Raw genomic sequence first — 53,814 nt, 5'->3', positions numbered from 1 at the left:
CCGAACCCGCACCGACATTCACCACCGCCGAAATGGGGATCCTGAACCCACCCGGCTGGACCTTCGAAGACGAATTCGAACGACCCCCGAACGGCAACTGCCGGATGCGCGAATCAACCCCGGAACAAAAAACAATCTATGCCGCATTCCGGGAACGCGAACACGCCTACAACGAGCGGATCCGCCAGGCCCGCCACGACTTCGTTGACATCATCCCCGAGCTGTGGAGCTGAGATGACCTGCCCCGAATGTGATGTTCTGCTGGGTGAACCGACCCCGGAACGGCTCGAATTCCACCGGTTGTGGATGCACCCAACGAGTGTCGAGGTTGCGGAGGTGTGGCCGGCGATCGCTGGCACCGCAGCACGGGCCGAGTTCGCTGTGCTGGATTCCGACATGTTGCGTACCCGTGTGCTGCTCGACGAACTGCACCAGCTCTTGCTGCGTGCGATGACGTACGTGGACGCCCAACTGACCGAGGAGGTCACGCTGTGAACGATCTATGGGACGACGTGCGCGCCTTTAACGCCGCTTGTGGCGTGCCTATGCGCCATACACCGGGTTGGGTATCCGACGCGGAAACCGAGCTCGCCCTGCGCCTGGTGGTGGAGGAACGTGACGAGTTGCTGTTCGCGTTGGCTTCCCGGAACCTGGTCGAGGCCGCTGATGCGATCGCGGACAGCCTGTACGTGCGGGCAGGGTTGCTGCTGCGACTCGGGTTGGCGCACACCCACATTCATGACCTGATCACCACCTCAACCGAACCACCGTCGTGGGCGGATTACGACGCCACGCACACGATGGCCTACATCGGTGACGAGTTGGAGAAGGTTGACCAAAGGATCCGGGACGCGGTTGGTGCCCGCGATTTGGTGGAGGTGGATGCCGCTGTCCACCAGTCGATGTACCAGGTGTCCGCGTTGGCGATCATGTTGCATTTGCCGATGGACCGGGTGTGGAAAGCGGTGCAGGACAGCAACATGGCGAAGTTGGTGGACGGCAAGGTGATTCGCCGCGACGACGGGAAGATCCTCAAACCCGCTACGTGGTCGCCTCCGAACATCGCGGGCGCGCTCGGTCTGGACGTGATCGAGGACGCGGCGTGACCGGGCAGCCGAGGCAGGGGCAGCACACTGGCACGTGCGGGTACTGCGGGAAGCGGTTGTTCAGGTCGCGGCGGGACGCGAAGAGTGCGGCGCGGACGGCGTTTCCAGGTGAGCGTTTCAGCGCATATGAGTGCCCGGTGACTGTTGGGTATTGGCATTATGGCCACCTTGCACCGGAGGTTCTGTCCGGGGAGGTCCCTCGCAGCACGTTCTATGGGCCGCGCGGTGTCGGTGTGGTGAGGACCATGCAGGGGACACGGAAACCGGTCATCAAGAAGTACAAGGGGGATGCAGCATGACGGGGGAGGAAAGTGCCCATGACCACTTCGGCAGTAGCAGGCTTCCGCCGCGCTTCTGGCGGAAGGTTCAGAGGGACGCCGCGACAGGTTGCTGGAGATGGGTGGCTGCGAAGAGTACTACCGGATATGGAAAGTTCGCATTGGTCGCCGTAAGTCCCGGATATGCGCATCGAATTTCGTACATTGAGCTAGTGGGACCCGTGCCAGAGGGGTTGGTGCTGGACCATCTGTGCCGAAATCGGCTATGCGTCAACCCGGCACATCTGGAACCGGTTCGGCAAAGAATAAATGTACTGCGTGGTGAGTCGCCCGTTGCGGCGAATGTACACAAGACATTCTGCGCAAATGGGCACCCCTACGACGAGAAAAACACGTATCGGCGTCCTGGTGCGGACAAACGAGGATGCCGATTGTGTAGGCGCGCGGCGTACCAACGTTGGGTGCAAAACAAGGCGAGCGGCCATCATCCGATGCGCGAGGAAGGTAGGGCGGCGTGATCGGGGTGATTGTTGCGGCGCGGCAGACGTGTTTTGCGTGTCCGTCTGCGTGGGATGTGGTGACGGCGGACGGGGTTCGGTTGTATTTGCGGTATCGGGGTGGGTTGATGTCGTGGGCGTGGGATTTGGGTGACCGGTTGGTGCGGGGCGGTTCGGTCGAGCATGGAGATTCGTTGGCGGGGGTGTGCACGCTCGAAGAGATTTGTGAGGTTTTGGGGTTTGGGCTGGATTCGCGGGCATCGTATTTGCCGTTGCCGGATCCGAATGAGGGGTTTGATTTCGATGACAACCCACCATGGACTGTTACTGAATTGTGATCTTCAACCTCAAAACTGTGTCCGCTGGATGCTATTGTTCGTTCGTGCATTTCGTGTGCCCAAAAACAGGCCGGTAACCCGACCCGCCCAAACCGCTGATGCACCGGTTTGGCGCTGAATAACTGAATAACCGTCCTTCTAGCCCAACTGGTTTTAGAGGCGCCGCACCAGAATGCGGTACAAGTGCTGGTTCGAATCCAGCGGAGGACGCAAAGCATCGGTTTAGCGGCCGATGCTGGTGGTGACAGAGTGAGCGGTTCCCGCGTGATCGGGCCGCGAATGTGTGCGATGTCGGCATCCTGACGGGCAAGTGCCTGAGGGAAGGCGTAGCTGCCGGAAACCGATGCCTTCGCGGGCAAGTCGCAGCACCGGGTACTAATCCTTACGGTCCGTGCCCCGGTCGGAGTCTAGGCAACTCCCCACCCACTAACTTCCTCGGGTAACGCTGGGCTTCGGCCTACCCCCGAGGGTCTTTGAATTGCTGCGCACAGGATGCGTGGAGCAGTGAGGTCAAAGCTCACCAGTCCATTTCGGTGGGCGACTACATAGGCAATCGGTCTGCAGGACATTCGCGCCTGCAGGCCGTTGTCTTTTATGGGCGTAGCTCAGCGGCAGAGCGTCGGTCTCCAAAACCGTGCGTCGGAAGTTCGAATCTTCCCGCCCGTGCGTGAATCAGACACCATCAGTAGGCCGAATCGTTCATTACCAGTCCTATGGCACCCCTGGCGGCGAATACCTACCCGAACCGCGCGCTGCGGTCATCACCGAGCTCTCTGGTCCTGACGGCACGGTCGGGCTTTGTGTACTGAACCCCACCGGCATGTTCTTCAACGAGAACGTGAAGTTCGCCGAGACCCCGACGCCGGGTCATTGGAATTGGCCGCCGCGCGTCTAAATGCTTTGCGGTGTGGAGCAGCTCGGTTACCTCGCTGGTCTCATAAGCCAGAGTCGCGGGTTCGAATCCCGCCACCGCATCAACGATGCCCGTCAAGGCTAGAGCTTAGGCTTCCTTACTTCGACGGGCTCATCCGCCCGTAGGGAAGTTTGGCCATCCCGCCTGCCTTGGGTGCAGGAAATCGCGCGTTCAAATCGCGCCGGGCAGACGAGACCCCATGCGCTCGGGTTGTACATCGGGGTCGGGATGACCACCCGCCCGATAACGCCGGAAGTCACCGGAAGCCGAAAGGCGAAGCGCCGACCTGGGGCACGTCGTGCGAAACTGCCCCTAGACAATCCTACGCCTCCGTGTAGCTATCCCTTTTTGCAATGCAAATGGCAGAGTGGCCTTCGTGTGCCTGTGACCTGCTGTTTTCTTTTTCACATGTATTCGGCGGTGCACGTTGGCGATGATGGTTCCCCGGAACTGCAAATACGGGTGCTGCCCACCACCAACACACAGCGCCGCCCGGCACCGCGAGAAGCGTGCCACCGCAGCCTGGATGGACGAACACGGTCACCCCGACGACACAGAACAGTTCGGCTGTCTGATCGACGGGTTGAGGTGCCTATGCCACGACCCAGCCTGCGAATCCCCGGAAGGGCCCTGGTGGAGAACACCTCTGAGACCGTGAGACAAACCGTTCGTACGACCAGCGATGTGATCGCTGACGCACTCGAAATCGAGTCGTTCGCGGACGAGGTCGATGCCGTGCTGGCCCTGTACGACGACATCCCGCGCACCTACGCGCACTTCACCGCCGAGATCCCCTGACAATGCGAATGCTCGGCGCCGCGGCCAGACGCCCCGTGTGCGTATTCTGCGGCCCCACCGCCGGCGACTTCATCGACAAACGTGGGCAACGCTCCCGCGAGAAGCAGAACCTGCAGCGTTGGGTCAACGAGTACGAAGACCCCGCCGACGTGCTCGACCGTGCCTGCCCGAAGGGCGGCCCGGACTGCGACTGTGCGCGATACCGAGAGGGCGAGTTCTAGGACAACCCAGCGGCTTCGAGGTCATCTAGGACATCTCGAACCTTGTCTTGGAGATCAGCCAACGCGTCAGTCAGATTGCGCACCTGCGTTGTTCGTGGAATTTCGATGACTTCGGTGTAGCCGATCTCGGTCCGTACTTGCAGCTTCGGCGGCAAAGGCCCTAGGTTCGGGATCCTGAACCTGCCCGAGGCGACAACAGCACCCACGGCCATTTCAACCCCGGGATGAGCGCCAACGTTCAAGACTTCGACTACGGGCTCCGTGGTGATCTTCATATCGACCGACGAGTAGTTCGTAACGACCACCGAACGGTGCTTGTCCGCATTGACAAGATCACGCAGGATCGCCAACGGGTGAAGCTCTGGCTTCGGCTGTACCCGGTACGGCTGAACTTCGTTTACGGCCCGGTAGATCGGGCGGTCGAACCATCTAGCTTTGGTCTCCATCTCGGCGCGCTTGTCCACGATCGGGAACTTGATCTTCTCTTGAGGAAGCTTCGGGTTCTTCGCACGGATGTGCTCAAAGACCGCATGATCGAGCGCTGCTCGTAGGTTCGTAAGAATGTCACCTACGATCGTGGACCACTCGTCCGGCTGGTCGTGCGCCGACTTCACGACGATCTGGAAGTGGATTTCGTCGCAGGTTGGATGCGGTTGCCGGATCTGGGGTGTGAACTCGTAGGGGTAATCCTTGCGGAACACCCGGACTCGTTCGTTGAGGTCCACGAGATGAACGTGCGCTCGGTCCAGCTTGAGCCGCGCAGACGTAAGACCGGTGATCGGCATCCGACCATCGTACGCACAGGCAGAACGATGCCCAACTCAATTCTCAACTGCGCGTATTGGCGTAGTGCGACCTCCTGCGCGAGGTAACGCAAAAGGTAGTCGGTGTCTGCCAGGAGAACTCCCACCGCTCGATTTCGCCACCACCCTCGTACCCCAATCCGCTAGGGGTCGCCGCGCCTTCTTACAGGCATTGGCCGCAGGGGATCTCAGGTGGCGGGGCCGCTGGCAGCGTCACCGCGCCGCGGCCCGCCCGCCGGTCCGGTTTTCGCTACCTGGGAGCCGGCGGGCCCAGCTTCACTAGCTCTATTGGCCGGGAGGCCACCATGTTCCAACACGCACGCCTGCTCACCGCCACGCTACTGGCCGCTGCCGGGTTGATCGTTGCACCCGCCACGGCCAACGCTGGCGGACCCACCTGCCAGGACACGTACACGTTCGGTGCCGGCGGCTTCGAAATCAACGCCCACGGCACCGGGCAATCCTCGACCTACATCCCGGCAGACCAACCCGTCGGATACAACTCGGTCGACCTCGTCGCCGGTGTTGCCGAGCTCGACCGCCTGTTCCACGACTACCGAAACCGTTGCCCCGGCACGCATCTGAAGATGTTGGGCCACTCGGGTGGTGCCGCGGTCGTCCACATGTGGGTGTCCCAGCACACCGATGAACCCAACGCCACCGCCATTCTGGTCTCCGACCCGAAGCGGGTCGCGGGCCCCGGCAGTGCTGGGATCGCAGCCAACCCGCTCGCCATCCCCGCCGACTGGATCGGGATCTTCCGCGGCGCCGCCGGCGCCGACGCCAACTTCGGCGCGTTCCCTGTCCTGACGATCTGCAACGCCGGCGACTGGGTATGCAACGAATCCGCCGGGCTCCGCGGCTACCTCACCACTGGTGTCCACGGCCGATACAACCTGAACCCGCACGCATACCCGAACTACGCCCGCGGCGTGTGGTTCCCGCCCGTCTACTGAGCCACCCGCAACTGAACAGGCACAACGACTTTGACGACGATCACCGTGTACTCGCGCCCGAACTGCCAGCCCTGCAAAGCAACCGTAAAAAAGCTGGACCAACTCGGCGCCGTGTACACCAAAATCGACGTCACCCAGGATCCCGACGCCCTCGAACTTATTCGCGGGCTCGGGTACCTGCAGGCCCCCGTGATCGTCGTCCGCGACGGCGGCGAGGTGATCCACTGGGCAGGTTACGCCCCCGACAAACTGAGGTGGGTTGCCGATGCCACGCACTCCTGAACAACGCGAAGCTGACGACGCTCTCACTGACGCGATCGAAACCGTGTGGCGGGCCTACGATCCCGACGACGACGATCCCGGTCTGCTCACCGACTACCTGGTGATCGCAGTGCGCCGCGGCTACTCCGACGACGGCGACCCCTGGTCGTGTGTCGGGTCGCTCACCCGCGACGACAGCGTGCCCGTCCACATCCAACTCGGATTGATGGAACAGAAACGCGCGTCACTGATCGCACCAGACTTCTGCCACGACGAAGAGGAATGACCGTGCGTGGCACACACGCGTGGTTGCTCCTCGTCGCCGCGACCACCCTCTACGAACTGCACGCACACCCTGACGAGTTGTTGACCGCCGTGTGTGAACGTGCACGCCAACACCACCCGATCTTGGTCCCCGCCGCGATCATCACGACCGCCGCGCACCTACTCGGGCTGATCCCCACTGCTATCGACCCATTTCACCACGCCCACCGTTTGGTGTGGCGTCACCGGTCCGCCCAGGAGGCGACCGCCCCCACCACCTAGAACGCGAGCCAGGGCCAGGAGCCCGCCGCGCCCTGGAGGTCCCGCCGTTATGGCACGAAAAAACACTGTCCCTGTCGAGACGCTCGTCGAGACGCAGGAAAAACGCAACAAAGCCCTGCAGCTCCGAATGTCCGGCAAATCCCAAGCCGAGATCGCCGAAGAACTCGGAGTGTCCAAATCATCGGTCTCCCGGTACGTGTCCACCGCGATCGCCGCGATCACCCGCGAAAACGCCGAAGAGTACGTCGAACTTGAGCTGTCCCGCCTCGACGCCATGTGGGCAGCGATCTGGCCCCGGATCGTCAAACCCCGCAACGACGAAGAACGCAAAGCCCAACCGTGGCTGATGGACCGCGCCTTCGAGATCATCGAGAAGCGAGCGAAACTGACCGGCACATACAAAGCTGCCGAGCTCAAAGCGATCGCCGACGCCAAGGGCGGCGTGTCCAGCGAAGCCACCAGCATGGTCGGCGAGTTCTTCGGCAAGCTCCAAGAACTTGTGGCCGCTGACGAACTTGCCTCCCGCGCAGACGAAGGTGCACCGGAGTGAGCCTCGATGGTCTTCCGTTGTCGCGGAAGCAGATCGTCAGCATTGTGGAATCCCGGAGCTACCGGACGTCGATCTGGTCCGGCGCCGTCCGCTCCGGCAAGACCATCGCAAGCATTCTGGCGTTCTACGATGCGGTCGCGCACGCCCCTGACTCCGGGCTCATCCTGATCGCCGGCCGCACCCTGCAAACCATCGAACGCAACATCCTCGAACCGATGCAAGACGAAACCGTGTTCGGGCCCTGGGCGACCGAGGTACACCACACAAGAGGCTCGAACACCGCGGTGATCTTCGGCCGCATGGTCTGGTTGATCGGCGCCTCCGATGTGCGCTCCGAAGGCAAACTCCGCGGCCTCACAGCGTGTTTAGCGCTCGTCGACGAAGCCACCCTGCTCCCAGAGTCATTCTGGACGCAGTTGCTGGCCCGCCTGTCGGTGCCCGGTGCCCGCTGCCTGGCGACAACGAACCCGGACAACCCGAACCACTACTTGAAGGTCAACTTCATCGACCGGCAACACGAGCCGGAAATGGATTTGCGGTCGTGGAACTTCACTCTCGACGACAACCCCTCGTTGAAACCGAAGTTCGTTGCCTCGATCAAAGCCGAGTTCACTGGTCTTTTCTACCTGCGGAACATTCTGGGCCGCTGGGTGGCTGCCGATGGCGCGATCTTCGATATGTACGACCCAGACCAACATGTGGTCCCGTGGGACGATCTGCCGGAAATGCGGTGGATTGTCGGTGTCGGTGTCGACCACGGCACAACCAACCCCACCCACGCGGTCATGGTCGGCCACGGCGTCGACGACTGCTTGTACGTGATGGACGAATGGCGGTACAAGGCATCCGACAAAGCTGCCCGCTGGACGAACGTGCAACTCTCACAAGGGTTACGCGCCTGGCTGAACGAGCCGCATCACCCCAGCGACCCCGAAGAAGGGGCGGCGTGGCGCGGCTACGTGGTCGTTGACGGTGCCGCCGCGGACTACCGGGTGCAGTTGAAGCAGGACGGGTTGCCTACTATCGTCGCCCAAAAGGACGTCTTGTACGGAATCCGTACTCTCACCGCGCTCGTCGCGTCAGGTCGTCTGAAATTCGCTGACCGGTGCACCGAACTGCTGAAAGAGCTCCCCGGCTACGTGTGGGACACGAAGGCCACGGAAAAGGGAAAAGACGAGCCGGTCAAACTCAATGACCACGGCATCGACGCTCTCCGCTATTGCGTGGTCACCACCGAACGTAAATGGCGGCGACAGATCAAACTCAACGAACTTCCAGTCGCGGTCGAAACGAACGAGAACAAACCAGTCGAAGTGCGGTTCGCCGCATGAAAACTGGCGGTTTGCCAACACTCATACGATTGGTGCAACCGATCTTGGAGGTTGGAATTGAGTTTCGCCGACGACGCATTCGAACTGCGGCAACGCACACGCAAACCCAGGCCATGCGCCACCGGGACATGGTTGTCGTCACTCGATGAACGCGACCGCCAAGCATTCAAAACACTCCTCGTCGACGGCCGCCCAATAACCCACGTGTGGCGGCTCGCCGTCAAAAACGGACTCGACGCCGCCGAAACACGGTTCCGAGTCCACTGCCGCAACGACTGCGGCTGCTACGCCACGGAGGTCGCCGCGTGAGCCTGGCCGACGACGCCGCCAACCTCCCCGGCCGCGAACCAGCGAACAAAGGCTCCATCGACGTCACCGGCGACGGCGCGACCGTCAACAACGTGGTCGTCGAAGCGCCGATCAATGATGACTGGACAACCGTCTTCGCCCTGTTCAACCTGAACGCCAGCGAGTTCGAAGTCGTCGACGACACCGTCCGCATGTCGACCTGGCAGCAGTCCAAAGCCCAAGATGACGGCACCCGCGACGTCGTGCAGCTCTACAGCTACAGCGCACGTTTTCGGCGCCGAAAGGCTTCCGACATCTCACCCGAGACGATCGCAGCATGGCGAACCTCGCTGCAGGCGAACCCGCTTCCTCAGGCACGGCTGGCCGATGGCGACAACACGTACGTGATCCTTGTGGCCGACCCGCAGCTTGGGAAGAAGGGGACCGAGGAAGCGGTCGCGAACTGGCGCCGCGGCGTCGAAGAGCACATCGCCCTCGCGCGCACCCTAGCCTCGCAGATCAGCGCCATCCATATTGCGTTCATGGGTGATGAGACCGAAGGCGTCTGCAACAACTACGGCAACCAGTCGCACACCGTCGAACTCAACATGTCCCGGCAACTAGAGCTGGACTTCGACCTGCGGGTGTGGACGATCAAGGAAGCCGCCTCGCTCGGCCTGCCACTGTCGGTGTCGTCAGTGATATCCAATCACGGTGAGTGGACCCGCAACGGGACCAAAGACCCTGTAACCACACAGGGCGACAACGCCTCCACCCACATCGCCCGCCAAACGAAGAAGCTGTTTGACGAACTCGCCGAACACGGCGCCGCCCCCCGCATCACCTGGCACATCGGCGCCGGCGACCCCGCAGTCACCCTGACGTTGTCGGGTGTGCCCTGCTACTTCTCCCACGGCTACATCGAGAAGGGCCGCGGCTCCTCATCAGAGACCCGCACCCGCAACGCGATCGAACGCCAAATCCTCGGACGGACAGAAGAACTCGGCGCCACGTCGCTGTTCTTCACCGCCCACTATCACCACTTCTACTCCCAGGAATTCGAAGGCCGAACCCTTTTCGGCTGCCCGGCCCTGGAAGCGGAACGCTCCTCGGAATACATGCTCAACCAGTACGGCGTGTGGTCGCCCGCCGGACTGTTGGGCCTGGTCGTCGGCGAACACCACCAGCGTGGTTGGTCGAACCTCAATGTCTTCTAACCCAACTTCATAGCGCCGCGGCATTCTGCGCGCGCACACCACCTGGAGGTGGCGCATGCCGATGCCCGAATTCAGTGGCGCTTGGCCACCTGAGCCGTGGGATGTCGCGCAGTCCGCCTACGACCTCCACTCCGCGTGGGTTGCCGGCGACACCGACGTGCTGGCCGCGTTCTACGCCCAAAACCCTGACGGCAAACCCGCCAAAACCCGGTCCGCCCAGTACTCCACCGGCGTCATCGGCAAAGTCGCCCGCTGGTTCTGGGGACGCCCCCCACAACAAGCAACCAAACGCCTCCACATTCCTGCCGCTGCAGACGTTGCACGCACCTCGGCGGACCTGCTGTTCGGACAACCGCCGCAATGGGTCCTCAACCAGGGCGACGCCACCAACCTCGAAGCGGCACAAGACCGGCTCAACCAACTGCTCGAATGCGACGACGCGACCGCGACCTTCCTCGAAGCCGCTGAACTGCAGGCCGCCCTCGGCGGAGTTTTCCTACGGCTCTTTTGGGACAGCGAAGTCACCGACAAGGTGATGTTGTCCGCTGTCGGCCCTGACGCTGCGATCCCGGAGTGGCGTTACGGCAAACTCGCCGCGGTCACGTTCTGGTCGATCGTCGCGACGGACAAGCGCGGCACGTGGCGGCATCTCGAACGCCACGAACCCGGCGCCATCGAACACGCCCTGTACTGCGGGGACAGCGACCACATCGGCCGCCGCCTGCCCCTCCAAGAGCAGGACGCGACCGCGTGGGCTGCCGAACTCGTTGACCAGAACTCCTCGATCCCGACCGGCGTGAAAGGCCTTACCGCCGCCTACATTCCGAACGTGCGCCCCGCCCGCAGGTGGCGCAACGTCCCCGGTTTGTCCCCGTTGGGTCGATCCGACTTCGAAGGCATCGAGCACCTGTTCGACGCCTTGGATGAGGCGTGGTCGTCGTGGATGCGTGACCTCGATCTCGCGAAAGCCCGCTTGTTCGTGGCCTCGTCATTGCTGGAACAAGACGGTCCAGGCCAGGGCGCGTCATGGGATCCCGAACAGGCGATCTACACCCCCGCCCCGGCCGACGACATGATCGAAGGCGGACCCAACAGCCTCGTCCAGGCACAACAATTCGCGATCCGTCACGCCGAACACCAAGCCACCTGCACCGCACTGATGAACCGCATCCTGGTCTCCGCCGGATACTCCACAGGCGACTTCGGCGACGACCAACTCGCCGGCCAGATGACCGCAACCGAAGTCACCGCCCGCAAAGACCTGTCCAACCGGACACGATCGAAAAAGGCGTTGTACTGGGGCAGCGCGATGGCCCCACTGGCACGCACCATGCTCGACCTCGACGAACTCGTCTACGGCGGCTCGTACGGGTTGCAGGCCGACCCCGAGATGCAGTTCCCGGTCCGCGTGGACCAGGACCCGGTCCAACGGTCGGTCGAGATCGCGAACCTGCGCACAGCACAAGCGATTTCGATCGCCGCGTCGGTTCGGAAGATCAACCCGAACATGTCCTCCGATGAGGTCGACGAAGAAGTCGCCGCGATCAAAGCCGAACTGGCTGAGCTCGCACCCGACCCGGAACCGTTCGGCGACAGCGACTTCGACACAACCCCAGAACCTCACAGCGACCTCCAACCAGACAGCCCGCTCCCCGAGGACGGTGACGAGCTCGACAAGGCGGCCTGATGCCTCTCACCCCCTCCAACGGTGACAAGCACGCCGCACCCCTGATCCGGTTGTACCGGGTTCTCGAACTCGCATTGTGGCGGATCCTCGCGAAACTCCTCGGCCTCGAAAAGGGGTGGGGGAGACGCTGGCTGACACGAATGCTGATGCGGCTACCGAACTTCCGCAAAGCGACCCGCCGCGTCATCGACAACACCGCCGAACACGCGCCCGGCATGGTCGCGACCGCGATCAACCGAGCCTGGCGCGACGGGACTACCGCCGCGCGCGGCGACACCGGATCCCGCACCGAGCACCACGATCCTGACGCGGTGCGCGACATCATCGACCGCGTCCTGTCTGGCCTTGACACCGCACACCGCGGCGTCCTCGCCGACACCGAGAACATCTACCGGCGGGTCATCGACGAAGTATCTCGCGACCCGAACATCACCAACGACGCCGAGCTGCACAACCTCCTACGTGAAGCGCTACGACGGAACGCCCGCTTCGGGTTCGTCGCCACCACCGACCAGCACGGCCGCCGACGCGAACTCGTCGCCTACGCCGAACAACAGATCCGACACGGTGTCACGACCGCCGAAGTCGAAGGGTTCTGCGCCCAAGCACGCGCCGACGGGCACGACCTGATCACCATCTCCGACGTCCCCGGAGCCTGCCGACTCTGCGCCCCCTTCGAAGGCAAGACCTTGTCGATCAGCGGCGAATCCCGAAGCTGGGTCACCCACAACAACAGCGCTGGGCAACCAGTGGCCGTGTGGGTGCTGTGCTCGCTCACCGAAGCGATGACCCGCGGCCTCTACCACCCCAACTGCAGGCACACCGCCAAGGTATGGACCGCCGACGACCCCGCACCACCACCCGCCATCCGCGCCCCCGAACCTCAACGGGTCGCGCGCCGAACCGCTACAGCCGCGAACCGGAAGACCCGATCCGCGAACAGGATGGCCGCGGCGTCGATGCCCGCTCCCGCGAACGCGCTGGGCTGGCCAGGTAGGAAAAAGCCGAACACCGTCAAGGTCGGCAAGGTCATGGTAGCAAGGTCTCTCTACGACGACGCCCGCACCGCGGCAGAGGTAGGCGACCTCCTCGCCCAACGCTTCGGATTCGACGTCACCGGCTTCGACAGCCCCGGCGTCGACCTCGAAACAGCCCGCGAGATCGCCCGAGCGGTCACCGACATGCTCCGCAAGTACGAGTACGTCGACCTGCGCGGTGTCCACATCTCCCAAGACGCCACCGCCGGCAACGCCTACGCCTGGACCGTCCCGAACAAGGACCCCAGCGGCGACTGGTACAGCGAGATCCACTTCAACCTCGACTACGCGACCAACCCGAAAAAGCTCGCAGCCAGCTCAAAGAACGACGTCGCTACCGGGTTCCACGTACCGAACTCCCACCTACGCCCCGCGTACTCGACGGTTGTGCACGAGTTCGGCCACGCCCTCGACTTCAACACCAAAGCGAAGGCCCGCAAGGAGATCGGTCCCGCACTCCTCAAGTACTGGGAGCCGCGGTACGGTGATCCGAACGAGCCGCTCCACGTCACGTTCCAACGGTTGCGAAAGTGGGAGAACCAGCTTTCTGGGTACTCGTTCAAGAAGCTGGACAAGGCCGTGATCGAACCCGCCGAAGCCCTCGCCGAGGCGTTCGCCGACGTCGAAATCAATGGTGACAAGGCCAGCGAACCCGGTAAAGTGCTACATGCCCTGCTCCTCAAAATGTCACGAAGGACGCCATGATCCCGCACAGCACGACTCCGCTGACCGACGCTGAGCTGCGTCGCCAGTTCGAGTGGGCGCTCGCGGAGGCGCAGCAGGGCCGCGGCCGTACCGGTCTTTCGCTGGATGGTCAGGTGCAGGAAGCCCTGCTGAACATCATGGACGCGACACCTTCTGTGCCGGCCGATTTGATCGACAAGGCGCGGTCGGCGTTCGCTGACCAACTCGCTGGCGTGGTCGGGCCGTCACGGCAGGACGAACTGCTGGCGTTGTTGCAACAGTCGCGCCGCTCGGCCTGATTCGTAGGCTCGTAGTGTAACGGCAGCACAACTGACCTTGGTTCAGTTAGTTCAGGTTCGAATCCTGGCGGGCCTGCCAATGGAGAATTAACCGTCGCGGCGGCGGAACCGTCTTGAAAACGGATTGACCCTTCACTGGGTTGGGGTTCAACTCCTCAGTTCTCCGCTCAAATAATTGAAGACTTCCCGCCCATTTTGCGCGGGTGCAATAACCCCCAGTTTGGCTGTCTGCCACTGGGGGTTTCGTCATTTCAACACCTGTTCGGCCTGGTGCCGCACGGGTGTTTTCGCGTGTCCAGGAGGCACATTCAATGGCCGACGAAGCCAACACCCCCGCAGAACCCACAACTGAAAATGCCGCCGTCGACACTCCGGCGCCCGCCGCTGAACCTGTCGACACCCCCGATGTCGGTGCCGATGTACAGGGCACCGAAACCGGCGAGATCGAACCGGTCACCGAACCCGCTGAGACGGGCAAGGAACCGAAGTCGTTCGACGAAGCCTACGTCAAGAAGCTGCGCCAAGAAGCTGCCGCAGCCCGTGTAAACGGCGTCGCCGCAGCGGAAAAGGCTGCCCAGGAGGCCGCCAAAGCCGCACAGGACGAACTGACCGAAAAGCTCGGTCGCGCACTCGGCCTCATCTCCGACGACACCCCACCCGACCCCGCCGACCTTTTGAAGGCCGCCCAGGAACGGGAAACCCAACTCGCAGCCGACCGCGACGCCGTCGCCGAAAAGCTGCGGAACTTCGAGCGCCGCGACGCACTCACCCGCGCCGCCAACACCGCCGAAGCCGACCTCGAAGCGATCCTCGACTCCCGCAAAGTGAACGAGGCAATCGCCAAACTCGACACAAACGCCGACGACTTCGCAGCCCAGGTGGCGGAAATCGTTTCTGCGGCAGTCGAAACCAATCCGAAGCTGAAAAAGGCGCCCGCCCAGGCGGCGGCTCCCCGAAGCGGCGGAGACATGTCCGGCGGAAACGCCACCCCCAATTCCAACGGGGAAAAGGACATCGATTTCTACCGGCGTGAATACCGCACCACTCGCGGATTCGCCGACTGACCTGCATTCAAGGAGAGCCTAAATGGCTAACACCCTTCTCACCCCTTCCGTCATCGCCAAAAAGGCTTTGGCCAATCTCTACGAACAGCTGTGCATGGTGCCGCTGGTCTACACCGACGTCTCGTCGGAGTGGGGCAGCCAGAAGATCGGCTCGACGGTCACCATCCGCAAGCCCGCGACCTTCACCGCGCAGACCTTCAACCCGGCCGCGCCGTCGATCACGGTGCAGAACGCGACTGAGACCGGCGTGGCTGTCACCCTCGATCAGCACAAGGACGTCTCGTTCGCGATCACCACGCAGGACCTCACCCTGCGCCTGGAAGATTTCGACGCACAGTTCCTGAACCCAGCGTGCGAAGCGCTCGCCCAGGCTGTCGACCGCGCGATCATCGCCCAGGCCAAGGCCGACTTCACCCAGGTCGCTGGCGACGAGTACTTCCCCGGCACGACCACCGGCCCCCACGACAACTGGGCTCACCCGGAAGCGCTGATCGAAGCGGACCGCCTGCTCAACATCATGAACGTCCCGCCGAGCGAGCGTTCTGCGGTTGTCGGTCCGACCACTCGGTCGAAGTGGCTGAACAGCGACATCATCAAGCACGCCGACAAGTCCGGTGACAACGCCGCACTGCGTCAGGGTTCGATCGGCAACGGCCTCTTCGGGTTCAACGCGTTCATGACCCAGAACATCGTGCAACCTGCGGGCTCGCCGGCGACCGGGCAGCCGACCACCGAGGTTGGTCTCGCTTTCCACAAGACCGCGCTCGCGCTGGCGACCGCACCGCTGGCTCTGCCGCGCTCGAACACCTGGGGCGCGATGGAGTCCTACAAGGGTCTGTCGCTGCGCATCGTGCAGGACTACGACCTGGACCTGAAGTCCGACGTGATCAGCGTGGACATCCTGTTCGGTACCAAGACGTTGGATGCGAACCGCGGCGTTCTGCTGCGCGGCGATCTCGCCTGATGAGCTGGAATCGCAACGCGGGCACGGAGTACCTGAACTCTGCTCGCATTGACAACATCCAGATCAATGAGTCGTCGCCTGGCGTTTTCCGCGTCGCGGTGACAACCGCCGTCGGGGTGACTCGCACACTGAGCCCGTATTTCGCGTCTCTCGCCGACGCCCAACTGGCGGCTGAACAAGTCACCCAGGGCCGGTACTGGACGTAACTCGAATGACGGTCCGGCGCGGCGGTTTCGCTGCGCTGGACCGATCTATTAGGAGGAATGGTAGTGCACTACTACCAGTATCTACACGGCGGCCGGATCATCGAGTCCGACGAGCCGCGCCCGGATTTGCTGGCGTGGGCCTACTGGTCCGAGGTCCCAGCTCCGGCGAAGTCGAAGCCCGAGCCAGTCACTGCCGCACCGGAACCCGAACCGGAGACACCTGCGGTACAGACAGAGCCCGAACCCGAACCCGAACCGACCAAGCCCGCACCGCGCAAGGCGCCGGCGAAGACGGCCCCGAAGAAGGCCGCCAGCTGATGCTGACCTACGCCGACCCCGATGACCTCGCTGACGGCTGGCTCACCGAACTCCCCGACGAACCGGTCGCGGTCCGGTTGATCCGGTGCGCTTCCCAACTCGTCAGGGCCGCAACACGACTCGACTTGTACGACGCGTACCCGTCCGGGCTGCCGGTCGATCTCGACATCGCCGAAGCCATGCGCGACGCCACCTGCGCCCACGCGGCCATGTGGCACCTGGCGGGCATCGACCCCATCGCGGGCACCGTCGGTCGTGAAATCGGGATCGCTTCGCAGACCGCCGACGGCGGCAGCGTCACCTATGCCGACACCATCAGCGCCGAAGAGATCGAACGATCCCTGACCACGCTGTCGCCCGCGGCGATGCGGATCCTCCGCAACGCCGGACTGGCTTCGACGAGGCCGCAAACATGGTGAATTACAAGCACCCCACCTACCCCGGCGGGACCATGCTGACCGTGATTCGCGGCGCTGACCAGAACTGGGAGGGCGACCCGGACAACGCGGCCACCACCGAGCATCAGATCGGGCCGTGCGACATCAAATGGCACACCGACACCGAGGACAACACGACGGGCGAGTTCGTCACTGTGACAGCAAGAGTCACCGCGGCGCACGGTGACGACGTCCTCGAAACCGACCGGATCCGGCACCCCGACGGCCGCGAGTTCGCCATCGACGGCCAAGTCCGAGAAGCGCCAAACGGATTCACCGGATGGTCTACCGGGCCGCGGTTCACCATCGCGAAGGACGGTCCCAATGGAATACGACGGGTCTGAACTTAACCTCGAAACCTACCTCCGAGAAGACCTCGAACTAGGTGCGTTCCTGTTGGAGCTGGGGGAGCAGGGCGCCGACCGATGGGCACTGCGCAGCCGCTGGAGGACAGGATTCAACGCTACCCACGTCGAAGCCTTCACTGAACTCGGCGAGTCCGGCGTCCAAGAAGGCGTGGTCTACGCCTCCGGCCACTACGCCCGTTTCCGTGAACACGGAACCCGCTGGAACAAGCCCGAGCACGTGATGCGCGACTTCATTCGAGACGTGGAGGGCTGAATTGATCCCCTTCCCGGAATTCGACGACGTGATGAAGGCACTCCTCGACGACATCGCACCCGTTGTCACTTTCGAGTCCGACAAGATCGACCCGCCCTACATCTACGTCACCCGTGTCGGCGGTCGAGCCGACGATGTCGCCGACAACCCTGTCATCGACATCGAGTATGTGGCGGGTACCCGCGCCGAGTCGAAGGTGCTGAAAACGGCAGGCCAGGAACGCATCCTCGCCGCAGGGAACACCGCACCAGGCGGGTACCTCATCGACGTCGCCGAGGAAGCCACCGGCGGCCAATACATCCCGCCGGAACGCCGCGACGCTCGCGCTGTGTCCGCGACGGTCCGCCTCTCCTACCGCAGGCCCCGCGCCTAGCCCTCCTCACTTCTTCCCACACCAACCCCGTGCCGCAGTTCGGTGACGGGTTTTCGGTGTGCCCACATCAAGGAATCATCAATGCCTGCTGTCACTTTCGATCAGCTCGCGGCTTGGAAGCCGGAGCTGATTCGTCGTCCGAACAAGGGCTTCGTCCTGATCGGCGACGACGACGCGACCATCCCCGCCTCCTTCACCTCCGGCGTGTCCGCCGAGTTCCAGTCTCTGACGGACTTCGAGTCGTTGGGATTCACTGCGAAGGACGCCCCGCCGACCTTCCGCCCCGAAGTCGAGTCCAACGACATCGAGGCCTGGGGTGCGTTGGAGCCGCCGCGCACCGACATCATCTCCCGCAAGGTCACCGTCTCCACGACCCTGCTGCAGACCCAGCGCCGCAGCCTGGAGTTGTACTCCGGCATGGACCTGTCGAGCGTGACCGCTGACGCGACGACCAAGGAAATCCAGTACGCCGACCCGACTTCGCCAAGCACCCGCTACCACCGGCTGATCTTCGGCATGGTCGACGGCGACGGCGCCGACGCCATCTACATCCTGCGGATCCTGCCCCGCGCGATCGTCACCGAGGTCGGTGAGCAGTCCTGGTCCCAGGAAGGCGCACTGTCCTACGCCGTGACCTGGGCAGGCAAGATCGACAGCACGCTCGGCTACTCGCTGAAGAACGTCATCTGCGGGCCCGGCGTCTCGAATCTCGTCTCCCAGATGGGCTTCTCGGCCACGGCTTCGGTGCCAACGATCACCTCGCACCTGCCGGCGGGCACTCTCGCCGCGGCCGGCGGCGAATCGGTAGTCCTGCTCGGCTCGCACTTCGTCGGCACGACCGGTGTCACTGTCGGCGGCACTGCCGCAACCGATTTCACGATCGTCAACGACACCACCCTGGCGATCACGACCCCGGCCAAGACCGCGGGCGCGCACAACGTGATCGCCACCAACTCGACCGGCCCGTCGACGGCTTACTCCGTCACCTACGCCTGATCGCCCCTTGACCGCCTCCCCGCGCGTGATTCCTGGCCGCGCGCGGGGAAGGCACCTACCCCATCCTTTGCCAGGCCCCAGCCAGGAGAACCCCTATGGCTTTCACCCCGATTCGCATGGCCTCCCCCGACGGCCGCGAAGTCCAGGTCGGCTCACCCACCGAACGCGAACACCTGCACACCCAGGGCTACCGCGTCATCACTGAACCGACCCCTGTGCGCGCACCTGACACCAAGCCAGTCCAGCAGCGCCCAGCCCTGAAGAAGTAACCCACCCACTCCCGCCAGGAGACGAAATGCCTGCTCCAAAGAAGACCGCCGCCGCACCCGCCCCCGTGTCACGGTGGGCGAAGATGGTCGCCGACGCCGCCCTCGCCCGCGAAAAGACCGAACCGTACATGTTCGACGGCACCAACCCGCCCACCCCCGTGCACGAACCGGTGTCCTCGGAGCAGGTGTTGGCGTTCGCGGAACTGATCGACAAGCGCGGCAGCATCGACCCCGCCAACCTTCGACGGCTCGTGGCCGCGGTCCTCGGCGACAGCTTCGACGCGATCTGGGCGGTCGTCGGCCGCGCCGACGCCCACGTCCTGCTGCCCTTGCTGGAAGACATCAACGAGCACTTCCACAGTCTTCCGACCGAAGCCGGTGATCTGCCGGGGGGCGCCTCGGCCTCGTAATCCTCATCGAGGATTTCGGGGAAGACATCGAATACGACCTGGCAGACCGGTTCGGCTGGGATCTGCTCGACTACTTCCGTGGTGTGCGCCCGTGGGCGCAGGTGTACCGGCTGCTCCGTCGTTTACCGATGGACAGTTGGTACCAGGCCGCGGTCGCAGCAGACGAACATATCGGGTTCCAACGAGCACAACAACCCGAACCCGCTGAGAAACAACCGTTGTCGTTCGTCGGGTATTCGCTGCCAGTGTTGTTGCAGCTGCGCCAAATCGACCTTCTAAAAGAGGTTTTGCGTGTTCTGCCCGCGGTGTTCTCCGGGAAGCTCCCACCTCCCATGCCCGCAGAACCGCGCCCGCAAACCGCCGAGCAACGCGCGCGGGAAAAGCTCGACCAAATCAGCGTTCGTGACGCCCTCAAAAACATGGGCATCAACATGTAAATAGAGGCGGTGCCGCATGGCCACCTGGGGCTCCTACAATGCCGGATCCGCACGGATCACCCTGCGGCCCGCACTCGCAAACAACTTCCGGGCATCGACGAAAGCCCTTCTCAAACCGATCGACGAGTCACTGAACGTGACCTTGAAACCGGTCCTGGCGAAGGGCTTCACTGCCGACGTCAAATCCAAGGCCAAGGCAGCCGCCGAAAAAGCCGGGGCGAACATCGAATTCGGGTTCAAGCTGGCCCCGAAATTCCGCACCCAGTTGAAGGCTGCAGCGAAAGCCGAAGCGGCCAATGCCGCCGCTAAGATCTATTTCTCGCCGGAACTGGCAAACGGGTTCCGCACCACCCTGCGCGGCAAAGTCAACGCTGCCGCCGCAGGCCTGGACGCCACCGTCACACTGAAACTGTCCGAAGCCGGACTGCGTCAGAAGATCCGTGGCCTGAAATCTACACTCCCCGAAGCGGAACTGCGGGTGAAGCTCGACCTCACCCAAGCCGTCCAGCAACTCGAAGACTTCCGGGTCACGGTCGCCGCCAGCCCCCTGTCGATGAACGTCAACGTCGACACCACCGCCGCGGTCGCACAACTCATGGCGTTGCGGTCCCTCGCCGCATCCGTAGGCAACGACGTCGGCGCTATCGGCACCGCAGGTGCAACTGGTGCCGGTCGTCGGTTGCGCGGCAACATCTTCACCCGCCCCGTGCGCGCAGTCAGGCTGCAGGTCCAACTCGACCAGGCATCGGTGGCCCGCGCACAAGCCCAGCTGGCCAACATCGAATCCCAACTGGAAAGCGCACGACGTAACCAAGGCGACACCCTCGGCCGCCTCACACAGGCTGAACAACGCCACAACGAAGTCATGGCCAGCAGCACCGCCACGGCCTCCCAACGAACCAACGCAGAAAACCGCCTCACCCGCGCACGCCGCGACCACGCCGACGCAACCGGCCGACTCACCTCCCTCATGGGGCAAGAAGCCGAAGCCCACGACCGGGTAGGCCGGGCGACCCGCGACCAAGGCAACATGTTCCGACTCGCCGGCGCCGCAGTCCGTGGGTTCGAAAGCGCGCTCGTGTCAGGGCTTTCGTCGCTGTTCTCGTTCTCGAACCTCGCCGGGATCGCGAAAGTCGCCCTCATCGGGCTCGCCGCGGTCTCGCTGGTCCCGTTGTTGGGCCAGCTCGCCCAAGCCGCAGGTGTCATCGCGCTTCTGCCTGCCGCCCTGGCCGGGTTCACCTCCATCATCGCCACGATCGTGGTCGGCACTCGCGGTATCGGTGACGCGTTCTCGGCCGCTGAAAAGGCCCGTGACGGTGCCGCGAAACAGGCTGAAACACGCGCGAAAGCGGTGGAGTCTGCCCAAAAGCAGGCTGCCTCGGCCGCCCGCAGTGTGGCGTCCGCTGAACGTGGTGTGCAGTCGGCACAGAAGGCGTCTGCCTCGGCACAGAAGGCCTTGAACAAGGCCCGCGAGGACGCTACCGACGAACTCGAAGACCTCAATCGGGCTTTGGGGCGCACGTCGTTGAACGAGGAAGGTGCCGCGATCGCGGTCGCCGAAGCCTACGAGTCGATGCAGGAGACCTTCCGCGACTCCGACGCATCCGCAACCGACCGCCGGCGCGCAGTTCACAGCTACAACGAAGCCCTCGCTGACCAGCAAGACGTGCTGAGGAACTCGCGTGACCTGCAGGAACAGGCCAACGAAGCCAACGCGAAGGGTGTCGAGGGTTCTGACCAGGTCGTCTCCGCGAAAGAACGTGTCGCTGACGCCGCCCAGGCTGAGATCGACGCACAACAAACCCTGGTAGATGCGCAAGAGCAGCTCGCTGAGGCACAGCAGGCTGTGACCAGGGCGATGAACGATTCCGGCGACGCAGCCGAAGAGTTCGCACGGAAGATGGCGAAACTGTCACCGGCTGCGCGCGCGTTCGTGCAAACCATGCTGGACCTCAAGCCTGCCCTTGGTGACCTGCGCATGTTCGTGCAGGACAAGTTGCTCGACAAAATGGGCGACTCGATCAAATCGTTGGCTGAGAAGTACATTCCCACCCTGAAAACCGGCCTCGGTGGCATCGCGACCGAGATCAACAGCGGGCTTCGGCGCGCATTCGCCGACCTCGAAACCGAAAGCTCGCGATCGAAGTTCGCACGGATTTTCGAGAACACCCGCAAAACTGTCGGCCCTCTCCTCGACGGCATCAACGACCTGATCCAGGCAATGCTGTCCCTCGCTGGCGTCGGCTCCGACTTCATGCCATCCGGCGCCGAAGGCTTCGCGAACCTCATGAAGGACTTCCGTACCTGGGCGGAATCCGACGAGGGGCAGGAAACCTTCAAGAACTTCCTGCGCGAATCCTTGGACACGTTCAAGCAGATTTGGGACATCGCCGTGAAACTCGGCGGGGTCATCAAGAACTTGTTCTCAGGATCTGACGAAACCGGCGAATCCTGGCTCGACAGTATCGAAGCGACACTGTCGCGGTGGAACAACTTCCTCGGCAGCAAAGAAGGCCAACAAGAGGTCAAAGACTTCTTCAAAGACGTCCAAGCCAGCGTCCAGGCAATTGTCGACGCGATTCAACTGGCGTACTGGCTCGCGGATAAGCTCGGCCTGCTCCCAGAGCCGGAACCCACCGGCACCGGGGCCCCGAAGCAAGCCCCCGAAGACCGGACCGGACCCGACGGTGGCGGACTTCAAGGGTTCGACGAAAGGCCCGCAGGCCCTACGATCCTCGACCCGCAAAGCAGCGACGGCGCGGGATTGAACGGGTTCAAACCTGATACTCCGCCGCGTCTCGACACTGAGATCGACCCATCGCGAACCAAAAAGGATCACGCCCTCGGCGATCAGTACTACAACTACAAGGGCGAGCGTGTCGACAAGAACGGCAACCGGCTCGACCACACCGCTCCGGGTGTGCCAGGTGTCAAAGACGGCAGCCTCGGCGACAAGGCGCTCGACAGCCCGATCATCCGCAGTGGCGGCGGTCTGGGCGCGTTTTTCCTGTGGCTCAACGAGGACGACGACAAAACAAACGGCAAGCTCATCGGGCTGGCCCAAAATTTCGACAACGTCTCCGAATCAGCGAAAACGAACTCGGAATCGTCAGGCAATTCGTGGCAGAACTTCGCGAACAAACTCCGCGGCTACGTCAACGGTCTCACCAACGCCACCGGGGCCATGCCCACCCTGTCCACCGGGCAGAAACAAGTCAGCCTCGACGCTGACGAACACGTCGACAAAGCCTCCGGCACCTCCTGGGGCAACCTCGGAACCAAAATCGGTGCCGTTGTCGAAAAGCTCACCGGCAGCGAAGTACTGGGCAACCTCAAGGCCAAATTCACGGACCTGCCCTCGTTCTTCGACGGCATCACCAACGGCATCGGCGTCTCCTGGGGCAACCTGCCAGGCAAACTGACCGGCCCGATCAACTCCGTCATCGACACGCTGAACACCTTCGGTGATCTGTGGAACAAAGTCGCCGACAAGCTCGGGTTGCCGAAATGGGACCCGATCGACAAGGTCGGCACCGGCACCGACTTCTTCGCTGGCCGACCAACCCGACCCGAAACCGGCGGACATGTCGGCGGGCGCTGGATGGGCGGCCCCGGTGGCCCCGTGAAGGGCCCCGGCGGGCCAAAGGACGACAAAGCCGGACTGTACCGGCTGTCCAACGGCGAACACGTCTGGACTGCAGCCGAAGTCGCCGCGGCAGGTGGCCACGAAGCCATGTACAACATGCGCTCAGCAGCCCTCCAAGGCGGCGGCCTGCAGTCCAAGCCCCAGGGCGACGGCGCACCCGGATACGCCGACGGCGGTGTCGTCTCTACCAGTGACCCGCTCGACCCCGTCCAGTCCCAACTGTGGGACCTGGTCCGCTCTGCTATCCCCGGCGCGATCCTCACCTCCGGCAAGCGGTTCGCTGATGTCGGTAGCGGTTTCGACATGCACATGCAGGGCAAGGCCATCGACCTCGCGGGGCCAATGGACCAGATCGCCCGGTGGATCTACGAAACCTACCCGCAGTCGAGCGAGCTCATCCACTGGCCACTCAACGGCTGGCAGAACCTCAAGAACGGTTCGCCACTTGACTACGGCGCCAGCACCAACGCCGACCACATGGACCATGTCCACTGGGGAAACGCTGACTTCCTCGGCAACCTGTCCGACGAGGAGAAGGCCAACATCTTCTCCCGTATCGGGTCTGCGATCACGGGGGCAGTCAGCTCCGGCAAGAACGCTCTCGCGACCAACCTGCTGCTGAACCCGCTGCGTACCGCGGCGAACAACGTCCCGGAAATTCCTGGATTGGGTGACGCGGGCAAGATCCCGAAGGCGTTCGCGCAGAAGCTCGTCGAGTCCTTGGCGGGCAAAGTGCTCGGCTCCGGATCATCCGGCGGCAGTGGCGGCACGGCGGCTTGGGAGCCGTCGGCTGGTGCTGAGCAGTGGCGGCAGATGATCATCGACGCCTACAAGAAGCAAGGCTACGAGCCGACCCCGGAGAAGGTCGACGCGTGGGTTCGGCAGATCGACACCGAGTCCGGTGGCGATCCGAACATCGCGCAGCAGATCGTCGACGTCAACGGCACCGGCGAAGCAGCGGGTGTCGGCCTCGGGCAGATGATCCCGAACACGTGGCAGGCCTACAGGGACCCGTCCCTGCCGGACAACCGTCGCGACCCGTGGGCCATGACCAACGCAATGGTCCGGTACGGCGAACAAAAGTACGGCGACCGGCTGCTCAGCGTGATCGGCCAGGGCCACGGTTACGACTCCGGCGGGATCTTCGAGGACAAAACCTTCGGGTGGAACACCTCCGGTCTCCCTGAGGCTGTGCTCACCAACCCTCAGTGGTTGATGTTCCGGCAGTTCATCGACAACATGCAGGCCCAACGGGCAGGTGTCGGTGAAAACCCGCAGGCGCAAGCGATGCCGGAAGTCCTGAACACCGACACCCTCACAGGCGCCACGCCCACCACCACGACGCCGGCCACGACGTCCGGTGTGGACACGTTCGAACAAGTCGGGACGAAAGCGCGAGACCGGTTCTCGTCCGCGTTCTCCACCGGGTTCGAGGACCTGGTTTCCTCCACCCTCGACCCGCTCGGCCTGCCGGATCCACGCAGCCTGATCCCCTCCGAGGTCACCACCTACGGGGACACGTTCACGTCGTACGCCAGGGCACGGCTCGCGGCCACGCAAGCCTCACAAAACCCTGCCCAGTCCGGGTACCAAGCCGCATCAATACCGGCGACCGGCGCCGCGAACACCGTCATGCGGGGCAGTGCGGAAGGCGGGTCGATGACCTCCATCGACAACTCGACCACGATCAATTTGACCACGCCGAACGTCGATGAGGCGTACCGCAAAGCCGAACAGATCCGCGATATGCGGGCACTTCAGCACACGGCAACAGCAAGGGGCTAAACCCATTGATGCGTGACTCCGCCCGCATCGACATCTACGGACACGACGGCTCGCACTTCCAGATCAACGGCGCAGGCGCGTCGGAGAAACTCTTTTTGGCACCAAACATCAAGGGTATCTTCGACGCGCCTGTCACCACGCTACGGAAGTCGAGCGTCTTCCAAAAAGGTGCGACTTATGAGGGCAAACGATACAAGCAACGCGACATCACTTTCGCGGTCAACATCCACGGCGAAAACCCCGAAGAATGGCAAGACCTCCAAAGCCGTTGGAACGCAGCCTGGGACTATGAGGCCGACCCTTGGGACCCGACTTCGACCCTGACGAAAATGTCGGTCACCACACCGACCTCGGGGACCCGAAGTTTGTGGTTGGCGAAAAGTGACACGGTCGAATTCGAATCGAAGCATGACCCCCGGCTGACTCGGTCGTCGGTCCAGCCGATGGCTGTTGTTGCCGACCAACCGTTCTGGTTCGAAGACAAATACGAGAACACCCCGTACGACTACTTTCAAACCGGCTCCACCGGTACATCGGAAGGGTTCGTGACCGTTTCGAATCCGACCGATCAACCGATGTGGCTGCAATGGGTCGTCACCCGAGGAATCTGGACTCTGCCGGACTACACGTGGGCGGGGAAGAAACACCACAGGATCCCCGGCGGGCAATGGCCCAACCGGAAGATCACCCTCCCTGAATTGACTGCGTTGGAGGGTGGTGCGCGAATCACCCTGTACCGGGACAAACTGCAGGTGCGGGACTTCGCTGGCACGAACCTCGCGGGCCGCATGAACGGAATTTCTTTCCTTCACCAGATCCCACCGAAAACACCGGAAACCAATCTTCCAGTGAAGGTTGAGGGTGCCCCTGTCGGTGGTGCTCGTGTCGATGTTTATTGCCAGCGTCGCTGGTCGCATGTTTGGGAGGTCCGATGACTGACCTTCTTGATCTGTCTTTAAAAGAGCAGTGTGAAGCGATCTGGGAGGCCACCAACGCGGCAGAGGAGGCGGATCGTCGGGCACGCCTGCAACCGCCTTTGATGCGGATCTGGACCGGTGATTTCAATCTGCAGGGCACCCTCGACAGTGAGTATTCGGCCAGTTTCACGTGGTTGGATAACGAAGTCGGTCCGGGACTCACTGAGATCCCGTTGGATGACCCGTTGGCGAAATGGATCTGGCAGGTCTCGGCACGTATCAATCGGGGCGAGAAACGGAACGTCCACATCACTGTCGACAAAGACGGTGCTCGCTGGTCTGGGCGTATCCATGATCACACGGTTGAAAAAAGAGAAGACGGTTCCCGTGTATTGGTAGTCCGCTGGTTGCATGACGTTTCCATTCTGGAGTATTACCTCGCCTGGTGTAACCCGTTCCTGCCCGACTTCGTGCAGTTCCCAAGGGTGTTTTTCCTGGCAGGACCCAGTATTTGGGCTCTGAAAACAGCGCTGTTCTTGAACGTAATGCGCGAACAGGACAATTGGTGGGGGCTGCCCGACGACCCTATGGATCAGAATGCCAGCGCACCCGGAATGGGTAACTGGTCGGTCGTTGTCAAACCCACCACATTCGCCGAAGATATGCTCGCCGGAACGCTCTGGTCGGTGCCTAACTCGCGTTTTAAACGCTGGGTCGACATGGCCAAAGACATTCTCGAAGACGCCGAACTTTCCATTCAAGTTCGACGGTTCATCGCAGCCGACGACGAACAACCAATCGACGGTCAAACACTGCGCAACGGGGCCCTCGTCGTCGACATCGTCGACAAATCCGGGTACTACACCGACACCTCAAACGGCGGTGACCCGTTCCTCGGTTTGAAACGCACCGTCGCGAAATTCACCGAAGACTTCATCGACCCGATCATCGAAGATATCGTCGACCCCGCGATCCCCGGCTCGTACAAGATTCCTGGGCTGCGTTTGACGGATAAGTCCTGCCCGTATGTCATTTACCTCGAAGGTGAAGAGACGGGCATCGAGTCATCGAAGTTCATGTTCACCCCGTCGACCGCGGTTCAGGTAGTAGCCGGTGGGCACTCATTCCCGTTTGTAAACGAGCTCATCAGCGCGGCGATCCAATGTGTATCAGGCGATACGGAAATCGACGGACCGGACGGTGAAGAACGGATCGACGTTCTCGCGCAACGCGGTGGACCGTTTCAAGTGTGGTCACTCACACCATCAGGTGAACGCACCGCGGCGACCGCAGCATTTGCGTTCAAAAAGGGTTGCGCGGAGCTATTCGAATACACCTTCGGGAACGGCCGGAAGCTCACAGCCACGAAACGACACCGCTGGCTGACCCGTTCTGGTTGGACCGAAGCGGGGCGAACTCTCGTCGGCGTCGACGTCGCCACAATGCGCGACTCGGGAAACGTCGCCGCGCAAGTTGAAACGCCCCCCGAAGATCTTCCCGACGACGCCTGGTCGGAAATCGAAGACGGCCCCGCTGTCGAATACTCACCGCTCGTATCAATCGAGCCAATCGGCGTGCAAGATTTCTACGACATGCACGTTCCCGGATGGGTAAATTACTCCGGCGGCGGTGTCTGGTCGCACAACACGGCAGGCGATCTCCTGGCCGCAGCAATCGTCGTGCCCCCTATCGGAGGTGCCGTCGATGCCATCGCCCAGGTTTTCTACTGGGACACCATCGCCGCCTGGATGCGAATAGCAAGTCCGGGCCGAATCGCAAATTCCGGGTGGGCTCGACCTTTCGAAGTCCTAGCCTCCGGATCAGACCGCGCATACACCCTCGAAGCATTGCTGTCGCTCCGAAAAGCGCTCCACGAAACCCGGTCATGGTTCAGTCACGAAATCAACATCCGCGACGGCGCACCATGGTTCATCGGAGACCAAGGCAAAGGCCACTTCTTCATCGGTGACCGCATCGGCGCACAAGTCCTCGGAGATTTCGCCTCCACCCTCTACGCCGACGACCACATCATCTACGTCGACCGCGTCCGCGAACTCACCCTCGCATGGGACAGGGAATCACCACCCGAATGGGTCCCCGTCATCGGCGAAAAGGAAAAGAACAAAGACCGCGGCCAACGCGCCCTGTCGCTGATCGCTGACCTCGGTTCGCTCGTACAGCAGCTCGCCGTCCACGGCAAATAGGCCAGGCTAGGCGGTGCGGTGGCTTTCGCCGAGGATCGCCAAGCGCGCAGTTGGGGCACTGACTCCGTAGCGCTCGGCGATCTCCCGGTAAATCAGTCCTTGGGCACGTAGGTCTCGCATGGCAGCGATGGTCTCGGCGGTGAGCTTCTTACCCTTGTGGGTGCCGAAGGAATCACCGCACTGGTCGCGGTACCTCTGGTTGGAATCTGCTCGTTTGCAGGTGATGCAACGCCGACCACCGCTTTTCATCATGCGGGTGTTCTCGGGCGTGTACTCGTGACCCTGTGCGCAGTGAGTCTTGTTGAGCTGCCAGTTGGTGCCATGGACCAGTTTGTCTGCCGCATTCCCTGATGGCGTGTCCCATCGAATGTTGCTGACCTGGTTGTTCGACTTGTCGCCGTCGTTATGGCACGCGTGATAACTCGGATCGGCGGGCTCGCCGTAGAAGGCTAGCGCAACCAACCTGTTGACGGTGCGAGTAAAAGCTTTCCCGCCGCACCGAAGGCTCACGGTCACGTACCCGGCATCGGTGGTGCGTGTCCCGAGAACACGTTGCTTATTGCTCCAGTTCGATCGAATCCGGCCATCCGAACTCGCTTCGTAGCGGTCATCGAATCCTGGGATGCGCATCCAAATTTCCTCTTGCACAACACAATTATACGGGGCAACCGCAAATGGGTAAATCCAAGAAACCTTCCGAAACCGGTGTCGAAGTTGACCAGACTCCGCACCTGAAAGCGGGCGAGTTCCCCGAGTACCACTTGGTAAATCACGACTGCCCCGAAGAAGCATTCCTGTGGATGTTCAGCGGGTTGCCAGGTATGAAGGGCGCTCCGCTTCCCTTCCCGGTGGAGTATCTGCGGGAAGTTTCACGCCGTCTCTGGGACTGTGGTGCCCGTCCAATGGGTTCGACGGTCCCCGCTGAGCGGAAGATCAAGTACCAGAAGCCGCGGCAGACCGACCCGCATTGGTTGGTGTCGCCGGGTGTGTGGGAACCGATCGACGCACCGGACCGGTCGCAGTTCGACTTGAAAGAGTTCGTCGCGTCGCTGCCGCAGGACGCGAAACGTCAGCTGGCAGAGGCCATGGGCTTCGACCCCGAGGGTGCCGTGCCCACGGACGACCGCATCGTCGCGGGCGTCGAAGGCAGCGGCACTGGCAAAGCCAAAGGCTCACCGCAGACCGGGCGCCCGTCGTCTGACGGCGCGTACGTGACCAACGTTCCCGTGCGCGACCCCGGCTGGAACCCGTGCCTGCACAACGTCGACGAAGTCCTCGAATACCTGGAAGCCGTCGACGCAGAAGAACGCGACCGGGTCCTAGCCATCGAGCGCTACCTGTCCAAGAAGCCCCGCAAGACCATCATCGACCGCTATCCGGGGGTGGGCGTGTGAACACCGCAACCGAACTCAACAAGGAGGTCGCTCTGTGACCCGCCCTGATTTCACCGAGCTCGACAGGTTCGGCAGCTCCCGCTCCAACCGGTGGGGGTCACGCATCACCAACTTTCTGCTGCACACGCAGGAGGGCAACGGTACCGCCGAGTCCCTGGCCGGGTACCTGAACAACTCAGCCAACGGGGTCTCCTACCACTACACGGTCCGCGACGGTGTTGTCTGCAACGTCGTCGACACCGACTACGCGTCCTGGTCCGTCCTCGACGCCAACTCTCGCACCATCAACCTGTGCTTCGCCGGATCCCGCTCGGCATGGTCGCGGCAGCAATGGCTTGCCATTGACCGCGACCTGCGTACCGCCGCCTGGCTGGCCGTGCAAGACGCCCGCAAGTACAAGTTCTCGACCACCGTCATCACCCCGCCCTACCGGGTCGCTGACGGCATCTCCGACCACCGATGGGTCACCGATGCCCTCGGCATCGGCGACCACACCGACGTCGGCCGCAATTTCCCCTGGGACGTATTCGCAAGCTACGTCACCGAATACGCAGGCGGTCCCGCCGCGGCACCGGTTCGCAACGCGATCGACGACAAGGCCGCGCTCTCACCATGGCTGGGCAAACGTCTCACGGTGGGGGAGAACACCTGCCCGGACATGGTCGGCAAGTGGGCGCAGTTCGAACGCGGGTACATCTACTGGTCGCCGGCCTCCGGCGCTCACCCGATCCCGGACACCCTGTGGGACAAGTTCGCTGGGCTCGGCTGGGAGTCGGGTCCACTCGGGTACCCGAGCACCGACCACACCGTTCTCAAGGGCCCTGACGGGCAGAACTGGGGCGATGTGCAGGGCTTCCAGGGCGGCGCGGTCTACCGCCGCTACGACCAGCCCGCGTTCTGGGTGCACGGCGCGATCCGCGACCACTGGAACCGCTCCGGTTTCGAAACCGGCAAGTTCGGGTGGCCCGTGTCCGACGAGCAGCCGTTCGACGGCGCCGCGTTCCAGGACTTCGAGCACGGCCGCATCTTCTGGACACCCAAGCCCACGCTCGGCCTGCTGGCCGCTGGTGACCTTGACACCCCCCTCGCTGACGCCGCCTAAACCGTGGCGCGTCTCATCTCGACTACCTAACGAGGTATCTCCATGTCTTTCGACTCTCTCCGCGACCTCACTGCTGAGGCCCGCGCCAGCCTGTACACGCTTTTGGCGCCTGTGCAGGTCCTGCTCGTCACCCTCGGGCTGCTCAACGATTCCAATGTCGCCTTGTGGGGTTCGGTCGCTGCGGCGGTCCTGGGCTTCACTGTCGCGGGCGCGAACTCGACGGCGACTTGGCGGACGTGGCTGTACGGCGTCCTCGGTGTCGCCCAGCCGGTCCTGATCACCTACGGGATCCTCGACGACTCCCAGGCATCAGCGGTAATCGCTGTCGTGGCAACCGCACTGGGCCTCGGTGTCGCCGCGGCCAAGACCCCATCCCTGGGCTGATCTATGTGGCCCGTCATCATCCCTGCGGTGACGGCGGTCGTGGGCATCCTGATCGGTTTCGTGGCTCCGAAGTCGCGCACGCTGGAATCCCAGCGTGCCGACTTCACCGCGGTGTTGGCACCGATCACGGCCGAGCAAGCCTCGTTGCGGGACCGGATCGCGAAGTTGGAAACCCAGCACGCCGAAGACGTCGCCCAACATTACCGCGACGTGCGCCGCATCGACATCCTCACCGACTACGTGAAGGACCTGCTGGCTTTCATTCAGCTGCACGTCACCTCACCACCACCGCCGCCTATCCCGTCAGAGATCTCCAACGACATCTGAATATCCGTGAAGGGGGTGATCCTCGGTGACCGCCCCCAATGAACCGTCCCCGAATGGGTCGCTGAATCCCGGCGACTTCAACGACTTTCAGGCGATGACATCGGAGGATGTCGAAACCTCGCTGAAAGCGGGCGCGAAGGTCTCCTACGGCAACGCCCATGGCACCCACGGCACCGAGGTCAGGTCCCGCATCGACGGCGCCTACGACGCGATCGATGTCGTAGAAGGCCACGCAGACCTCGCCGTCACGACATCGGAGGCCGCGGCAAACGCTGCAGCCGTCGCTGAAGTCACAGCAGCAGCAGCATTTCAAGCCGCCGCATACTGGGAGACCGAATGCGTCGTCTCTACGGCTGCGGTCACCCTCGGCGTCAACGAGCTCTTGATCGGGCTCGTTCAAAACGTCCCCCCGGGCCTGAACCGCCTCATCACCGACCTACACGTCGCCCTTCTGAGCCAACCCAACGGGCTCACATTCGAACTGCGGAAATGGAACGCCACCAACACCGTTTCGACGGTCCTGGACACGCTGACCATGGCCGCCGGTGTCAACCGCGCCTCTTGGTCCTGGCCGCTCGGTCTGCCGGTCGAGCACCGTGAACGCCTCTATTGGAACGTCACGTCCATCACGGGATCCGTTGCGCCACAAGTCTTTCAGCCGCTCGTGTTCGGCGTATTCGAAATCCCGGAGATCCCGTAATGAAAGAATTCGAACTCGTCGCCGCCGGCGGCTCCGTCTACGAGCACGTCGGCGTCGCGGACATCCAATTGCCGGTATGGTGCATGGTTTTCGACGTCGAGTCACTCGACTTGGTGTTCGACATGACCCCTGCCGCCGACGCGGTGCCGGTCATCGACCGCGCTATCGCGCGCATCAACTCCGGCGACCCAGCCATTCGCGCTGCTGTCCATCCGCAGGACCGCCTCGGGCTCCGCGGTAAACGCCAGTCGCTTGAGGCGATGCGCCGCACACTCGTCGACTTCCCCGACGCCACTATCAGCGGTGTTGTGGAGGACGAGCCCTCGTGAGCTTCCTGATCCGACGGAACCTGCCGCGGGCGTGGGCAGGGTGGTCCGACTCGTTCCAGCGACCGCCACAAAACCCGTTGCAGCACCCGTGGAAACACCTCGGCGGTGGTGAGTCGTTTATCAATGCCCTCGAAGAGTTGGTGTGTACCCAGCAGATCGTTAACGACGACGGCCGTGGCCCCAGCTATGAATGGATGCCGTTCACACCAAATTGGGGTTTTGAGGCGAATATCTATTACCCCGTCGAGGGTATTGACAACCAGATTTTCATGATGGGATTCACCAACACCTGGGTGAACGTAGCAGCCACATTTCAAAATGTTTTCGGAGTCTGGCTCTACCACGAGCTCGGCGGTGGTGACTACATCCAGACGGGTGAAGTCCCATCGATGTGGTCGCCGATTCAGAATCGGCGATCTTGGCCAGCTCCTGGCGGCAACTTCATCGGCCGTGACCTGAACATCCGCATCTGGATCGAGAACGACGAGTACGCGCGTATCTGGCTGAACAACACTTACGTCGGTTCGTCCATGATCTCGCCGGGATGGAAACTCGGACCCGGCCGTCGATGCATGCGGTTCATGAACCGGTCGTACTGCAACACCTATGTACGCCACGTGAACCACTACGACCGACCCGGCACAGTTCCCCCGAAATCGGTCTGGTCGACAGTCTTTTACGACGACTTCAACAGGGCTGACGGCGCCGCAGACAACGGGTGGACCCAACTGGGCACCGACGCCGGGATCGTCTCCAACCGGTACACCCACACCGGCACAAACAACAACAGTGTCGGATTGATCCGCAACGTCGGCAACCTCGACGGCCGCGCCCGCATCGAATGCGTTGTCCGAAACCCCTCCGGCGTCGACGGCTCGCTCATGCTGTTCTGCAACGCCGCCGGCGACCAAGCACTAGTCGCGAACGTATTCAACAACCACGTCTACCTCGCACGAATGACGTCCTCCGTCAACGGCACACCGGGATTCTTCGATTTCCAAGACGGCGGTGTAGCGATCGCTGACGGCGACACTCTCACCTTCACCGTCTACGACGAAATGTCCTGGCTCGAAGTCAACGGCATCCCCAAATTGTATGCGGGCAATGTCCACAACGTAGTTCCACACACCAATGCCTATGCGGGCTTGCGTGTCCGCCGTAACGGCTCCGACTCCGTCAAATTCGACGACGTCCGAATCTACTCCGGCATCGGAATCTAACCCCCAACACGGGAGGGCCGAATGCTCGGCAACGAACCACAAATCGAAACTCTGCTGCTGGTCACCGGGCAAGACTTCCACCACCAAATCGACGTCCCCGACGGCAGTTTCATCCCCGCAGGAACAACCTGCGAAATCGTCATCTACGACGAAGCCAACACGGTCATCGGCACCTGGACCGCCACCGTCACCACCTACTGGGTGACCTGGCTAATCCACTCCGAAGTGTCCGACACCATCACCATCCCAGCGCATTTCCGCATCTACGTCCACTACTCGGACGGCAAGGATTTCGTCTGGTATCGGGGCCAAGTGGCCCGACAGGACTGATAAATCATGGCAATTGCTGTAGCTGCCACACGCCAAGTGTTGGCCGACGCCTACAAAGGACTCAACGGCGGCTCCACCGTCTGGGTTTCCCTGCACACCTCCGACCCCGGCAGCACCGGCACCGGCGAAGCCACCGGCGGTTCCTACGCCCGCGTCCAAGGCACCTGGTCCTCAGGCTCCGGCGGCGCACTGACCATGGCCGAGCTGACCTTCAACGCACCCGCAGGATCGTTCGCCTACGCCGGCCTGTGGTCGGCGAACACTGCGGGCACCTTCCACGACAAGTGCGCCTTGGCACCGAGCATCACCCTCGGCAGCGCGGGCACCATCAAGGTCACCCCCTCCTTCTCGGTGAGCTGATGTCGGCCCCGCTGCCCACCGGAACCCGATGGGTCGCGGCCACCCCCGGCACCAGCACCAGCACCAGCGCGCTTCCGACCGGAACACGGGCGCGACTGCCGTCCCGGATGTACGTGCCGCCGCCCATCGCAGCGTCCACCGCCGAAGGCACCCTCACCGCAACAGTGGTTTTGGCGACCACCGCACCGTTCACCACAACCGGGACTGTCACCGCAACGTCGGCACCGGCACTGGCCGCGGTCTTCACGACCGAGGGTGTGTTCGTGGTCCCGACCGACCGGGTCGACGCCAACTCGTCCGCGACCGGCTTGCTGGGTGCGACCGCTACCCCTTCGACCACAGCACCATTCACCGCTGTCGGCACACCGTCCGGTGCCCAGGCCGCAGCACTATCGGCACCGTTCTCCGCCGAGGGTGCACTGCTGATCCCGACCAGCCAGGCGGTCGCACCACAGGCCACGGAAGGCACGCTCACCGCCTCCTCGGCCCCGGCTGCACTCGCCGAGTTCACTGCCACGGCAGGACTTTCGACCTCCACCCGCGGCACGACGACGGCACCGTTCACCGCCAGCGCGAACCTGTCCGGCACGACGACCTCGTCCACGACAGCACCGTTCACTGCAGCAGGCGCCCTGGGTGCGGTCGCGGTGAACTTCCTGCCCTCGGGTATGAACAAGTCCGGGTCAGCCCAAGCGTTGGCGACCTCGTACGCCCTCATTCAGAACTGGACCGCCGACACAGGCGCTTACCCAGGGTCCACGGTCACCACTCACGGTGTTGTGGTCCAGGGCGGCAAGACTGGTGCGACCGTGGCCTCGACGGTTTCGGTCCAAAACCAGAACGTTGTCTCCCAGTCGGTCACGCTGCGACTGAAAGTCAACGGCGGCACGGTCCTGGTCACTGGCACACCGACGGCCATTTCGGCTGGAGCCACCGGCAACGTGTCGGTTTCCACGACCGCGGACGTGGTTGCTGGCGACATCATCACCCTCGAAGCGATCAAGACCGGTTCCGGCGGGATGCAACTCCTCACCGGCTCCGGGTCCTGGGTTCGCGTCACCTAACCCCAAGCACGAAGCTGCCCCCAACCTTTCACAGGTTGGGGGCAGCTTTTGTCATGTCCGGGGTTAGTTCGGTCGACGACGGTGCTCAGACCAGGCGAACCCATCCCACCATTGCTCACCGTCACCGTCAGGGCTGGAGTACCAACCCGACGGCGGCGCCTTCGGCCCTGTTGGCGCCACCTGCTCGACAACAGGGAGTTCCTGCGGGGCAACGAACACAACCTGCTCCTGGACCGGTTTCCCGACCCGCCACAACGCCCGGACGATCAGCCACAGCAGCACCGCCGGCACACCGAACACCAGAAGGAACGTCACCCATCCGCCGGCGCTGATATCGCCGAAACTGCCGTCTCCGTCGCGCCCGATCATGAAGACCACAAACCCGACGACCAGGACACCAGCCCACCAGGGGTTGCGGTTTGCCTGGGCGGGTTTCGGTGAGTGGGGGTTGGTCATGGCGTTCCTCAGGATGTGTTGGGGTGACGCTGCTTTCGGGGGGATTGTCGCATGTCAGGGGAGGTGGCGTTACTGGGTCACGGGGGGTGTGGGTCCCGGAAGGTCCCGTAGGTGCCCGTGATGTCCCGCGCCTGTGGTGCAAAGCATGGCACTTCGAGTATCATGCAACGAACCCTGAAAGGTGCGCGTGACGGCTACGGTGCGCGTCGCCTGCAGGTTAACCGGCACTTTCAACCCAGGAGGACGTATCATGCGTGAAACCGAAGCTGAGTGGATGACCCGCGACGAGGTCGCGGCGGCAACCAGGTTTTCCCCGAAGACGCTGTCGAACTGGGCCTCGATGCACCCACAGAAAGGTCCTCGGTGTGTCCGTGTGGGCCGCATGGTGCGGTACCGACGCGACGAGGTCACCGCGTGGCAGAACTCCCAGCTCTCCGCCGACCTCGCAGCATAGAGCGGGTGACCTGTCATGGTTCGTTCTGGCCGCCCAGAGCTCACACTAGGGGAGCTGGGGGATATCAGCTACACCGAGATCAAGAACGGGGAAGGGAAGACGACGGGGTATCGGGCCCGTGGTCGGTGGCGTCGCCCCTCTGACGGCGTGATTATGCCGAAGGAAAAGACAGCGCGCTCCAAGTCCGCAGCGAAGTCAGCGCTGAAAAGCTACATCGACAAACTGAACAAGTCAGCGGGGCCGGGTTCGTCGTTGATCACCCCGGACACGAAAATCCCGGTGCTGGCGGATCTTTGGTTGGCTGAATGTGAGCGCGATGAAGGGATCGACGCGGAGTCGATTGAACAGTACAGAGGTCAAATCAACCCGACTGAGCGACGGTTGAAGAAGGACGGCACTCCGGATCGGCGGGTGGATCCCGATTCGGTGCGGATTAAGACTGCGTTTGCGGGTTTGTCTGTGAGGGAGTTGACGGCTCCGCGTGTTGCTGCGCATGAGGCATTGATTTTGGCGCGGGGGACGAAGTCGAAGTTGAAGCTTCACAGGATCATTTTGAAAGGGATGATGAATTTGGCGGTGCAGCATGGTGCGATTTTGCCTGGTGCGCATCCGGTGATGGCGTTGAAACCGTTGAGGGGTTCGTCGCCGTCGGTGCGTGCGTTGACGATGGTCGAGTTGGTGGAGTTGCGTGCCCAGTTGCGCGCGTATTCGTTGGGTGAGGCGATTGAGGGTGGGGCGAAGGCTGGTCGGCGTCGGGCTCCTCATTTGGTGCGGGTGTTGGACATGCTGTTGGCTACGGGTGCGCGGCCGGGGGAGATTTTGGGGTTGCGTCGCTGTGATGTGCACAGGCCGGAGGTGGTGGGGGATCCGTGGGTGTTGGACATTTTTGGGACGGTGAAGCGTCGGCCGAAGGGGGAGGGTGGCACGTTCCGGCAGGCGCATACGAAGACGGGGCCGGAGGGGAACAGGTCGGTGGTGTTGCCGAAGTTCGCGGTGTCGATTGTGTTGGAGATGGGTGCGGCGTTCTGGGAGCCCGATGATGAGTCGCCGATGTTTCCGACGCGCACGGGTGGGTGGCGGTTGCCGTCCGATATTCGGACGCCGTGGAATGAGGCGCGTGGTTCTCGGTTTGGGTGGGTGCAGCAGAGGACGTTGCGGAAGACGGTGGCGACGATCATTGATGCGGAGTATGGGGCGGATCAGGCTGGTCGGCAGTTGGGGCATCGGAAGGGTTCGAAGATCACCGAGATGCATTACATTGATCGGCCGGTTTTGGCTCCGGATTCGACGCCTGCGTTGGAGCGGTTCAACGGGGGTGGTGATGAGTGATGTGTGGGATAAGTGTGGGATTGGGGTTGGTGTTGGCGGGTTGTGTTGGTCTGGTTTTGGTGGTTGAGCTGGTTTTGTGCCAATCACGAAACCATTTCTGCACCCTAACGTTTTGGTTACGGCGGTTGCCAACATGACACGGCATGTAGTGATTACTACCACGTTTTGTTCCCTGCAGTTCATGACTCCAGGTAAAGGTGCCCTGCGGCCCCCGACTTTTCGTGTTACGACGCGCGGGCGGGCCGCACGGATTCAGCGACATACCCGGCCACCGGGCTCAGTTTCAACACCGCGGGCATCCGACGAGTGAGCGCGGGCGGCCCGGTGAAGGTGACCCGGCCGGTGCGCTGCGCGTGGGTCAGCGGCATCCGTCCCAGCCACACTTCGTACAGGCCGGCGACATCGGCGTCGATGATCACGTCGACCGGATAACCGGGGTCGGTCTCGCACACCGACGGCACCGCGGCCTCGACCACGATCCAGAACCTGCGCACGTCATCGGTGAATCGCACCTGCAGCACCTGCCGTCGACCGGGCAGCATGGAGGTGTCGACCCGGCCGTGCATCCACCACACCAGCAGTGCCGCATCCAGTTCCTCGTCCTGCGGTGCGCCGAACGTCCACCGCGCGCCCCACTCGCCCAGCCCGAACAGGATCGGTTCGAGCTGCCTGCCCGCCTCGGTGAGCAGGTGCTCGGTGCCGAGTTTCTCGATGAGCCCGGCCCGTTCGAACTGGCGCAGACGCTTGGCGAGCAAGCTGCGCGACAGACCCGGCAGGCCGCGCGCGAGGTCGTTGAAACGGGTCGTGCCCACGAACAGGTCGCGCAGGATCAGCAGCGACCACCGTTCACCGAGCACGTCCAGGGCACGCGAAATCGGGCAGTACTGGCCGTAGCCTGGGGTTGGGCTTGTCATCGTCACCTCGCCGACGGGGTCCAACTTCTGGACCGGGGGAGTCCACTTTCTGGACTATCTGGTTATCGCGGCGCTTCCTACCTTCGAAACATGACTTCCACAATTTCTGACACCACGTCCAGCACCGACCGGGTCGCCCTCGCCCGCGAGATCGGTGAAACCTTGCGCGCCGAGGTCCCCGCACGGGACCGGACCGGCGAGATCTCCGTGGCCGCGTTCGATCGGTTGCGGTCCAGTGGGCTGTCGGCGGCGCTGGTGCCGGTCGAGTTCGGCGGTGGGGGTGCGTCCCATGCGGAGATGGGCGCGATCCTGCGTGAACTGGGCAGGCACGATCCGTCCACGGCGGTGGCGTTCGCGATGCATTCGCATCTGGTGGCCGCGCAGGTGTGGCGACACAACCACGGCATCGACGCCTCGGCGGTATTCGCGAAGGTGGTGGGCGGGGCGATTCTGGTGAGCACCGGGGCCTCGGATTGGGTCGAATCCAACGGGCACGCCGAACGTGTCGAGGGCGGGTACCGGGTGAGCGCGCGCAAGGCGCCTGCCAGCGGGTGCGAGGTCGGCGATGTATTGGTCACCAGCGTGCGTTTCGACGCCGAGGTACTGCATTTCGCGATCCCGCTGACCGCCGGCGGCGTGAGCATCGACAAGACCTGGGACTCGTTCGGCCTGCGCGCCAGCGGATCGCACACCGTCGTGCTCGACAACGTGTTCGTCCCCGAAGCCGCGATCTCCCTGACCCGCCCCGCCGGTCCATGGCCGCCGGTGCTCAATGTGGTTCTCGGAGCGGCACTCCCACTGATCCTGGCCGCCTATCTCGGCGTGGCCGACGCCGCCGTAGACCTCACCGCCCACCTGATGCGAGGCCGCACCGAACCCCACACCATCCAATCCGCAGGCGAAATGCTCAACGCCCACACCACCGCCGAAGACCTCGTCACCGCCATGTTCACCGACGCCGCCAACCTCACCTTCCCCAACACCGACACCTACGCCGCCCACACCCTGAGCCGCAAAACCGTAGCCGCCGACGCCCTCATCACCACCCTGCGCCTGGCCATCGAAACCACCGGCGGCGCAGGCTACTCCCGCTCCTGCGACCTCGAACGCCTCTACCGAGACATCCACGGGGTCCAATTCCACCCACTGCCCCGCGCGAAGCAGACCCGCTTCAGTGGGCGAGTTCTATTGGGGCACAGTCCACTCGGGTGAGCAGGAGGGGGTCATGCTGCCTGATGACCCCCTCTCGCCTACCTGTAAAGGTGACCGGTGACGGTTGGGTCGTTGGCCAGTTCGTAGCGCGCGATCTGGCGTTCGTCCGGGTCGGCTGTCAGTTCGTCGGTAGGCATGTCAGGCGGCCGCCGGGACCGGGCGGTTGTCCAGGTAGGAGATGGCTTGTTCGCGGCGGGTTTCGTCGGGGGTGGTCAGGCTCCAGAAGGCGCCGAACAGGCCACGACGTTGGTAGCGGGCGCGGCGTTCGAGGTCGAAGAGCGGGTTGAGGAATTCGCGTCCCAGCACTGTTGCCAGGTGTGCGTCCGCGCGGTGGATTATGCGCCTGGACCAGACTGCCATGCTCCCGAGATAGGCAACCGTGAACAGCGTCAAGACGATGGTGAGGTTCGGAACGATCGACACCGACATTTCGAACAGCGCGAGCTCGACCGCGAAAACAGGCACGCTCAGCAGGAGGAACGCGACGGCGTACTTCCACATCGACACCCTGACCATATCCGCGCGCACGACGGCGGCCGCGAGCGCGGCTTCCTGCTCCGCCTCGGTCAAGTCGTCGTATCCGGCACCGATCGCCACGACCGGCTGCCATACGAGCGCTCGAGTCCACACCCCATCCGGAAACCAGCACCGCGGCAAGCGGGCCACCTTCACCTGCGGTGTCCGTACCTCGAGTTTGCCGGCGAATTCCGCCGCTCGAGCCCTCAATAGATCTTGATTCACCGCCATATGATCCGCTATGCAGGCGAAATTCGCGTGCTGAGGGGTGCGTTCAGGTGGTCTAATCGCCGGGTGATGATGATCGCGCGACTGTGGTGGCCGTTGACCTAGCGGCTGACCGAGTTGTGCGCGGCCGCCCTGTGGGGGGCCAGATGTGTTGTGACGACGTCTGTTCCGGTCCCGGGGTGGTCCCCTGAATGGAAGGAATAGACATGACCGCTATCGGAACCGGTGGGATCGGCGAGATTCTCGTCAGCTCTCGGTCGCTCGCGGAGTATCGGGCGATGTTCGCGCTCACCGAGGAGGATCTAGGGCGCAGGATTTTGGACTGTCCGGGTGGGGCGGCGGGGTTCACTGCCGAGGTTTCGGGCCGGGGTGGTGATGTAACTGCTTGCGACATCGCCTATTTCGACCGTGGTATCGAGCGGGTGGCTGCTGCGGCGATGGCTGAGGCGGACCGGGGCAACCGGTATATCCGTGAGCGGGCGGACAAGTATCGCTGGACGTTCTTCGCGGACCCGGATGATCACCGGCGTGCCCGGCATCAATCCGTAGAGCAATTCGTGGCTCACAGTCGCAGTTGTCCGCAGCGCTATATCGCGGGCAGACTCCCGGCTCTGCCGTTCTCCGACAACAGCTTCGAGCTCGTACTGAGCTCGCATCTGCTGTTCAGCTACGCCGACGACCTGGACTACGACTTCCATCGCCAGGCGATCACCGAGCTCGTGCGCGTCGCAACCGCCGAGGTCCGGCTGTTCCCGTTGATGCCGGTCGGTTCGTCGGCGCGGTACCCGCAGCTCGAGGAGTTGCGCGCCGACCTGTCTCGATCGGGCACTCAGAGCCGAATTGTGCAGGTGGAATATGAGTTTCAGGTAGGTGGCAACGAGATGTTGGTTTGCGAGGTGGGCTCCGCATAGGGCCGGTCTTCGGTCGCACCGATGAGTTTCGGGTCGACCCGTCGTCCGTATCTGTGGGGGCTACCAACAGGCAGGAGTTCAGGCATGACCTCGGTGCGGGCGAACGGTGTAGATCTCGGGATCGAAAGCTTCGGGCACGAAGACGACCCCCTGGTCCTGCTGGTCGGCGGCCCGACGATGCTGTCCTGGCCCGATGCGCTGTGCGAGCGGCTCGCATCGGGCGGGCGGCGCGTGATTCGGTACGACCTGCGTGACTGCGGCGAATCGACGACCCGTGATCCGCAGAATCCGGCCTACGACCTGCGCGATCTCGTCGCCGATGCGGCCGCGCTGGTCGAGGTGCTCGGTGCCGAAGCCGCCCACCTCGGCGGAATCGGCGTCGGCGGAATGGTCGCGCAGGTCACCGCGCTGGACCACCCGGACCTGTTCGCCGCACTGACCCTGGTCGGCACCAGAGCGGTGGCACCGGGCATGGTCGACCCGGACCTGCCTGACCACGACTCGACAGTCATGGGCGCGGTGTTCTCCCGTCCGCGCCCGGACTGGACGGATCGGAATGCAGTCGCGGAGTTCGCCGCCCAGGGAGCCGAACTGATGGGCAACGACCCGGACCAGGCGCGCGCGACCGCCGCCCGAATCTGGGACCGCACACCGTCGGACGATCCCGCAGTCCACCAGGCGAATCAACTCGCCATGGTGTTTTCACGCATCGACTGCACCCCGCGTTGGCGCGAGCGTCTGCATGAACTCGACACACCCACGCTCGTAGTCCACGGCCGCGCCGACCCGTTCTTCCCCGTCGGCAACGGCGAGGCCCTTGCCAACGAAATCCCCAAGGCCCGTCTGCTGGTCCTAGACAACATGGGCACCGCTCTGCGTCACGCGGCGGCTGACCAAGTCGCCACCGCCATGCTCGCCCTCTGACAACGGCTCGCCTGGGCGAAAGATGACAGGAGACGTCAGGTTTCTGGTCGAGGATGGATTCGTCGGTTCGCCAACCCACGGATAGATAGGGCCCTCCTTGCGGGAAACTTCGGAAGACCTCGCTGAGCTTCAGGAACTGCTCGACTCCTCGCGCGGGGGTGCGTCGGCGCATCTGCGGTCGATCATCGATGACGCGAACACGCTCACCGCGGCGGAACTTGTGGGGGTGCTCACCGGGATGTGCACGCTGGCGCTGTCGACTGTGACGGCGAGGTGTGAGCCGCGGATCAGTGGGGTGGACGGGCATTTCCTGTGGGGGCGTTGGTATTTCGGGACGGCCCGTACGGCCGCGAAGGTGCGTCACATTGCTGCGCGGCCAGCGGTGAGTGTTGCGCACATGCGTGGTGAGAGTTTGGGGGTGTTCGCGCACGGCACGGCGGAGATTCTCAATCCGCTGGGCGGCGAGCCTGCTGCGGACTGGCCGGAAGTGCTTGCGTACTTCAAGGAGTTCTACGGGGATGACGCGTTCGATTGGGACAACGAGGTTGTGTACTACCGGCTGCGGCCGCACTGGATGACCGTGTACGCCCCCGATATCGCCAGGTTGGCGGCACCTTAGCCCTGCTTCGGGGCGGGTCCGAAAATCAGGGGTTGCGCTATACGTATACATGTACTTATAGTGAGAGCACGCGATGTACGTATACATCTACGTATAGACACGCAACCGAGGAGTTCAAATGCCCACTTTCCAGACGCCCCAGCCGATCGCCGTCACCGTCGACGTGCCCTGCGGTGAGGTCACCGTGATCGCTTCCGACCGGCTCGACACCGTCGTCGACGTTCGTCCGGCCGACGCAGCCAACAAGGCGGATGTGCGTGCGGCGCACGAGGTTCAGGTCGATTTCGTCGACGGCGCGCTGAAGGTCGAGACGCCGAAGTCGTGGAAGCCGTTCAGCGGGAAGTCGACGCTCTCGGTGACCGTGGAGGTGCCGACCGGTTCCGCGCTCGACGCGACCCTGGCCATGGGTCGACTGGTGAGCGTCGGCGAATTCGGCCAGTGTGACCTCGAGGTCTCCGCCGGCGACGTCGTGGTCGAGAATCCGGGTGCCTCGGTGTCCGCGAAAACCGCCAAGGGCAACATTCGAGTCGACGATGCCGCGCGCGGGGTTCTGCGCTTGGAGACGTCCATGGGTGACCTGGAGGTAGGTGTGCGCCGTGGTAGTGCGGCGCGGCTGGAAGCCAATGCAATGGGCGGCAACGTGCAGAATCTGACGGAACCTGTTGACCCGCAGGGCAAGTCGGAGACCGTGCGGATTGTCGCGCGCACTTTGTACGGCAGTGTGATCGTCGGGCAGGGCGCCTCGGTGTAGTTCACATGCTGCTCGATACAGCACCGCCCCGACCGCATCTCAGCGGTCGGGGCGGAAGCCGTGTCCCACAGAACGCTCAGGCGCGCGCAGGCAGCAGTTCGGCGATCAGGTCTTCGATGCGCTTCTTGATCTCGTCGCGAATCGGCCGCACCGACTCCACACCCTTGCCCGCCGGATCCTCGAGTTTCCAGTCGCGGTAATCCACGCCGGGGAAGTACGGGCAGGCGTCGCCGCAGCCCATGGTGATCACGACCGAGGAGGTTTCGACCGCGTCGGGGGTGAGGATTTTGGGGGACTGGGCGGTGATGTCGATGCCGAGTTCGGCCATCGCCTCGACCGCGGCGGGGTTGAGGGCGTTGCCGGGCGCGCTGCCTGCGGAACGGACCTCGATGTCGTCACCGGCGAGGTGGGTCAGGAACCCTTGGGCCATCTGGGAACGGCCTGCGTTGTGCACGCACACGAACAGCACGCTGGGCTTGGTTGTCATGGGAGGCAATGCCTTTCAGCTGGTGAGGTCGGCGAGCAGGTGCCGAACCCTGGTTTCGATGTCGTCGCGCACCAGGCGCATCCGTTCGATGCCGTCGATACCGCGTTCGGAAGGTTCGTCGGTGTCCCAGTTGATGATTCGCACACCAGGAACGGGTTCGACCTGCGCTTCGCTGCCGAGGGTGACCACCAGGTCGACGCTGCGCAGCAAGTCTGGGTCGATGGGTTTGGGTGACTCACCGGTGATGTCGACGCCGATTTCGCGCAGTGACTCCGCGGAGAGTTCGTTCACCGCGGTGCCGGGGCGGGTGCCCGCGGAGTGCACCTGGACTCGGTCACCGGCCAGGTGGCGCATCAAACCGGCTGCCATCTGCGATTTTCCGCCGTTTTTCACACAGACGAACAGCACCGAGCTCATGCGGGATCTCCGACCGGGCGAGCGGGGTCGGCGAAGCGTTTGCGCAGAGCGAGCGACACGTAAACCAAGCCGACCAGCACCGGGACCTCGATCAGCGGCCCGACCACACCGGCCAGCGCTTCACCCGAAGTGGCGCCGTAGGTGGCGATCGCGACGGCGATGGCGAGTTCGAAGTTGTTGCCCGCGGCGGTGAAGGCCAGTGTGGTGGTGCGCGCGTAGCCAAGGCCCATGACCGCGCCCAGCGCGTAACCGCCACCCCACATCACCGCGAAGTACACCAGCAGCGGCAGGGCGATGCGGGCGACGTCGAGCGGGTGGGAGGTGATCTGCTTACCCTGCAGCGCGAACAGCACCACGATCGTGAACAGCAGTCCGTACAGCGCCCACGGCCCGATCTTGGGCAGGAACTTCGACTCGTACCAGTCGCGGCCCTTGGCCCGTTCGCCCAGGCGACGCGACAGGTAACCGGCGACCAGCGGGATGCCCAGGAAGATCAGCACCGACTTGGCGATCTGCCACGGCGAGGTGTCGATGGTGGTCTGTTCCAAGCCCAGCCAACCCGGCAGCACCGACAGGTAGAACCAGCCCATCACGGCGAACATGAACACCTGGAACACCGAGTTCAACGCCACCAGCACCGCGGCGGCTTCGCGATCACCGCAGGCCAGGTCGTTCCAGATGATGACCATGGCGATGCAGCGCGCCAAACCCACGATGATCAAACCGGTGCGGTATTCGGGCAGGTCGGGCAGGAAGATCCAGGCCAGCGCGAACATCAGCGCCGGGCCAAGGATCCAGTTCAAGGCCAGCGAGCCGATCAGCAGCTTGCGGTCGCCGGTGACCGAGTCGAGGCGGTCGTAACGGACCTTGGCCAGCACCGGGTACATCATGATCAGCAGGCCGATCGCGATCGGCAGCGAAACACCGTCGATCTCGATCGCGCCGAGTACGTCGTCGAGGCCGGGGACCATGCGCCCCAACAGGATTCCGGCCAGCATGGCCGCGCCGATCCACAGCGGCAGGAATCGGTCGAGCGTGGAAAGTTTGCCGACAACGGGTGGTTGGTCGGCGGTGGTGGTGCTCATGCGTGGGAACTCTCGGTGATCAGCGCGCTGGAAACGCGGGCGAATGATTCGGGCACGACGCGGTAGTACACCCACGACGCGCGGCGCTCACTGGTGAGCAGTCCGGCTTCGCGCAGCACTTTGAGGTGATGCGAGATGGTCGGTTGGCTGACGTCGACACCGTCGGAGATGTCGCACACGCACGCCTCCCCGCCCGCGCGGCTGGCGACCAACGACAGCAGTCGAAGGCGCACCGGGTCCGACAGTGCTTTGAACACCGCGGCCAGTTCGACCGCCTCCGCGGGGGTCAGCGGATCGCGGACGACCGGCTCCGCGGCACAGGCCGCGACCGGTGTCAGATTCAGCTCCGACTTAGACATTCCTCGATATTGACGTATATCGAATCAATGCGCAAGCAAACGTCTGGTGAACGGTGTCAGGAGTTCGCGCTGCGGCGTTCGAGCAGAACGGTGTCGCGCCACACGCCGTCCAACTGCGCGATGCGCTCGCGCAGTCCCACGGTTCGGAATCCGGCCGAGTGATGCAGGGCGATACTGGCGCGGTTCTCCGGGAAGATCGCGCTTTGCAGCGTCCACAGGCCCGCGTCGTCGGCGGCCATCACCTGGGTGCGCAGCAGTGACTTGCCGACGCCACGTCCACGCATTCCGTCGCCGACGTAGACCGAGTTCTCCACGACACCGGCGTAGCAGTCGCGAGCGGAAGTCGGGCTCAGGTTGGCCCAGCCGACGACCGCGCCGTCGATTTCGGCGACCCAGCGATGGTCGGGCAACCATTGCGCTTCGAGGGTCTCGCGGCGGGGAACTTCGGTGGTGAAGGTGGCAAGTCCCGTGGCGATGCCTTCGCCGTAGATCCGCAGGACCGCGTCCCAGTCGTCGTCGCGCATCGCCCGAACTGCCACGTCAGCGGGCAGATCGGTCGGGCAGCAGGGTCGTGGCGCGAGCACGCCCATCACCGCGTCCGCGGCGTGGGGCAGTCCCGTGCAGCAGGTCGGGTTGACCGCGACCACGGTGGAGGTTCCGCTCTTGTGAGTGGTGACGAAACCGACTTCGGCCAGTTTGCGCACGTGGTGCGAGACCGTGGGCTGGGTGATGGACAGGGCGGCGGTCAGTTCGCGCACGGTGATTCCGGTCGGGCGGGTGGCTACCAGGTGCAGCAGCTGGATGCGTGTCGGGTCGGCGAGGCAGGCGAACCATTCGGAGTAGGTGGTGGCGTCGTCGACGGCCAGTGCGTCGACGCGGGGAGTTGCTGGGTCGCGCACGACGGGCATGTCCAGGGACGTCATGTGGCCGATTATATCGACGTTGATCAATGGTTGCATTCATCGACGACTGTCGATACAGTCACACTTGTTGGATCGATGGGTGTCGATGAATGGAGATCGAGATGACCGAACTGCCTGTTGTCGTTGTCGGAGCCGGCCCGGTGGGGTTGGCCGCTGCTGCTGAACTGCGCGAACGCGGCGTGGAGGTGCTGGTGTTCGAACGTGGGGCGCGCGCCGGTGCGGCGGTCGCGGAGTGGAATCATGTGCGGTTGTTCTCTCGATGGGCTGAGTTGGTTGCGCCCGCGGCGCGGCGAGTGCTCGACGGGACCGGGTGGGTCGCGCCTGTCGACGAGGAGTACCCGACCGGTCAACAGTGGGCTCGCGACTACTTGGCCCCATTGGCTGCTGCGCTGGGCTGCGTGCGCTACGACACTGAGGTGGTCGGACTCGCTCGCCGAGGTCGTGACCGGGTTGTCGATGCCGGGCGGGACAGTGAACCGTTGTCTGTGCATCTGCGTCAGTCAGATGGGACCGAGGAACGTATTCTCGCCCGCGCTGTCATCGATGCTTCCGGAACCTGGGGTGGCCCGAATCCGCTTGGTGGCGAAGGACTTCCGGCCCTGGGTGAGCGTGGATCCGATGCCGTGACCTACCGCGTTCCCGACATCGACTCCGCCGAACAGTCCGACCGCTTCGGCGGCGCGCACACGGTGATCGCAGGCGGCGGCCACTCCGCACTCGGCGCGATCGTGGCGCTGGCACAGTTGTCGGAGGAGCGGCCCGGCACCCGGCTGACCTGGATTCTTCGGCGCGGCTCCGCCGAATCGACCTTCGGTGGTGGCGACGCCGACGAACTGCCCGCCCGTGGCGCACTCGGCCTGCGCGCGAAGAAGGCTGTCGACGCCGGTCTGCTGGACGTGGTGACCGGATTCCGCACTGCGGCAATCGAACCCGACGCGCAGGGCCGCGTGACACTGGTAGCCGACGACGGTCGCCGCATCGACGACGTCGACAATGTCGTCGCGCTCACCGGCTTCCGCCCCGAGCTGGACTGGCTGTCGGAAGTGCGCCTGGAACTGGACCCCGTCCTGCAGGCCCCCGTCCGCCTGGCACCGCTGATCGACCCGAACGTGCACTCCTGCGGCACCGTCTACCCCCACGGCGTCGCCGAACTGACACACCCCGAACCCGGCGTCTACCTGGTCGGCATGAAGAGCTACGGCCGCGCCCCGACCTTCCTGGCGATGACCGGCTACGAACAGGTCCGCTCGATCGCCGCCTCGATCGTGGGCGACCACGAGTCTGCCGCCCGCGTCGAGCTCACCCTGCCCGAGACCGGAGTCTGCGGCGGCGCAGGCGTTTTCGACGAACCGTCCGGTGAGAGCTCGGGTGGTTGCTGCAGTCCCGCACCCGAAGTTCTGACGTTGTCGGCGCCTTCGCTGAGCTGAAACGTGTCGACAGCCACCATTGTCGCGCAGGCCGGGTCCATCGGGCCCGGCCTGCGTCGACGGGTACTGATCACCCTGTGTCTGACCGAGATCACCAGCTGGGGAATCCTCTACTACGCGTTTCCCGTTCTGGCGGTGTCGATTTCGGCTGACACCGGGTGGTCGCTGCCGATGATCACCGCGGCGTTCTCGCTGAGCCAGCTGGCTGCCGCGCTCACGGGAATCCCGGTCGGCGCGATCATCGATCGCGTCGGGCCACGCACCGTGATGACCGCGGGGTCGGTCCTGGCAGTGCCCGCGCTGATCGCCGTCGCGCTGGCGCCGAACCCGGTCGTGTTCTTCGCCGGCTGGCTGGCCGCGGGCGTCGCGATGGGAGCGGTGCTGTACCCGCCCGCGTTCGCGGCGCTGACCCGCTGGTTCGGCACCGACCACGTCAAAGCGTTGATGATCCTCACCCTGTCCGGCGGGTTCGCCAGCACCGTGTTCGCCCCACTCACCGCCGCGCTGGTCCAGCAGACCGACTGGCGCGCAACATATCTCACGCTCACCGCCGTGCTGGCGATCGTGACGATCCCGGCCCACCTGTTCGGCTTGACCGGCACATGGCCCGACCCGCCGACCGCCGCCACCCCCGCTGACGACGATCATGCGGCAGTGTCGCGAAGCCCCGCCTTCGCCATGCTCGTGCTCGCCTCGAGTCTGGGCGCGTTCGCGGCCTTCGCCGGGGTCTTCAACCTGGTCCCCCTGCTGATCGAACGCGGCTTCTCCCCGTCCCTGGCCGCCCTCACCCTCGGATTGGGCGGTGCCGGACAGGTCCTCGGCCGCATCGGCTACCTACCCCTGATCACCCGCACCACCGCCCGCGGCCGCATGGTCGGAACCCTCGCGATAACCGCCGTCGCCACAGCCCTGTTCGGCTGTGCCACAACAGCATTCGCTCTCATCGCCCTCTCGATCGGCGCCGGCGTGGTCCGCGGCATCATGACCCTGGTCAAAGCCACCGCCGTCACCGAACGCTGGGGCGCCACCCACTACGGCCGCCTCAACGGCCTGCTGTCCGCACCCATGGTGATCGTGATGGCACTCGCCCCGTGGGGCGGCACCATGCTGATGACCTGGACCGGCAGCTACGCCCGCACCTACTTCGTCCTCGCCGCGATCGCGGGCATGGCAGCACTCGCCGCTACCGCGACCATTCCTCGTTCTCGGAGCGAAGTTCGCGGGCCATGAGCACATCGTCGACGTAGTGGTCGTGGATCAGGAACTGGCCGACGAGCCGACCTTCGACGCGGTACCCGTGCGCGAGATAGATCGCCTGAGCACGGGTGTTGCTGCCCAGAACTCTGAGGGTGATGCGTCGAGCGTCGCGTTCGATGGCCAGTTGTAGGGCTGCGTCGAGCAGTAGGTGACCGATCCCGCGCCCTTGATGCTGTGGTGCGACGGCGAATCCGTTGATCTCCTGAACATGTCCATCAGACGCCGGCATCGGCGACGGCCGCAGTTTCACGTATCCGAGGATGCGCTCGGCTTCCTGCGCGACCAGTACATTTCCCGGCGATGTCTGGTCGTTGAAGAAAGGTGTCTCCAGCGGCCACAGCGGGACCGGCGCCACTTGCGGCGACCAGGTGGCGTGGTCGATGACCGCCAGTTCTCGTTCGTCGCCCGCGGTTGCGATGCGGATTGCAGGCCTGCCCATCCTCAGGTCCACACGTATCGCTGCGGGTCCATGCGTTGCCAAGCGCGGCGCATTTTGGCGTAGGCGGCGCGACGGTAGTGGGGCCAGGTGAAGCCGCCGGCGCGGAGGGCGCGGTGGTGACCTGCCCACACCAGGAGCATGACGACGAGGAACAGGGCGCGGTGGGCGAGCATCGTGAGGTGGAAGCGGGTGCGGGAGCGGTTGCGCAGCAGAACGGCGAGGCGCTCGCATTGCAGCTGCACATGGGGCACCTCGTCGGCGAGGATCTGTGCGCAGACGGCGCGTAATACCGGGGAGCCGGTCGCGCGGCGGATCGCGTTGTAGTAGATCATCGCCAGCGTTTCGACCATGACGACGGGCGTGGTCCAGACCTCGATGTCGGTGATGCTGTGTCGCAGCCGACGAAACAGCGTGTCACCCCAATCGGCTTGTCTGCGTGGGATTCCCGCGTCATCGAGAATTCGACCCAACAGCGCGCCGTGCCGTTGCTCCTCCCAGATGAACAGGTCGATGACGTCGCGGTAGGCGGGGTCGCCGATGGTGGCGGCGTAGCGGGCGGCAGACGCGGCAAGGTGGCGTCCGTCCGACGTTTCCCCGAGCTGCCAGGCCTGCAGCGAACGGCGAATCGGCGCCATCTCCGCCGGACTCGCCCCCATGTCGGTCGATTGCCACGGAATGGGCCGGTGGCGAACGGCATTCTGCTGGAAGTAGGCCAGCCATTCCTGCGTGGTGCGGACGCGACGCTCATTCGTCGGCGCACTCGTCGACGACGGACTGTTTCGTTCCCCCATGGTTCCCCCTGTGTTGACCTCCACTCGTACCCGAAATCTGCCGGTGCCGCCATCCGCGAGGGCTGCCACGCGGTCAGATCTGGCGTTGTTGAGATGGCGAGAATGTCGCTAACAGCCGGTGCGCTCCTTCCGATTCAATAGGTAGGTTCCTGTTGAACAGGAGGACGCCATGAGTTCCACCTCGTGGCACGCCCAGCGATGATCACGCGGCATCTGACGAAATTCGCCTGGGTGGGCCTCGGTCTCGGTGCGATGCTCGCTGCTGCCGCGCTCGTGGACACGGTGATTGCGGCAGCGGTGGTATTCGGTGCCGTTGCGGCGTGGTGCGGCTGGTTGCTCATCAAATCCGGTCGACGCGCCCCCTCGGCCCCGACTGTGCCGGTCGCGGCGTACGCCAACTCTCGGCATCAGGCATGGATCCGGGGTACTCCGAGCGGTGTGCACGATCGAGCGTCGAGCAGGGGAAAAGTCGTCGGTGCGGTGGCGGGTGTGGCTGCACTCGCTGGTGTCGGCCTCGGCCTGACGCCGGATCCGCAGCCGACCCCGACGGCAAATCAGGTCCCGAATTCGGTTCAAGTTCCCAGTCCGGTTCAGGTTCCCAGTTTTGCGGAGGTTCCCACTTCAACGGCGTCGATCACCAGTCCGTCGAGTGTCGAGGCGAGTTCGCCCACCAATGTGCCCGCACCGCCGGTCACGGCCGACGAGAGCCGCTCTAGCATCCCGCCATCGGTACCGGAAGATGCTCAGGAAGCAATCGTGCGCCGCATCGTAGATGGCGACACTCTGACAGTCGCCGCGGTCGCCCCCGGCACCGTGCTCGATTCCACGAGCACGGTGACCGTGCGACTGTTGGAGGTGGATACTCCGGAAACGAAAGACCCGAACGAGCCGGTCCAATGCTTCGGCCCGGAGTCGACCGCCGAACTCGCTCGTCTCGCCCCGGTCGGTTCGACCGTGTGGGTGCAGCGCGACCAGGATCCGCTCGACGGATCCGGCCGCCACCTGCTGTACCTGTGGACCGCGAGCGGCGAGTTCGTGAACCTGGCGCTGGTGCGGTCCGGGTATGCCGAGGCAGTGTTATATCCACCGAACGACAAGCACTGGGCCGTGATCAGCGCCGCCGAGGCGGGTGCGAAGTCGTCGAGCGCTGGAGTGTGGGGCGCGTGTCCGGGGTTCGGCGAACCTCCACCAACGCCCACTCCTGTTCCTGTTCCGCCGAATATGCCAGAACCGGATCAGTCGCGTGTGCCAGAACCGGCTCCGGTGCCGCCGCCGACCAGATTGCCGACACCGACGAAGGCGCTCCCTGACCAATCGGGATTGCCGCCTCAGCGAATGGGCCCCGACACCGATTGCGCCGACTACCCCGGCCCGGTCAGTGTCGCGCCCGGTGACCCACACAGGCTCGACGCGGACGACGATGGTGTCGGATGTGACGCCAACTAGCAGTATCGCGCCGAATGCCACTGGCGGTAGGTGTACGGCGAGTCAGCGCCCGGCAGTCGAGTTACTGGTCTGGAACGCGGCTCTGTAGGCGTTGGGTGTGGTGCCGGTGATGCGCTTGAAGCGGTCGCGAAAAGCAGTGGGGGAGTGAAACCCCACCTGCCCGGCGATCCGCTCGACCGGGTGGTCGGAGGTCTCCAGCAGGTGCTGCGCCTGACGGACGCGGGCTCGCAGGAGCCATTGCAGCGGCGTGGTACCGGTTTGTTCGCGGAATCGTCGGTTGAGTGTTCGCGTGCTCATCCGGGAGTGTTCGGCGATGTCTGCGAGCGTGAGGTCGGCAGCGGCGTTTTCCTGCATCCAGTGCAGCACCGGTTCGAGTGTGGAGCCACACGGCGTGGGCGGCCGGTCATGGACGATGAACTGGGCTTGGCCGCCTTCGCGTTCCAGCGGCACCACCGCCAAGCGGGCGGCATCGGCGGCGACAGCCGACCCGTAGTCGCGGCGAATCATGTGCAAGCACAGGTCTAAACCAGCGGATGCGCCTGCTGAGGTGAGGAATTGGCCGTTGTCGACGTACAGCACATCCGGGTCGACGTCGATCGACGGATAGCACTGCGCCAGCGCATCGGTGGCACGCCAGTGGGTGGTGGCGCGCTGCCCGTCGAGGACTCCGGTGGCAGCGAGGGTGAACGCGCCGGTGCAGATCGAGGCGATGCGGGTGCCGTCGTCGGCGGCCCGACGCAGGGCAGCGATCACCTCGTCCGGGATCGGCGCGGTGGGTTCGGCACAGCCGGGCAGCACGATGGTGTCCGCTTCGGCCAGCGCGTTCAGACCCCACTGCGATTGCAGGAGGAACGTTCCGGCGTCGACGGTGGCCGTAGCAGCGCACACGCGGACACGGTATGCCGCTCGGCCGTCGGGGAGTCGGGTTTGTCCGAAGGCCTCGATCGGAGTGGACAGGTCGAAGGGAATGACCTTCTCCAAGGCCAGGACGGCCACTGTGTGCATGGCCATAGCGTAGGTCTACTAGTGCCGCGTCCGGAAAGGTTGATGCGGTAACCGCTCGGGGTGGCGGGTTGATCCGTGGCCGGTGACCGGTGATGCTGCCCAACGGAGGTGGTGCCGGTGGCTCGCAAGCCGGATGTGTTCGTCAGAGCGGTAACCCCAGAGGAAGGCCGCAAACTCGCCCAGATCGCTAGGCGCAG

The 53,814-nt window shown here is 63.8% G+C and carries 65 protein-coding genes and 5 tRNA genes (1 of these 70 only partly in view); 56 read left to right on the top strand and 14 right to left on the bottom strand.

Annotated elements, in window-relative coordinates; genetic code table 11:
• The 10 genes from ACFWU5_RS16355 to ACFWU5_RS16310 form a co-directional block, all read left to right on the top strand.
• On the top strand, positions 1-233 hold the 3' end of the coding sequence (locus tag ACFWU5_RS16355) for a hypothetical protein (RefSeq protein WP_379267749.1). The gene continues 310 nt to the left of window position 1, outside the view; the window shows 233 of its 543 coding nt (coding positions 311-543); its start codon lies beyond the left edge, outside the window; the stop codon is at positions 231-233.
• A gap of 1 nt (position 234) precedes the next feature.
• Entirely contained in the window at positions 235-495 is a 261-nt protein-coding gene (locus ACFWU5_RS16350) for a hypothetical protein (RefSeq protein ID WP_379267748.1), read from the top strand.
• Positions 492-1,106: a hypothetical protein gene (locus ACFWU5_RS16345; protein WP_379267747.1), complete on the top strand. Its 615-nt coding sequence runs from the start codon at positions 492-494 to the stop codon at positions 1,104-1,106. The genes ACFWU5_RS16350 and ACFWU5_RS16345 overlap by 4 nt, the downstream gene beginning before the upstream one ends.
• A gap of 295 nt (positions 1,107-1,401) precedes the next feature.
• The gene (locus ACFWU5_RS16340) at positions 1,402-1,902 is read left to right on the top strand and encodes an HNH endonuclease signature motif containing protein (protein WP_379267746.1); all 501 of its coding nucleotides are present in this window, start codon (positions 1,402-1,404) and stop codon (positions 1,900-1,902) included.
• A 449-nt stretch (positions 1,903-2,351) separates the two neighbouring features.
• Positions 2,352-2,429: transfer RNA gene (locus ACFWU5_RS16335), tRNA-OTHER, on the top strand.
• 384 nt (positions 2,430-2,813) lie between these two features.
• Positions 2,814-2,885 (top strand) — tRNA-Trp (locus ACFWU5_RS16330).
• Between the two features lies 1 nt (position 2,886).
• Complete coding sequence (locus tag ACFWU5_RS16325; protein WP_379267745.1) at positions 2,887-3,114, top strand: hypothetical protein; 228 nt, start codon at positions 2,887-2,889, stop codon at positions 3,112-3,114.
• Positions 3,115-3,120: 6 nt separating this feature from the next.
• A tRNA-Met gene (locus ACFWU5_RS16320) sits at positions 3,121-3,194 on the top strand.
• Positions 3,195-3,247: 53 nt separating this feature from the next.
• Positions 3,248-3,322: transfer RNA gene (locus tag ACFWU5_RS16315), tRNA-Pro, on the top strand.
• Positions 3,323-3,932: 610 nt separating this feature from the next.
• A complete protein-coding gene (locus tag ACFWU5_RS16310; RefSeq protein ID WP_379267744.1) occupies positions 3,933-4,151 on the top strand; it encodes a hypothetical protein in 219 nt (72 codons plus the stop codon).
• Here the strand turns inward: ACFWU5_RS16310 and ACFWU5_RS16305 are convergent.
• Positions 4,148-4,936: a hypothetical protein gene (locus tag ACFWU5_RS16305; protein ID WP_379267743.1), complete on the bottom strand. Its 789-nt coding sequence runs from the start codon at positions 4,934-4,936 to the stop codon at positions 4,148-4,150. The two genes, ACFWU5_RS16310 and ACFWU5_RS16305, sit on opposite strands and share 4 nt — an antisense overlap.
• Before the next feature lie 323 nt (positions 4,937-5,259).
• Here ACFWU5_RS16305 and ACFWU5_RS16300 point away from each other — a divergent pair, with 323 nt between their 5' ends.
• The 26 genes from ACFWU5_RS16300 to ACFWU5_RS16175 all read left to right on the top strand — a co-directional run bounded on the left by ACFWU5_RS16300 (position 5,260) and on the right by ACFWU5_RS16175 (position 28,457).
• The gene (locus ACFWU5_RS16300; RefSeq protein ID WP_379267742.1) at positions 5,260-5,910 is read left to right on the top strand and encodes a cutinase family protein; all 651 of its coding nucleotides are present in this window, start codon (positions 5,260-5,262) and stop codon (positions 5,908-5,910) included.
• 45 nt (positions 5,911-5,955) lie between these two features.
• Positions 5,956-6,192: a glutaredoxin domain-containing protein gene (locus ACFWU5_RS16295; RefSeq protein ID WP_379267869.1), complete on the top strand. Its 237-nt coding sequence runs from the start codon at positions 5,956-5,958 to the stop codon at positions 6,190-6,192.
• Positions 6,176-6,457 (top strand): hypothetical protein, encoded by a 282-nt coding sequence (locus ACFWU5_RS16290; protein ID WP_379267741.1) that lies wholly within the window; start codon positions 6,176-6,178, stop codon positions 6,455-6,457. The genes ACFWU5_RS16295 and ACFWU5_RS16290 overlap by 17 nt, the downstream gene beginning before the upstream one ends.
• Positions 6,458-6,459: 2 nt before the next feature.
• Positions 6,460-6,717 (top strand): hypothetical protein, encoded by a 258-nt coding sequence (locus ACFWU5_RS16285; protein WP_379267740.1) that lies wholly within the window; start codon positions 6,460-6,462, stop codon positions 6,715-6,717.
• Positions 6,718-6,766: 49 nt separating this feature from the next.
• Positions 6,767-7,267, top strand: coding sequence for a sigma factor-like helix-turn-helix DNA-binding protein (locus ACFWU5_RS16280; RefSeq protein ID WP_379267739.1), 501 nt, complete (start codon positions 6,767-6,769; stop codon positions 7,265-7,267).
• On the top strand, positions 7,264-8,598 hold the full coding sequence (locus tag ACFWU5_RS16275) for a PBSX family phage terminase large subunit (protein WP_379267738.1): 1,335 nt from the start codon (positions 7,264-7,266) through the stop codon (positions 8,596-8,598). The genes ACFWU5_RS16280 and ACFWU5_RS16275 overlap by 4 nt, the downstream gene beginning before the upstream one ends.
• Positions 8,599-8,903: 305 nt before the next feature.
• Positions 8,904-10,103, top strand: coding sequence for a hypothetical protein (locus tag ACFWU5_RS16270; RefSeq protein WP_379267737.1), 1,200 nt, complete (start codon positions 8,904-8,906; stop codon positions 10,101-10,103).
• 61 nt (positions 10,104-10,164) lie between these two features.
• On the top strand, positions 10,165-11,790 hold the full coding sequence (locus tag ACFWU5_RS16265) for a phage portal protein (RefSeq protein ID WP_379267736.1): 1,626 nt from the start codon (positions 10,165-10,167) through the stop codon (positions 11,788-11,790).
• Positions 11,790-13,532: a phage minor capsid protein gene (locus ACFWU5_RS16260; RefSeq protein ID WP_379267735.1), complete on the top strand. Its 1,743-nt coding sequence runs from the start codon at positions 11,790-11,792 to the stop codon at positions 13,530-13,532. Before ACFWU5_RS16265 ends, ACFWU5_RS16260 begins: the two co-directional genes overlap by 1 nt.
• Complete coding sequence (locus ACFWU5_RS16255) at positions 13,529-13,810, top strand: hypothetical protein (RefSeq protein WP_379267734.1); 282 nt, start codon at positions 13,529-13,531, stop codon at positions 13,808-13,810. Before ACFWU5_RS16260 ends, ACFWU5_RS16255 begins: the two co-directional genes overlap by 4 nt.
• A gap of 5 nt (positions 13,811-13,815) precedes the next feature.
• Positions 13,816-13,889 (top strand) — tRNA-Gln (locus tag ACFWU5_RS16250).
• A 232-nt stretch (positions 13,890-14,121) separates the two neighbouring features.
• Positions 14,122-14,874: a hypothetical protein gene (locus ACFWU5_RS16245; protein ID WP_379267733.1), complete on the top strand. Its 753-nt coding sequence runs from the start codon at positions 14,122-14,124 to the stop codon at positions 14,872-14,874.
• A 22-nt stretch (positions 14,875-14,896) separates the two neighbouring features.
• Positions 14,897-15,838, top strand: coding sequence for a P22 phage major capsid protein family protein (locus ACFWU5_RS16240; RefSeq protein ID WP_379267732.1), 942 nt, complete (start codon positions 14,897-14,899; stop codon positions 15,836-15,838).
• Positions 15,838-16,044, top strand: a complete 207-nt coding sequence (locus ACFWU5_RS16235; RefSeq protein WP_379267731.1) for a hypothetical protein — start codon at positions 15,838-15,840, stop codon at positions 16,042-16,044. Before ACFWU5_RS16240 ends, ACFWU5_RS16235 begins: the two co-directional genes overlap by 1 nt.
• A 57-nt stretch (positions 16,045-16,101) precedes the next feature.
• Positions 16,102-16,362, top strand: a complete 261-nt coding sequence (locus tag ACFWU5_RS16230; RefSeq protein WP_379267730.1) for a hypothetical protein — start codon at positions 16,102-16,104, stop codon at positions 16,360-16,362.
• Positions 16,362-16,781 (top strand): hypothetical protein, encoded by a 420-nt coding sequence (locus tag ACFWU5_RS16225; protein ID WP_379267729.1) that lies wholly within the window; start codon positions 16,362-16,364, stop codon positions 16,779-16,781. Before ACFWU5_RS16230 ends, ACFWU5_RS16225 begins: the two co-directional genes overlap by 1 nt.
• The gene (locus tag ACFWU5_RS16220; RefSeq protein ID WP_379267728.1) at positions 16,775-17,143 is read left to right on the top strand and encodes a hypothetical protein; all 369 of its coding nucleotides are present in this window, start codon (positions 16,775-16,777) and stop codon (positions 17,141-17,143) included. The genes ACFWU5_RS16225 and ACFWU5_RS16220 overlap by 7 nt, the downstream gene beginning before the upstream one ends.
• The gene (locus tag ACFWU5_RS16215; RefSeq protein WP_379267727.1) at positions 17,124-17,420 is read left to right on the top strand and encodes a hypothetical protein; all 297 of its coding nucleotides are present in this window, start codon (positions 17,124-17,126) and stop codon (positions 17,418-17,420) included. Before ACFWU5_RS16220 ends, ACFWU5_RS16215 begins: the two co-directional genes overlap by 20 nt.
• A gap of 1 nt (position 17,421) precedes the next feature.
• Positions 17,422-17,793: a hypothetical protein gene (locus tag ACFWU5_RS16210; RefSeq protein WP_379267726.1), complete on the top strand. Its 372-nt coding sequence runs from the start codon at positions 17,422-17,424 to the stop codon at positions 17,791-17,793.
• A gap of 81 nt (positions 17,794-17,874) precedes the next feature.
• Positions 17,875-18,789, top strand: coding sequence for an IPT/TIG domain-containing protein (locus ACFWU5_RS16205; RefSeq protein WP_379267725.1), 915 nt, complete (start codon positions 17,875-17,877; stop codon positions 18,787-18,789).
• 95 nt (positions 18,790-18,884) lie between these two features.
• On the top strand, positions 18,885-19,058 hold the full coding sequence (locus ACFWU5_RS16200) for a hypothetical protein (RefSeq protein ID WP_379267724.1): 174 nt from the start codon (positions 18,885-18,887) through the stop codon (positions 19,056-19,058).
• A gap of 26 nt (positions 19,059-19,084) precedes the next feature.
• Positions 19,085-19,468, top strand: coding sequence for a hypothetical protein (locus ACFWU5_RS16195; RefSeq protein WP_379267723.1), 384 nt, complete (start codon positions 19,085-19,087; stop codon positions 19,466-19,468).
• Between the two features lie 83 nt (positions 19,469-19,551).
• Positions 19,552-19,905 (top strand): hypothetical protein, encoded by a 354-nt coding sequence (locus tag ACFWU5_RS16190; protein ID WP_379267722.1) that lies wholly within the window; start codon positions 19,552-19,554, stop codon positions 19,903-19,905.
• A gap of 16 nt (positions 19,906-19,921) precedes the next feature.
• A complete protein-coding gene (locus ACFWU5_RS16185; RefSeq protein ID WP_379267721.1) occupies positions 19,922-25,336 on the top strand; it encodes a hypothetical protein in 5,415 nt (1,804 codons plus the stop codon).
• An 8-nt stretch (positions 25,337-25,344) separates the two neighbouring features.
• Positions 25,345-26,271, top strand: coding sequence for a hypothetical protein (locus ACFWU5_RS16180; RefSeq protein ID WP_379267720.1), 927 nt, complete (start codon positions 25,345-25,347; stop codon positions 26,269-26,271).
• Positions 26,268-28,457: a hypothetical protein gene (locus tag ACFWU5_RS16175; RefSeq protein ID WP_379267719.1), complete on the top strand. Its 2,190-nt coding sequence runs from the start codon at positions 26,268-26,270 to the stop codon at positions 28,455-28,457. The genes ACFWU5_RS16180 and ACFWU5_RS16175 overlap by 4 nt, the downstream gene beginning before the upstream one ends.
• Positions 28,458-28,463: 6 nt before the next feature.
• On the opposite strand, the gene ACFWU5_RS16170 is transcribed toward ACFWU5_RS16175, so the two are convergent.
• A complete protein-coding gene (locus tag ACFWU5_RS16170; RefSeq protein ID WP_379267718.1) occupies positions 28,464-29,105 on the bottom strand; it encodes an NUMOD4 domain-containing protein in 642 nt (213 codons plus the stop codon).
• A 26-nt stretch (positions 29,106-29,131) separates the two neighbouring features.
• Here ACFWU5_RS16170 and ACFWU5_RS16165 point away from each other — a divergent pair, with 26 nt between their 5' ends.
• From ACFWU5_RS16165 to ACFWU5_RS16120, 10 genes are read left to right on the top strand one after another with little or no spacing between them, the layout of a single operon-like run.
• Entirely contained in the window at positions 29,132-29,851 is a 720-nt protein-coding gene (locus ACFWU5_RS16165) for a DUF2744 domain-containing protein (RefSeq protein WP_379267717.1), read from the top strand.
• 34 nt (positions 29,852-29,885) lie between these two features.
• Complete coding sequence (locus ACFWU5_RS16160) at positions 29,886-30,953, top strand: N-acetylmuramoyl-L-alanine amidase (protein ID WP_379267716.1); 1,068 nt, start codon at positions 29,886-29,888, stop codon at positions 30,951-30,953.
• Between the two features lie 42 nt (positions 30,954-30,995).
• The gene (locus tag ACFWU5_RS16155; protein WP_379267715.1) at positions 30,996-31,337 is read left to right on the top strand and encodes a hypothetical protein; all 342 of its coding nucleotides are present in this window, start codon (positions 30,996-30,998) and stop codon (positions 31,335-31,337) included.
• Positions 31,338-31,364: 27 nt separating this feature from the next.
• Positions 31,365-31,664: a hypothetical protein gene (locus ACFWU5_RS16150; RefSeq protein ID WP_379267714.1), complete on the top strand. Its 300-nt coding sequence runs from the start codon at positions 31,365-31,367 to the stop codon at positions 31,662-31,664.
• A 25-nt stretch (positions 31,665-31,689) separates the two neighbouring features.
• Positions 31,690-32,364, top strand: coding sequence for a hypothetical protein (locus ACFWU5_RS16145; RefSeq protein ID WP_379267713.1), 675 nt, complete (start codon positions 31,690-31,692; stop codon positions 32,362-32,364).
• A complete protein-coding gene (locus ACFWU5_RS16140; RefSeq protein ID WP_379267712.1) occupies positions 32,364-32,693 on the top strand; it encodes a hypothetical protein in 330 nt (109 codons plus the stop codon). The genes ACFWU5_RS16145 and ACFWU5_RS16140 overlap by 1 nt, the downstream gene beginning before the upstream one ends.
• Positions 32,690-33,913 (top strand): hypothetical protein, encoded by a 1,224-nt coding sequence (locus tag ACFWU5_RS16135; protein WP_379267711.1) that lies wholly within the window; start codon positions 32,690-32,692, stop codon positions 33,911-33,913. Before ACFWU5_RS16140 ends, ACFWU5_RS16135 begins: the two co-directional genes overlap by 4 nt.
• A 21-nt stretch (positions 33,914-33,934) precedes the next feature.
• A complete protein-coding gene (locus ACFWU5_RS16130) occupies positions 33,935-34,243 on the top strand; it encodes a hypothetical protein (protein WP_379267710.1) in 309 nt (102 codons plus the stop codon).
• 6 nt (positions 34,244-34,249) lie between these two features.
• Positions 34,250-34,603: a hypothetical protein gene (locus tag ACFWU5_RS16125; protein ID WP_379267709.1), complete on the top strand. Its 354-nt coding sequence runs from the start codon at positions 34,250-34,252 to the stop codon at positions 34,601-34,603.
• Positions 34,603-35,667 carry a hypothetical protein gene (locus ACFWU5_RS16120; protein ID WP_379267708.1) on the top strand — a complete coding sequence of 355 codons (1,065 nt, stop codon included), beginning with the start codon at positions 34,603-34,605 and terminating at the stop codon, positions 35,665-35,667. The genes ACFWU5_RS16125 and ACFWU5_RS16120 overlap by 1 nt, the downstream gene beginning before the upstream one ends.
• Positions 35,668-35,730: 63 nt before the next feature.
• Here the strand turns inward: ACFWU5_RS16120 and ACFWU5_RS16115 are convergent, their stop codons facing one another.
• Positions 35,731-36,123 carry a hypothetical protein gene (locus ACFWU5_RS16115; protein ID WP_379267707.1) on the bottom strand — a complete coding sequence of 131 codons (393 nt, stop codon included), beginning with the start codon at positions 36,121-36,123 and terminating at the stop codon, positions 35,731-35,733.
• Positions 36,124-36,373: 250 nt separating this feature from the next.
• Between ACFWU5_RS16115 and ACFWU5_RS16110 the strand changes: the two genes are divergently transcribed.
• Both ACFWU5_RS16110 and ACFWU5_RS16105 read left to right on the top strand, forming a co-directional pair.
• Entirely contained in the window at positions 36,374-36,577 is a 204-nt protein-coding gene (locus ACFWU5_RS16110) for a helix-turn-helix transcriptional regulator (RefSeq protein WP_379267706.1), read from the top strand.
• Positions 36,578-36,730: 153 nt separating this feature from the next.
• Entirely contained in the window at positions 36,731-37,906 is a 1,176-nt protein-coding gene (locus ACFWU5_RS16105) for a tyrosine-type recombinase/integrase (RefSeq protein WP_379267705.1), read from the top strand.
• A gap of 224 nt (positions 37,907-38,130) precedes the next feature.
• Here the strand turns inward: ACFWU5_RS16105 and ACFWU5_RS16100 are convergent, their stop codons facing one another.
• Positions 38,131-38,820 carry a winged helix-turn-helix transcriptional regulator gene (locus ACFWU5_RS16100; RefSeq protein ID WP_379267704.1) on the bottom strand — a complete coding sequence of 230 codons (690 nt, stop codon included), beginning with the start codon at positions 38,818-38,820 and terminating at the stop codon, positions 38,131-38,133.
• Positions 38,821-38,910: 90 nt separating this feature from the next.
• Here ACFWU5_RS16100 and ACFWU5_RS16095 point away from each other — a divergent pair, with 90 nt between their 5' ends.
• Positions 38,911-40,032, top strand: a complete 1,122-nt coding sequence (locus tag ACFWU5_RS16095) for an acyl-CoA dehydrogenase family protein (protein WP_379267703.1) — start codon at positions 38,911-38,913, stop codon at positions 40,030-40,032.
• A gap of 138 nt (positions 40,033-40,170) precedes the next feature.
• Here the strand turns inward: ACFWU5_RS16095 and ACFWU5_RS16090 are convergent, their stop codons facing one another.
• Complete coding sequence (locus tag ACFWU5_RS16090; RefSeq protein WP_379267702.1) at positions 40,171-40,773, bottom strand: hypothetical protein; 603 nt, start codon at positions 40,771-40,773, stop codon at positions 40,171-40,173.
• 281 nt (positions 40,774-41,054) lie between these two features.
• On the opposite strand from ACFWU5_RS16090, the gene ACFWU5_RS16085 reads away from it, so the two are divergent.
• From ACFWU5_RS16085 to ACFWU5_RS16070, 4 genes are all read left to right on the top strand, one after another.
• Positions 41,055-41,687 (top strand): hypothetical protein, encoded by a 633-nt coding sequence (locus tag ACFWU5_RS16085; protein ID WP_379241926.1) that lies wholly within the window; start codon positions 41,055-41,057, stop codon positions 41,685-41,687.
• Positions 41,688-41,771: 84 nt separating this feature from the next.
• Positions 41,772-42,611, top strand: a complete 840-nt coding sequence (locus tag ACFWU5_RS16080; RefSeq protein ID WP_379267701.1) for an alpha/beta fold hydrolase — start codon at positions 41,772-41,774, stop codon at positions 42,609-42,611.
• A gap of 97 nt (positions 42,612-42,708) precedes the next feature.
• On the top strand, positions 42,709-43,230 hold the full coding sequence (locus ACFWU5_RS16075) for a pyridoxamine 5'-phosphate oxidase family protein (protein WP_379267700.1): 522 nt from the start codon (positions 42,709-42,711) through the stop codon (positions 43,228-43,230).
• Positions 43,231-43,348: 118 nt separating this feature from the next.
• A complete protein-coding gene (locus ACFWU5_RS16070) occupies positions 43,349-43,981 on the top strand; it encodes a GIN domain-containing protein (RefSeq protein WP_379267699.1) in 633 nt (210 codons plus the stop codon).
• 76 nt (positions 43,982-44,057) lie between these two features.
• Here ACFWU5_RS16070 and ACFWU5_RS16065 read toward each other — a convergent pair whose 3' ends face one another.
• The 5 genes from ACFWU5_RS16065 to ACFWU5_RS16045 are packed head-to-tail and all read right to left on the bottom strand — an operon-like array spanning position 44,058 to position 47,252.
• On the bottom strand, positions 44,058-44,468 hold the full coding sequence (locus ACFWU5_RS16065) for an arsenate reductase ArsC (RefSeq protein ID WP_379241930.1): 411 nt from the start codon (positions 44,466-44,468) through the stop codon (positions 44,058-44,060).
• A 15-nt stretch (positions 44,469-44,483) separates the two neighbouring features.
• Complete coding sequence (locus ACFWU5_RS16060; protein WP_379267698.1) at positions 44,484-44,885, bottom strand: low molecular weight phosphatase family protein; 402 nt, start codon at positions 44,883-44,885, stop codon at positions 44,484-44,486.
• A complete protein-coding gene (gene arsB / locus ACFWU5_RS16055) occupies positions 44,882-45,970 on the bottom strand; it encodes an ACR3 family arsenite efflux transporter (RefSeq protein WP_379267697.1) in 1,089 nt (362 codons plus the stop codon). Before arsB ends, ACFWU5_RS16060 begins: the two co-directional genes overlap by 4 nt.
• Positions 45,967-46,329 (bottom strand): ArsR/SmtB family transcription factor, encoded by a 363-nt coding sequence (locus ACFWU5_RS16050; RefSeq protein WP_379241933.1) that lies wholly within the window; start codon positions 46,327-46,329, stop codon positions 45,967-45,969. The genes arsB and ACFWU5_RS16050 overlap by 4 nt, the downstream gene beginning before the upstream one ends.
• A gap of 56 nt (positions 46,330-46,385) precedes the next feature.
• On the bottom strand, positions 46,386-47,252 hold the full coding sequence (locus ACFWU5_RS16045; protein WP_379267696.1) for a helix-turn-helix domain-containing GNAT family N-acetyltransferase: 867 nt from the start codon (positions 47,250-47,252) through the stop codon (positions 46,386-46,388).
• A gap of 101 nt (positions 47,253-47,353) precedes the next feature.
• Here ACFWU5_RS16045 and ACFWU5_RS16040 point away from each other — a divergent pair, with 101 nt between their 5' ends.
• Together ACFWU5_RS16040 and ACFWU5_RS16035 are read left to right on the top strand one after the other, a co-directional pair.
• Complete coding sequence (locus ACFWU5_RS16040; protein WP_379267695.1) at positions 47,354-48,679, top strand: FAD-dependent oxidoreductase; 1,326 nt, start codon at positions 47,354-47,356, stop codon at positions 48,677-48,679.
• Positions 48,680-48,682: 3 nt separating this feature from the next.
• Positions 48,683-49,909, top strand: a complete 1,227-nt coding sequence (locus ACFWU5_RS16035; protein ID WP_379267694.1) for an MFS transporter — start codon at positions 48,683-48,685, stop codon at positions 49,907-49,909.
• Here the strand turns inward: ACFWU5_RS16035 and ACFWU5_RS16030 are convergent.
• From ACFWU5_RS16030 to ACFWU5_RS16020, 3 genes are all read right to left on the bottom strand, one after another.
• Positions 49,863-50,375: a GNAT family N-acetyltransferase gene (locus ACFWU5_RS16030; RefSeq protein ID WP_379267693.1), complete on the bottom strand. Its 513-nt coding sequence runs from the start codon at positions 50,373-50,375 to the stop codon at positions 49,863-49,865. The genes ACFWU5_RS16035 and ACFWU5_RS16030 overlap by 47 nt on opposite strands.
• 2 nt (positions 50,376-50,377) lie before the next feature.
• Complete coding sequence (locus tag ACFWU5_RS16025) at positions 50,378-51,166, bottom strand: ferritin-like domain-containing protein (protein WP_379267692.1); 789 nt, start codon at positions 51,164-51,166, stop codon at positions 50,378-50,380.
• 590 nt (positions 51,167-51,756) lie between these two features.
• On the bottom strand, positions 51,757-51,885 hold the full coding sequence (locus tag ACFWU5_RS16020) for a hypothetical protein (protein ID WP_379267691.1): 129 nt from the start codon (positions 51,883-51,885) through the stop codon (positions 51,757-51,759).
• Between the two features lie 37 nt (positions 51,886-51,922).
• Here ACFWU5_RS16020 and ACFWU5_RS16015 point away from each other — a divergent pair, with 37 nt between their 5' ends.
• Positions 51,923-52,612, top strand: coding sequence for a thermonuclease family protein (locus ACFWU5_RS16015; RefSeq protein ID WP_379267690.1), 690 nt, complete (start codon positions 51,923-51,925; stop codon positions 52,610-52,612).
• 42 nt (positions 52,613-52,654) lie between these two features.
• Here the strand turns inward: ACFWU5_RS16015 and ACFWU5_RS16010 are convergent, their stop codons facing one another.
• Entirely contained in the window at positions 52,655-53,617 is a 963-nt protein-coding gene (locus tag ACFWU5_RS16010; RefSeq protein ID WP_379267689.1) for a GlxA family transcriptional regulator, read from the bottom strand.
• Between the last annotated feature and the right edge of the window lie 197 nt (positions 53,618-53,814).

The sequence above is a fragment of the Nocardia sp. NPDC058640 genome, from assembly GCF_042716995.1.
GTDB lineage: Bacteria > Actinomycetota > Actinomycetes > Mycobacteriales > Mycobacteriaceae > Nocardia.
Note: the sequence above shows the minus strand (reverse complement) of the source record. Positions and strands in the feature narration are given on the sequence as shown.

Coding starts and splice junctions, on each gene's coding strand:
- ACFWU5_RS16350 (WP_379267748.1), top strand. CDS start 235: ATGACCTGCCCCGAATGTGATGTTCTGCTGGGTGAACCGACCCCGGAA.
- ACFWU5_RS16340 (WP_379267746.1), top strand. CDS start 1,402: ATGACGGGGGAGGAAAGTGCCCATGACCACTTCGGCAGTAGCAGGCTT.
- ACFWU5_RS16310 (WP_379267744.1), top strand. CDS start 3,933: ATGCGAATGCTCGGCGCCGCGGCCAGACGCCCCGTGTGCGTATTCTGC.
- ACFWU5_RS16305 (WP_379267743.1), bottom strand. CDS start 4,936: ATGCCGATCACCGGTCTTACGTCTGCGCGGCTCAAGCTGGACCGAGCG.
- ACFWU5_RS16300 (WP_379267742.1), top strand. CDS start 5,260: ATGTTCCAACACGCACGCCTGCTCACCGCCACGCTACTGGCCGCTGCC.
- ACFWU5_RS16290 (WP_379267741.1), top strand. CDS start 6,176: ATGCCACGCACTCCTGAACAACGCGAAGCTGACGACGCTCTCACTGAC.
- ACFWU5_RS16280 (WP_379267739.1), top strand. CDS start 6,767: ATGGCACGAAAAAACACTGTCCCTGTCGAGACGCTCGTCGAGACGCAG.
- ACFWU5_RS16265 (WP_379267736.1), top strand. CDS start 10,165: ATGCCCGAATTCAGTGGCGCTTGGCCACCTGAGCCGTGGGATGTCGCG.
- ACFWU5_RS16260 (WP_379267735.1), top strand. CDS start 11,790: ATGCCTCTCACCCCCTCCAACGGTGACAAGCACGCCGCACCCCTGATC.
- ACFWU5_RS16255 (WP_379267734.1), top strand. CDS start 13,529: ATGATCCCGCACAGCACGACTCCGCTGACCGACGCTGAGCTGCGTCGC.
- ACFWU5_RS16245 (WP_379267733.1), top strand. CDS start 14,122: ATGGCCGACGAAGCCAACACCCCCGCAGAACCCACAACTGAAAATGCC.
- ACFWU5_RS16240 (WP_379267732.1), top strand. CDS start 14,897: ATGGCTAACACCCTTCTCACCCCTTCCGTCATCGCCAAAAAGGCTTTG.
- ACFWU5_RS16235 (WP_379267731.1), top strand. CDS start 15,838: ATGAGCTGGAATCGCAACGCGGGCACGGAGTACCTGAACTCTGCTCGC.
- ACFWU5_RS16230 (WP_379267730.1), top strand. CDS start 16,102: ATGGTAGTGCACTACTACCAGTATCTACACGGCGGCCGGATCATCGAG.
- ACFWU5_RS16225 (WP_379267729.1), top strand. CDS start 16,362: ATGCTGACCTACGCCGACCCCGATGACCTCGCTGACGGCTGGCTCACC.
- ACFWU5_RS16220 (WP_379267728.1), top strand. CDS start 16,775: ATGGTGAATTACAAGCACCCCACCTACCCCGGCGGGACCATGCTGACC.
- ACFWU5_RS16215 (WP_379267727.1), top strand. CDS start 17,124: ATGGAATACGACGGGTCTGAACTTAACCTCGAAACCTACCTCCGAGAA.
- ACFWU5_RS16205 (WP_379267725.1), top strand. CDS start 17,875: ATGCCTGCTGTCACTTTCGATCAGCTCGCGGCTTGGAAGCCGGAGCTG.
- ACFWU5_RS16200 (WP_379267724.1), top strand. CDS start 18,885: ATGGCTTTCACCCCGATTCGCATGGCCTCCCCCGACGGCCGCGAAGTC.
- ACFWU5_RS16195 (WP_379267723.1), top strand. CDS start 19,085: ATGCCTGCTCCAAAGAAGACCGCCGCCGCACCCGCCCCCGTGTCACGG.
- ACFWU5_RS16185 (WP_379267721.1), top strand. CDS start 19,922: ATGGCCACCTGGGGCTCCTACAATGCCGGATCCGCACGGATCACCCTG.
- ACFWU5_RS16180 (WP_379267720.1), top strand. CDS start 25,345: ATGCGTGACTCCGCCCGCATCGACATCTACGGACACGACGGCTCGCAC.
- ACFWU5_RS16175 (WP_379267719.1), top strand. CDS start 26,268: ATGACTGACCTTCTTGATCTGTCTTTAAAAGAGCAGTGTGAAGCGATC.
- ACFWU5_RS16165 (WP_379267717.1), top strand. CDS start 29,132: ATGGGTAAATCCAAGAAACCTTCCGAAACCGGTGTCGAAGTTGACCAG.
- ACFWU5_RS16155 (WP_379267715.1), top strand. CDS start 30,996: ATGTCTTTCGACTCTCTCCGCGACCTCACTGCTGAGGCCCGCGCCAGC.
- ACFWU5_RS16140 (WP_379267712.1), top strand. CDS start 32,364: ATGAAAGAATTCGAACTCGTCGCCGCCGGCGGCTCCGTCTACGAGCAC.
- ACFWU5_RS16130 (WP_379267710.1), top strand. CDS start 33,935: ATGCTCGGCAACGAACCACAAATCGAAACTCTGCTGCTGGTCACCGGG.
- ACFWU5_RS16125 (WP_379267709.1), top strand. CDS start 34,250: ATGGCAATTGCTGTAGCTGCCACACGCCAAGTGTTGGCCGACGCCTAC.
- ACFWU5_RS16120 (WP_379267708.1), top strand. CDS start 34,603: ATGTCGGCCCCGCTGCCCACCGGAACCCGATGGGTCGCGGCCACCCCC.
- ACFWU5_RS16115 (WP_379267707.1), bottom strand. CDS start 36,123: ATGACCAACCCCCACTCACCGAAACCCGCCCAGGCAAACCGCAACCCC.
- ACFWU5_RS16110 (WP_379267706.1), top strand. CDS start 36,374: ATGCGTGAAACCGAAGCTGAGTGGATGACCCGCGACGAGGTCGCGGCG.
- ACFWU5_RS16105 (WP_379267705.1), top strand. CDS start 36,731: ATGCCGAAGGAAAAGACAGCGCGCTCCAAGTCCGCAGCGAAGTCAGCG.
- ACFWU5_RS16100 (WP_379267704.1), bottom strand. CDS start 38,820: ATGACAAGCCCAACCCCAGGCTACGGCCAGTACTGCCCGATTTCGCGT.
- ACFWU5_RS16095 (WP_379267703.1), top strand. CDS start 38,911: ATGACTTCCACAATTTCTGACACCACGTCCAGCACCGACCGGGTCGCC.
- ACFWU5_RS16085 (WP_379241926.1), top strand. CDS start 41,055: ATGTTCGCGCTCACCGAGGAGGATCTAGGGCGCAGGATTTTGGACTGT.
- ACFWU5_RS16080 (WP_379267701.1), top strand. CDS start 41,772: ATGACCTCGGTGCGGGCGAACGGTGTAGATCTCGGGATCGAAAGCTTC.
- ACFWU5_RS16070 (WP_379267699.1), top strand. CDS start 43,349: ATGCCCACTTTCCAGACGCCCCAGCCGATCGCCGTCACCGTCGACGTG.
- ACFWU5_RS16065 (WP_379241930.1), bottom strand. CDS start 44,468: ATGACAACCAAGCCCAGCGTGCTGTTCGTGTGCGTGCACAACGCAGGC.
- ACFWU5_RS16060 (WP_379267698.1), bottom strand. CDS start 44,885: ATGAGCTCGGTGCTGTTCGTCTGTGTGAAAAACGGCGGAAAATCGCAG.
- arsB (WP_379267697.1), bottom strand. CDS start 45,970: ATGAGCACCACCACCGCCGACCAACCACCCGTTGTCGGCAAACTTTCC.
- ACFWU5_RS16050 (WP_379241933.1), bottom strand. CDS start 46,329: ATGTCTAAGTCGGAGCTGAATCTGACACCGGTCGCGGCCTGTGCCGCG.
- ACFWU5_RS16045 (WP_379267696.1), bottom strand. CDS start 47,252: ATGACGTCCCTGGACATGCCCGTCGTGCGCGACCCAGCAACTCCCCGC.
- ACFWU5_RS16040 (WP_379267695.1), top strand. CDS start 47,354: ATGACCGAACTGCCTGTTGTCGTTGTCGGAGCCGGCCCGGTGGGGTTG.
- ACFWU5_RS16030 (WP_379267693.1), bottom strand. CDS start 50,375: ATGGGCAGGCCTGCAATCCGCATCGCAACCGCGGGCGACGAACGAGAA.
- ACFWU5_RS16025 (WP_379267692.1), bottom strand. CDS start 51,166: ATGGGGGAACGAAACAGTCCGTCGTCGACGAGTGCGCCGACGAATGAG.
- ACFWU5_RS16020 (WP_379267691.1), bottom strand. CDS start 51,885: ATGCTAGAGCGGCTCTCGTCGGCCGTGACCGGCGGTGCGGGCACATTG.
- ACFWU5_RS16010 (WP_379267689.1), bottom strand. CDS start 53,617: ATGCACACAGTGGCCGTCCTGGCCTTGGAGAAGGTCATTCCCTTCGAC.